The sequence below is a fragment of the Pseudomonas sp. FW305-3-2-15-E-TSA4 genome, from assembly GCF_058787295.1.
Window position 1 is genome coordinate 172,902 of sequence record NZ_JBYSZP010000015.1, and the last position, 40,946, is coordinate 213,847.

Here is a 40,946-nt window from a genome sequence, read left to right on the forward strand (position 1 = left end):
CGCAGCCGCCGTTGCAAGTCGCGGCTGCGGCGCCAGAGCAGCGGCAGCAGCGCGGCGAACAGCGCGAGCAGCAACCACAGCGGGCGTAAAAAGTGGAAGTCGCTGAGATTGATCTCCATCTCAGGCCTCCTGCCGCTGGCGGGCCAGCGCCAGGCGCGGGCGCAGCAGGGCACCGAGGTGATACAGCGCCAACAGCGTCAGCGCCGCGCCCAGCGGCCAATGAAACAACTCGCGTTGCGGCTGATGGCTAAGGGTTTTCACTTGATGCGGCGTGAGGCGATCGAGGGTGCTGTAGACCTGATCCAGTGCCGTACGATCTTCGGCGCGGAAGAACTGCCCGCCAGTGGTTTGGGCGATCTGTTGCAGCCCGCGCAGATTGACCTGCGCCTCGCCGGACGCCGTCGGGTCGCCGATGCCGATGGTGTGAATGACCACGCCTTTGTTGGCGGCCATTTCCGCGGCGTGGTCGGGGGTGATCGCGCTGCTGGTGTCGTTGCCGTCAGTGAGCAGGATCAGCACCTTTTGCTGTTCGTGCGCCTGGTCGAGCAGCTTCAGACTCAAACCGATGGCATCACCGATGGCGGTGTTCGGCCCGGCCATGCCGATGCCGGTATCGGCCAGCAAAAGCGCAAGGCTGGCGTGATCGAGAGTCAGCGGCGCCTGCGGATAGGCACCGCTGCCGAACACGATCAGACCGATGCGGTCATCCTTGCGCTTGGCGATGAAGCCTTGCACCACCTGTTTGACGGCGGCGAGGCGATTGATTTTCTGGCCATCGGCATTGCTGAAATCTTCAGTCTCCATCGATTGCGAGAGGTCGATGGCGAGCATCAGGTCGCGTACCGGTTGCTGGCGTTCGATGGGCTTTTCGACGAACACCGGGCGCGCGGCGGCGAGCAGGATCAACGTCCACACCAGAAGATTGAGCAGCATTTGCCAGGGGTTCTGACGATTGCCGACCCGGCTCGGCGCTTCCCCGACGGCGCGGCTCATGGCGCCGAAAAACGGCACGCGCACGGCGCTGCGCGCCTCCTGATACGCCGGTAGATAACGCAAGGTCAGCCACGGCAATGGCAGCAGGAGCAACAACCACGGGTAATCAAGCTGCCACATGGTGCTGCTCCACCCAATGTTGGCAGGTGTCGAACAGCGCCTGGCGCTGTTCGGCGGGGAGGGCGCGCAAGGTGGCGTCGGGGGCGTAGGCGAGTAGGGCCAGTTGTGCGCTGAAGTCGTCGGGCAGCCTGGTTTTGCAGTGCTGCTGCAGAAAGGCTTGCCACTCATCTTTCCCCAGCGCCGCAGGACTCTGTGGGAGCGGGCTTGCTCGCGAAAGCGCTGTGTCAGGCGCCATCAATGTTGGATGTGCCGACGCCTTCGCGAGCAAGCCCGCTCCCACAGGGGTTGTGTTCCTGTTTCGGGATTGGGTTGGCATCGAAAGGGCCACGCGTTTGAGCAGTTCGGGCAACTCGCGCAGGGCATTGAGATCATCACTGCGCTCACGCAACTGCGCCAGCCGCACCAGCGCTTCGCGCCGATACTGATCCCGTCGCCACTGCACATAACGCCGCACGCCAACCATCAACGCCAGCACAACCAACAACGCCAGCAACAGCCACCAGCCCCAGGTCTGCGGCGCATAACTCACCGGCACCGGCAGGCTCAGCTCCTTGAGCTGGCCGATGTCGGGGATATTCGGGTTCATCGCCGTGGGCCGGCAGACTTGCCAAGCTCGGCGCGCAATTGCGCGTGGGCCTCTTCGGCGGTGCTGAACATCATCAGCGGCACCTGACTGCGGCGCAGCAGGGTGGCGACGTCCTTAAGGCGGCCACCGAGGTAATCGCCCAATGGCTGATGCACGCTGCGTTTCTCGACAGCCAGTTCCACCTGCAATTGGCCTTGGGTGACCAGCAGCCGGCCATCGCTCGGCAGCTTCAAGGCCAGTGGATCGTAGACTTGCAGGGCAATCACGTCGTTGTGCGCGCGCAGTTGCCGCATCAATTGCAAGGTGCGTTCACCCGCCCCGGCGAAGTCGCTGACGATGCAGATCAAATGGTCATGCCCGGCCAGCGCCAGGCACCGCTGCAAAGCCTTGTCCAACTGGTCCTCGTCTTCGGCGTCGGGATTGGCCGCGTTCAGCGCCTGATTCTGTTGCGCCACGCGGCTGAGCAGGGCTTCGACCCGTTTGCGACTGCGCAACGGCGCGATGCAGTCGATGCGCTGATCGTTGAACACCAGACCGCCGACCCGGTCACCGGCGTTGAACACCATCCACGCCGCCAGCGCCGCGAGTTCCGCGGCGAGGGCAGATTTGAAACTGCGTCGCGAGCCGAAGAACATCGACATGCGCTGATCGACCACGATCAATGCCGGGCGGTCGCGCTCTTCAGTAAAAGTGCGAACCACCGGTTTGCCTGTACGCAGGGAAGCGCGCCAGTCGAGGTGGCGCAAATCATCACCAGTCTGATAACGGCGCAGCTCATCGAAGTTCAAACCACGGCCACGCAGGCGCGAGGCATGGTTTCCGGCAAGGATGCTGCCCTGAGGCTGACGCGCCAGAAAACTCAGGTCACGGGCCTTGAATTCCAGCGACATCAATTGCGCCACAGACACGTAGACCAGACCGTCCGTGTTCATGCCGGAATCGCCACTTTATCCAGCAAACGGTCGAGCACCTGATCGGCAGTCACGCCATCCGCGACCGCGTCGTAGCTCAATTGCAGGCGATGACGCAGCACCGGATGCACCACGGCGCGCACGTTATCCGGCGAGACGAAATCCTGGCCCTGCAACCACGCGTCGGCCCGCGCGCAACGATCCAGGCCGATACCGCCCCGGGGACTGGCACCGATGCTGATCCAGCGTCCGAGGTCTTCGTCGTAATCGGCCGGGTGGCGAGTGGCGTTGATCAGGTCGATCAGATAGCGGTCGATGGCCGGTGATACGTGCACCGCGCTGACCTCCTTGCGCGCAGCGAAAATCACTTCCTGTGACAGGCTGAAGCCCTTGCCCGGCGCGGTGTTCGCACCCTGGGCAAACTCTTCGGCGCGCAACAGGCGCAGCACCTGGCTTTCATTGTCGGCGCTGGGGTAATCCAGCAGCACCTTCATCAGGAACCGGTCCATCTGCGCTTCCGGCAATGGATAAGTGCCTTCCTGCTCGATCGGGTTTTGCGTGGCGACCACAATGAACAGCTCCGGCAGCACATGGCTGGTGCCGGCCACGGTAATCTGCCGTTCCTCCATGGCTTCCAGCAGCGCCGCCTGGACCTTGGCCGGGGCGCGATTGATCTCGTCGGCGAGGATCAGATTGCCGAACAGCGGGCCGGGCTGGAAGCGGATCTCGTTTTGCCCGGCGACCTGATGCAGCACTTCGGCGCCGGTGATGTCCGAGGGCAGCAAGTCGGGGGTGAACTGGATGCGGCTCATCTTCGCGTCCAGATGCGTGGCCAGCGCCTTGACCGTGCGCGTCTTGGCCAGCCCCGGCAGGCTTTCCAGCAGCAAGTGCCCGTTGGCCAGCAGGCCGAGGAGGATCTGCCGAATGACCTGATCCTGGCCGAGTACGGCTTCGGCGATGCTCGCTTGCAGGGCATTGAGGTCGGTGAGTGTGGTCATGGGACAGTCCTTTGTGGCCGGTCTAGAAAAACGCCAGGGTCATGTTGACGGCAATTCCGTTGCCTTCAGGGCGGTTCTTGGTGTCGAACTCCGGCACCCAACGCGCACTGATGTTGGCTTGGGCATCGGCGAATTTGCCGCTCCAGGCGACTACCGGCCCGGCGCCGACGGAGCGTCCACGGAAGCCATTCAGGCTGTCGGCGGTCTGCCCTTTGTCGTCGGTGACTTGCTGGATATAACCCGCCGCCAGACCTGCGCTCCAGCCACTGCCGAAGCCGTGAGTCCACAAGGCGTCGAGGGTGAAGATGTTGCCGTTGCGGTAATCGGTGGCGGTGTTTTCGGTGTAGAACTCCAGGCCACTGGACAGGGTGAACTCGCCACCCTTGCCGTCCAGATGGGTGAAGGCCACGGTGGGCATGAACGTGTAATTGTTCTGCCCCGGGTTGGCCAGGCGATTGTCGTTGTAGGCACCGGTCGGCACGTAGATCGGCAGGGACAACGCGATGTGGTTCAATTCGTCGAAGTGGTAGCCGGCGGCAATCGGGGTGACCAGCGCGTCGGCGAACTGAGTCCCGGAATCGCTGGTGCCGAGGGTGCGTCCGCGCGGGCCGGTGATGGCCGCGTCAATGTCGGTGTACTGCACTGGAACGCCGATTGCCGAGGCGAAGTTCCATGGGCCTTTGCCGGTGTCCCAGATGTGCGTCAGGTTGGTCATGGTATAGGAGACTTTCATGTCGATCCCGGCACTGACTTCACCGGAAATCGGCGCGCCACGACTACCCTTGAGCGATCCGTCGTACCAGATGCTGGTCACCGAGACGACCCAGCCCGGTTCGGGCGGGATGATCCCGGCGTTGGAGTACACCTGTTGCCCGGTAATCGGTCGGCCCACGCCGCCCTCGGCTGCATAGAGTTGAGTACTGCCGATCATGCACAGCGCCAGCAGCGGACGCACAACGTAAGGCTTGACCATCACTGGCTCCGTTTATTGTTTTGAGTTGACCGGGTTGAGCAATGGCATCTTCCACTCGCCGCTGGCCACTTCCGGTTTCGGCAGGTACAGGCGCAATACGCCGTAGAACGGCCCGTTCGGTGCCGGCAGCCAGTTGGCCTGCTTGTCCTTGCCGGGATTGTCGTGCTGCACGTAGAGGGTCAGTCCGCCGTCGGCATCGAGCTTCAAGTCGGGCAGCATCCGCGAGTTGATCAGGTAGCGATTGAGCGGATTGGCCACCAGCAATTTGCTCTTGCCGTCATACATGGTCAGCGACCAGAAGGCGTCGGCCGGGGGCAGGGCGCCCTTGTCGAAATGCAGGGTGTAGTCGTGTTTCGCCGCGTCGACCGGTTGGCCGTCCTTGTCAACGAAATAACCGATGTAGTTCGCCTCTTCGGCAGAGTTGCCGAAAATGCCCATGTTGGCGCCGGCGTAGCGATACAGGTAATTGCCCTTGAGGTGATCGCGGGTGCCGAACAGGTCACCGCTGCTGATTTCGTGCGTGTCGACCTTGTCTTTCTTGAACGCGGCGAATTCCGCCTTGGCGTCACTGATGCCGTCTTCAAGAGCCTTGCGTTGCTCGGCGCTGAGCTGTTTCAGATCGAATGGCTGACCGGCACCGATGCCGATTTTGGCGAAGCGTGCGAGCAGGTCTTTTTCGACGTCCTGCGGCGGGGTGAAGGCGAGCATGAAGTTCAGGTAGCGGAACAGCTCCGGGGTTTCACTCATGGTCGGCGTCGGCTTCGGCCAACTGACTTTCGGTGCCGGCGCCGGAGCTTTCTGTTTCACGTATTTGCTCAGCGGCTCGACCTTGTAGCCTTTCTGGATCTGCTTGACCTTGCCCAGATCTTTTTCGTCGAACAGCTGCGTGCGGTACAGCGCGTAGGCGATGTTGCTTTCGCTGCGCACCAGGCGGTCGATGTTGATCGGCTGCTGACCCTGCCAGTCAGGCCCGGCGATCATGAAATGGCCACCGTTATTCCCGGTGCTGCGGGTGCCCAGATAAGCGAAGTTCTGCGTGTAGGCGTCGATCAGTTGTACCGAGTAATAACGGTGCTCTTCGATCGGCGGCAAGGTCAGGATCAGCGGTTCGCTGCGCAAGTCCATCCAGACGAACGAGTAGGGCGTGTCGGCGTTCGGCGTAACGAACGCGGTGTCCTTGGCGGTGAAGGCCTTGGCGGTGTTGCCGATCTGGTTGAACGGTGCCTTGAAGTTCGGGCTCTTGCTGTCCACGGCCTGGGTGTACAGGGTCTTGTACATCTCCACTACCGGGAAGCCATACAGATAAGCGTCCTTGGCGATGCCTCGGGCTTCTTCGGGGCTGGCGCTGAAATCGGCCCAGGCGCTGCTGCTCAAGGCGAGGGTCAGGCCGGTCAGCCATAGATTGCGTGTGTTCATGCGGCGTCTTTATTCATTGCACGACCGTGATGTCGTCGAGTTTCCAGCTCTTGTCGAAATAGGCTTCGGTCGGCGCGTACAGGCGGAAATAGCTGAACCAGTGCTTGCCGGGCACGGTTTGCACCCAGTTGTTTTCGAAGCCTTTGGGCGCGCTTGGGCCGAAGTACAGGTCCACCGAGCCGTCGGCGTTCTTTTTCAAGTCCTGACGCGAAGACAGGTCGGCCTTGCGCTGCGGATTGTCGATCAGGCAACGGCTGTCGATGTCGTACACGGTCATCGACCAGAACTGCTTGGCTGGCGGGTTGGCGCCGACGTGCAGGCGATAGGTCTTGCCGCCGTCGAGCCAGTCACCCTTGGCGTCGGTGTAGGCGCCAAGATAGGTCTGGCCGAGGCCCGGGGTCTTGGAGACCATGCCTTTGGTGTTGGTCACCGCTTCATAAAACCAGGCGCTGCGCTCCCACAACTGGTCGTAATAGGCCACGCGCTGCGACGGTTCGGCGATGTTCAACACCGTGTCCCAATGCCGGTCGGGCCAGTACTGCGCGTCAGGAAAGCGCTTGGCAAAGGTGTTGGCCTTGGCGATCAGTTCACCGACCTGCGCGCCGGACTCCAGGGCCTGACGCTGCCGGGTGTTGGGGTTGAAGGGTTTGTCCTTCTCGATGCCGAGACTGGCGAGCATCGCCATGTAGAAGCGGTCACGTTCATTCACCGGTTCTTTCTGGATGATCTGATGCAGCCGCTGCCAGTAAGCGATGCCGCGCGGCTGGGTGCCCGACCACTTTTTACCGTCAGGCGAAAGCAGGCGGGTCTTGCTCGGCTCGGCGCGTTTGGCGTACGGGTACATCTTGAATTGCTCGACCAGCGCCTTGCCTTTGGCCGGATCCGGATCCAGCACCCGGAAGCCCACCAGCACGTTCATGGTTTCCGATTTGGCCAGGTAATACTTGTCGGCATCGGCCGGTGGCTCCGCGCCCGGCGGCAGCACCAGGTATTTGCCGCCCTGGCCTTTGTCCGGGCCGGTCTGGCCCATGTCGATGATCGCCCGCTGCCAGAAATCGCCGATGCCGCCGGCGGTCGGTCCCGGTGGCAGTTCAATCACCAGCGGCCCGGTTTCGCTGAGGTCGACGAAGCCGAGAATGTACGGCGTGGTGGCATTGGCGGTGATCACGCCGAGCTTGTCTTCGTAGCTGTCGAGCACCAGCAGATCGCCGCTGCGCGCGCCGAGCTTGTCGCGAAATTCTTCCTGCCACTGCGCGTAGGACACCAGCGGCAAGGCCCACAGGTAACTCTGGGTCGCTTGCTGGAAATCCAGCTCGGCGTAGAGTTTGGCGATCGACTCATGGGCCGGCAGTTCGCCCTCCATGGCGATCTTGCCGATACGGGTGTCGAGCTCCTGAGCACCGACGCCGCAGCTGGCGAACAGGGTCATCAGGCTGAAACCGGCGGCGCGTAAAGCGATGTGCATGGCGATGTCCTTATTTTCCGAATGTCACGTTGATCCCGGCGAACAGGGTGAATTGCGGCACGCCATCGCCTTTGCGTTCAACGGTCCACTGCGGTTCGAGAAAGGCGTTGAGAATGTTGCTGCCGGACTTCCAGACCTTGCCCGCACCCAGCCCGATCGGGATGTAGTGAGTGTTGTTCTTCAGGTCGAACGTCCAGGTGCCGGTGGAGCGCAGGTACCAGCCTTTTTCCAGGTTATGAATGATGAACGGCTGCAGGGTTGCGGTTTCGACATGCGCGCGGTCGTGGTCACCGGCGAACGAGCTCTGGTACTGCACCAGCGCACCGAGCAGGCCGCGCGGCGACGAATCGATCGCTACCGCCGCGAGGCCGGCCTGCCACTTGCCGGTGCCCAGTTCGTCCTCGGCAGCGGTCGGCGCGGTGATCTGCGGGCCGATGCCCAACTGCACACCGTCGGTCTTGAGCAGGAAAATGTCGAACAGATTGAGATCGCCGATGCCGGTGCTGTAGCCGCCGTGCGGATCGGGGCGGGTGCTGATCGGCATCGTTGCGCGCAGTAGCTGCGGGACTCCGATGAAATCGTTGGGCGCAATCGGCAACGTGCCGCGCAGCAACGCATCGTTGGTGTGCAGGTTGCTGTCGAACAGCTTTGGCGTGTAGTAATCCTGCAGGTTGGCGCCGGGCGCCAGGTTCAGCGGGTTGTTGCTTTTGTTGGCCTCCTCGGCGTTATTTGCCAGGGCACAAACCACAGGCGCCAGCGAACTCGCCAGCAGCAGGGCGCGAATCCCCAATTTTTTCGACATGATCCCCGTTTCCCTGGTGGCTACTGCATGGACGACCCGGCACTTCTCGGCCGTTGGACGTAATTCCTTTCTTAATCAAGCCTGTAGGACACGTCTGATTCACGCTAGCAGCTAATCGGGAGTTAGCCAGTCGAATGGATTAATTCTTTGGTTTTGTCTACGGCTTCGCAGTCGAGTGGTGAACTGGTCAATCAAATGCGTGTTGTCAGTGCTGACGCTTTCGCGGGCAAGCCACGCTCCCACAGGTATTGAAGCGTTCACAAATCCTGTGACCGACTCGATACCTGTGGGAGCGTGGCTTGCCCGCGATGGCAATTTCAAATTCAACCCGGCATGGGATCAGGCATTTTTCTTCGCTTGCTCGCGAACACGCTCTTCCTGCGCCCGTGCTTCGGGGGTGAATTCGGCGCCGAAATCCTCGGCGGAGAAGATCTGGCGGATTTCGATATCAGAGTCGCCCGGCATCGGGTTCGGGCAGCGCTTGACCCATTCGATGGCTTCTTCTTTCGATTTCACTTCCCAGATCCAGTAGCCGGCTACCAGCTCCTTGGTTTCGATGAACGGGCCGTCGATGACCGTGCGCTTGTCGCCGGAGAAATGCACGCGCGCGCCTTTGCTGCTCGGGTGCAGGCCATCGGCGTCGATGAGGATGCCGGCCTTGACCAGTTCTTCGTTGAAGTTGCCCATGGCGGTGATCAGCTCTTCACTGGGCATGATGCCGGCTTCGGAGTCGGCGCTGGCTTTGACAAGGATCATGAATCGCATGGTGGTTTCTCCAGGGAATGGGGTTGATTCACTGTTTAGTCGAACGGGCAGGGCGTGAATCGACACGTCTCTGAATAAAAGATGCAGTCCGGCGTTTTAACAAGCAGCAAAAGCACTACAGACCACACGGATCCTCTGTAGGAGTGAGCCTGCTCGCGATGGCGTCATTTCAGTTAGCGAATAGCTGCCTGATACACCGCCATCGCGAGCAGGCTCACTCCTACAGAGGATCGTTGCGCGGTTGTATACAATTTTTTGCGCAGGCCCCTGACAATTTTCTGTCAGGGCATAGGTCGTCGGACAATTTCGTGGTTAACTTCGGCCTCTTGCATGCTCAATAACCACGTTAAGAAGGACTAAAGTCATGGCTCAAGTCACCCTCAAAGGCAACCCGGTTCAAGTCAACGGCCAGTTGCCACAAGCCGGTTCCAAGGCGCCAGCCTTTTCCCTGGTTGCCGGCAATCTGTCCGACGTCACCCTGAAAGACTTTGCCGGCAAGCGCAAAGTGCTGAACATCTTCCCAAGCGTTGATACCCCGACCTGCGCCACTTCGGTACGCAAGTTCAACGCTCAGGCCAACGAACTGGCCAACACCGTGGTGCTGTGCATCTCGGCTGACCTGCCATTCGCCCAGGCCCGTTTCTGCGGCGCCGAAGGTCTGGAAAACGTGCAGAACCTGTCGACCCTGCGCGGTGCCGAATTCATCGAAAACTACGGCGTAGCCATCGCTGACGGCCCGCTCAAAGGGCTGACCGCCCGCGCCGTGGTGGTGCTGGACGAGAACGACAACGTGCTGCACAGCGAACTGGTCAAGGAAATCGCTGAAGAGCCGAACTACGACGCAGCACTCGCCGTTCTGAAATAAGCGCTTTTACAATTGTTAACGGCCTGGCCCTGTCCAGGCCGTTTTCATTTGTGTATCAGTGTTTTGCCTCACACCTTGAAACGTAAGTTGAAGGTAAATTGCCGGTAAAGCTGCTTTGCTTAAATCCCATCAGTGCTTATCGTTCAGCCTCCCGTAAAAGAAGCCCACGCGCCCAATGGTTAATCAATCCATGCAATCGTCCCCTCGCAATTCCCGTCGCTGGCTGATCAGCCTGCTCGTCCTGTTGGTCATCGCCGTTCTGTGCTGGAAATTCTGGCCCGCCGGTTCGGCCCACAAGGAGGGCGCCGACAAGGCTGCGAGCGGCCATGCCGGACGTTCGGGAATGATGCGGCCGGGCTTCGGCGGCGCGGCCGGGCCGATTCCGGTGCGGGTGGCGCCGGCGGTCACGGGGGACTTCCCGCTGTATTACAAGGCGCTGGGTACGGTGACCGCGCTCAACACCATCAATGTGCGCAGCCGGGTCGGCGGTGAACTGGTGAAGATCAACTTCGAGGAAGGGCAGATGGTCAAGGCTGGCGACCTGCTGGCAGAGATCGATCCGCGTCCGTACCAGAACGCCTTGCTCCAGGCTGAAGGCACCTTGCTGCAGAATCAGGCGCAGTTGAAAAACGCTCAGGTCGATGTCGAGCGTTATCGCGGTCTGTACAAGGAAGACAGCATCGCCAAGCAGACCCTGGACACCGCCGAAGCGCTGGTCGGCCAGTACCTGGGCACGGTCAAGACCAATCAGGCGGCGGTCAACGACGCCAAGCTCAATCTCGAATTCACCAAGATCCGCGCACCGATTGCCGGTCGCGTCGGTCTGCGTCAGGTCGACGTCGGCAACCTCGTCGCCGCCAACGACACCACGTTCCTTGCGGTGATTACTCAGACCCAACCGATCAGCGTGGTCTTCACCTTGCCGGAAAACAGCCTCGAAACCGTATTGGCTCGCTACCACAGCGGCGCCAAACTGCCGGCCGAGGCATGGGATCGCGGCGATACCAAGATCCAGGCCAGCGGCGTGCTGCAAAGCCTCGACAACCAGATCGACGTCGCCACCGGCACCCTGAAATTCAAGGCCCGTTACGATAACCGCGACCAGTCGCTGTTCCCCAATCAGTTCGTCAACGTCCATCTGCTGGCCGACACCCTCAAAGGCGTGGTACTGGCACCGTCGGCGGCGATTCAGTTCGGCACCAACGGCACTTTCGTTTACGCGTTGGACGGCGACAAGAAAGTCACCATCCGCCAACTGAAGATCGGCGCCAGTGACGGCACCAACACCGTGGTCACCGAAGGCCTCGCCGCGGGCGATCGCGTGGTGCTGGAAGGCACCGACCGCCTGAAGGAAGGCAGCGAAGTGGAAGTGGTCAACGACAGCAATGACGTGCCGACCACCCCGACCGGGCACCTGCAAGGCAAACCCGCCGCCAGTGCGCCGGACGCCGCTGCGGCTGACAAGGCCAAGAAGGGCGCATGAACATTTCGCGGCTGTTCATCCTCCGTCCGGTAGCCACCACCCTGAGCATGCTGGCCATTGTTCTGGCCGGCCTGATTGCTTATCGCCTGCTGCCGGTCTCGGCATTGCCGCAGGTCGATTATCCGACCATTCGCGTCATGACCCTGTACCCCGGCGCCAGTCCGGACGTGATGACCAGTGCCGTCACCGCGCCGCTCGAACGCCAGTTCGGGCAGATGCCGGGCCTGACGCAAATGGCCTCGACCAGTTCCGGCGGCGCTTCGGTGCTGACCCTGCGCTTCAGCCTCGACATCAACATGGACGTCGCCGAACAGCAGGTGCAGGCCGCGATCAACGCCGCGACCAACCTGCTGCCGACCGACTTGCCGGCGCCGCCGGTGTACAACAAGGTCAACCCGGCGGATACCCCGGTGCTGACCCTGGCGATCACCTCGAAAACCATGCTCCTGCCCAAGCTCAATGATCTGGTCGATACGCGCATGGCGCAGAAGATCGCCCAGATCAGCGGCGTCGGCATGGTCAGCATTGCCGGCGGCCAGCGGCAGGCGGTGCGGATCAAGGTCAACCCGGAAGCCCTCGCGGCGAACAGCCTGAACCTGGAAGACGTGCGCACGCTGATTGGCGCGTCCAACGTCAACCAGCCGAAAGGTAACTTCGACGGCCCGACCCGGGTCTCGATGCTCGATGCCAACGACCAGCTGACGTCGCCCAAGGACTACGCCAACCTGATCCTCGCCTACAAGAACGGCGCGCCGTTGCGTCTGAAGGATGTGGCGGAAATCGTCGACGGCGCGGAGAACGAACGTCTCGCCGCGTGGGCCAACCAGAATCAGGCAGTGCTGCTCAATATCCAGCGTCAGCCGGGCGCCAACGTGATCGAGGTGGTCGACCGGATCAAGGCGTTGCTGCCGAGCATCACCGACAACCTGCCGGCCGGGCTCGATGTCACCGTACTCACCGACCGCACCCAGACCATCCGCGCCTCGGTGACTGACGTGCAGCACGAACTGCTGATCGCCATTGCGCTGGTGGTGATGGTGACGTTCCTGTTTTTGCGGCGTGCCAGCGCGACGATCATCCCGTCGGTGGCGGTGCCGCTGTCGCTGATTGGTACGTTTGGTGTGATGTATCTCGCCGGGTTCTCGGTCAACAACCTGACCTTGATGGCCCTGACCATCGCCACCGGTTTTGTGGTCGACGATGCGATCGTGATGCTGGAAAACATCGCGCGCTTCATCGAGGAGGGTGACAGCCCGATGCAGGCGGCGCTCAAAGGCGCGAAGCAGATCGGCTTCACCCTGATCTCCCTGACCCTGTCGCTGATCGCGGTACTGATTCCACTGCTGTTCATGGCTGACGTGGTCGGACGGCTGTTCCGCGAGTTCGCCATCACTCTGGCGGTAGCGATCCTGATTTCCCTGGTGGTCTCGCTAACTCTGACGCCGATGATGTGCGCGCGCTTGCTCAAACGTGAGCCGGAAGCCCACGAGCAGGGCCGCTTCTACCGGGCCAGCGGCGGCTTCATCGACTGGATGATCGCCGCCTACGGGCGCAAGTTGCAGTGGGTGCTCAAACACCAGCCGCTGACCCTGTTGGTGGCTATCGGTACGCTGGCGCTGACCGTGTTCCTTTATATGGTGGTGCCCAAGGGCTTTTTCCCGGTGCAGGACACCGGGGTGATCCAGGGCATTTCCGAGGCGCCGCAGTCGATTTCCTTCGCCGCCATGGGCGAGCGCCAGCAGGCGCTGGCCAAGGTGATTCTCGAAGATCCGGCGGTGGAGAGCCTGTCGTCCTACATCGGTGTCGACGGCGACAACGCCACGCTCAACAGCGGTCGCTTGCTGATCAACCTCAAACCCCACGGCCAGCGTGACCTGAGCGCCACCGAGGTGATCGCGCGCCTGCAACCGCAACTGGACAAACTGGTCGGTATCCGCCTGTTCATGCAGCCGGTGCAGGATCTGACCATCGAGGATCGGGTCAGCCGCACCCAGTACCAGTTCAGCATGTCCTCACCGGATGCCGAGCTGCTCAGCCAGTGGAGCGGGCGTCTGGTCGAGGCTTTGGCCCAGCGTCCGGAGCTGACCGACGTCGCCAGCGACTTGCAGGACAAGGGCTTGCAGGTCTATCTGGTGATCGACCGCGATGCGGCTTCGCGCCTCGGTGTTTCGGTGCAGAACATCACCGATGCGCTGTATGACGCCTTCGGCCAGCGGCAAATCTCGACCATTTATACCCAGGCCAGCCAGTACCGCGTGGTGCTGCAGGCGCAGGCCGGGGAGAAGATCGGCCCGGCGGCGCTGGATCAGATTCACGTCAAGACCACTGACGGTGCGCAGGTGCGTCTGTCGAGCCTGGCCCATGTCGAAGAGCGTCAGGCGCAACTGGCAATCACCCACATCGGTCAGTTCCCGGCGGTGATGATGTCGTTCAACCTCGCACCCGGTGTGGCGCTGGGACATGCGGTGGACATCATCGATCAGGTGCAGAAGGACATCGGCATGCCGATTGGTGTGCAGACCCAGTTCCAGGGCGCGGCCGAAGCGTTCCAGGCGTCGCTGTCGAGCACCTTGCTGCTGATTCTGGCGGCGGTCGTGACCATGTACATCGTGCTCGGCGTGCTTTACGAAAGTTACATCCACCCGATCACCATTCTCTCGACCTTGCCGTCGGCGGCGGTCGGCGCCTTGCTCGCGTTGCTGCTCAGCGGCAATGATCTGGGCATGATCGCGATCATCGGCATCATCCTGTTGATCGGTATCGTCAAGAAAAACGCGATCATGATGATCGACTTCGCCCTCGACGCCGAACGCACCCAGGGCATGGCGCCGGAGCAGGCGATCTATCAGGCGGCGCTGCTGCGCTTCCGGCCGATTCTGATGACCACTCTGGCAGCGTTGTTCGGCGCCGTGCCGTTGATGCTCGCCACCGGTTCCGGGGCTGAGTTGCGTCAACCACTGGGTCTGGTGATGGTCGGCGGCTTGCTGGTGAGCCAGGTGCTGACCCTGTTCACCACGCCGGTGATCTACCTGTATTTCGACCGCCTCGGTCGGCGCTTTGGCAAGACCAATGCCGACCGTGATGAGGTGGTTGTATGAATTTGCAGCACCTCATCCACTGTGGGAGCGAGCCTGCTCGCGAAAGCGCTGGATCAGTCACCATCAACGTTGAATGTCAGACCGTATTCGCGAGCAGGCTCGCTCCCACAGTGGGTAGGTGTGTGGATGGGGATTGCGGTCAATGAACCTCTCCGGTCCTTTCATCAAGCGCCCGGTCGCGACCATGCTCCTGAGTCTGGCGATCATGCTGCTGGGCGGTGTCAGTTTCGGCCTGTTGCCGGTATCGCCGCTGCCGCAAATGGATTTCCCGGTGATCGTGGTCCAGGCCAGTCTGCCCGGCGCCAGTCCCGAGGTGATGGCGTCCACGGTGGCGACGCCGCTGGAGCGTTCGTTCGGGGCGATTGCCGGTGTCAACACCATGAGCAGCCGCTCCAGCCAGGGTTCGACCCGGGTCATTCTGCAATTCGACCTCGACCGTGATATCAACGGCGCGGCGCGGGAAGTGCAGGCGGCGATCAACGCTTCACGCAACCTGTTGCCGAGCGGGATGCGCAGCATGCCGACCTACAAGAAGGTCAACCCGTCGCAGGCACCGATCATGGTGCTGTCGCTGACCTCGGATGTGCTGGAAAAAGGCCAGCTCTACGACCTGGCCTCGACCATCCTCTCGCAGAGCCTGTCCCAGGTGCAGGGCGTAGGTGAAGTGCAGATCGGCGGCAGTTCGCTGCCGGCGGTGCGTATCGAACTTGAACCGCAGGCGCTGAACCAGTACGGCGTGGCGCTCGACGATGTGCGTAAGACCATCGCCGGGGCCAACGTGCGCCGGCCCAAGGGCTCGGTCGAAGACGGCGAGCGCCTGTGGCAGATCCAGGCCAACGACCAGTTGGAGAAAGCCAAGGAATACGAGTCGCTGATCATCCATTACAAGGACGGTGCGGCCCTGCGTCTGAAAGACGTGGCCAAAGTCAGCGACGGCGTCGAAGACCGTTACAACAGCGGTTTCTTCAACGATGACGCGGCGGTGCTGTTGGTGATCAACCGCCAGGCCGGCGCCAACATCATCGAGACGGTCAACGAGATCAAGGCGCAGTTGCCGGCGTTGCAGGCGGTACTGCCGGCCAGCGTCAAGCTGAACCTGGCGATGGATCGCTCGCCGGTGATCAAGGCCACGCTGCACGAAGCGGAAATGACCCTGCTGATCGCCGTGGCGCTGGTGATTCTGGTGGTGTTCCTGTTTCTCGGTAATTTCCGCGCCTCGCTGATTCCGACGTTGGCGGTGCCGGTGTCGCTGGTCGGCACCTTTGCGGTGATGTACCTCTATGGCTTCTCGCTGAACAACTTGTCGCTGATGGCGCTGATTCTGGCTACCGGACTGGTGGTGGACGATGCCATCGTGGTGCTGGAGAACATTTCCCGGCACATCGACGAAGGCGTGAAACCGATGCAGGCCGCCTATCTCGGGGCCAAGGAAGTCGGTTTCACACTGCTGTCGATGAACGTGTCGCTGGTGGCGGTGTTCCTGTCGATCCTGTTCATGGGCGGGATTGTCGAGAGCCTGTTCCGCGAGTTTTCCATCACCCTGGCAGCAGCCATCGTGGTCTCGCTGGTGGTCTCGCTGACCCTGACGCCAATGCTCTGCGCGCGCTGGCTCAAGCCGCACACGCCGGGCCAGGAAAACCGCCTGCAACGCTGGAGCCGTCGCGCCAACGACTGGATGGTCGGCAAATACGCGACCAGCCTCGATTGGGTGCTGCGCCACCGCCGTCTGACTTTGCTCAGCCTGATCATTACGGTCGGGGTCAACGTCGCGCTGTACGTGGTGGTGCCGAAGACCTTCATGCCGCAGCAGGACACCGGCCAGTTGATCGGTTTCGTCCGGGGTGACGACGGTCTGTCGTTCAGCGTGATGCAGCCGAAAATGGAAACCTTCCGCCGTGCCGTGCTCAAGGACGAAGCAGTGGAAAGCGTCGCCGGGTTCATCGGCGGCACCAACGGCACCAATAACGCGTTCATGCTGGTGCGCCTGAAGCCGATCAAGGAGCGCAACCTGTCGGCGCAGAAAGTCATCGAACGCTTGCGTAAGGAAATGCCCAAGGTGCCCGGCGCCCAGTTGATGCTGATGGCGGATCAGGATCTGCAATTCGGCGGTGGTCGCGAGCAGACCACCTCGCAATACAGCTACATCCTGCAAAGCGGCGATCTGGGGGCGTTGCGCGAGTGGTACCCGAAAGTGGTGACCGCGCTGCGCGCACTGCCGGAGCTGACGGCGATCGACGCCCGCGAAGGACGCGGCGCACAGCAGGTGACGTTGATTGTCGACCGTGATCAGGCCAAGCGCCTGGGAGTCGACATGAACATGGTCACGGCGGTGTTGAACAACGCCTACAGCCAGCGGCAGATTTCGACGATCTACGACAGCCTCAACCAGTATCAGGTAGTGATGGAGGTCAATCCGAAATACGCGCAGGATCCGGTGACGCTCAATCAGGTGCAGGTGATTACCGCTGACGGTGCGCGGATTCCGTTGTCGACCATCGCCCATTACGAAAACAGCCTGGAAGACGACCGCGTCAGCCACGAAGGCCAGTTCGCCTCCGAAAGCATCGCGTTCGACATGGCTGAAGGCGTGACCGTGGAGCAGGGCAGTGCTGCGATCGAGCGGGCGATTGCCAAGGTCGGTCTGCCGGAAGACGTGATCGCGAAAATGGCCGGCACCGCCGATGCCTTTGCCGCGACGCAGAAGAGTCAGCCGTTCATGATCCTCGGTGCGCTGCTCGCGGTGTATCTGGTGCTGGGTGTGCTGTATGAAAGCTACATTCACCCGTTGACGATTCTCTCGACCTTGCCGTCGGCCGGGGTCGGTGCGCTGTTGTCGATCTATGCGCTGGGCGGCGAGTTCAGCCTGATCTCCCTGCTCGGCTTGTTCCTGCTGATCGGGGTGGTGAAGAAAAACGCGATCCTGATGATCGACCTGGCGCTGCAACTGGAACGCCATCAGGGCCTGTCGCCGCTGGAGTCGATCCGCAGCGCCTGCCTGCAACGGCTGCGGCCGATTCTGATGACCACCCTGGCGGCGATCCTCGGCGCCTTGCCGTTGCTGCTCGGCCGCGCGGAAGGCGCAGAAATGCGCCAGCCGTTGGGCCTGACCATTATCGGCGGCCTGATCTTCAGCCAGGTATTGACCCTTTACACCACGCCTGTGGTTTACCTCTATCTCGACAAGCTGCGCCACCGCTTCAACAAGTGGCGTGGCGTGCGTACTGACGCCGCTCTGGAAACTCCGCTATGACTGACCGTTCGCTTCTCAATCTGGCCACTGCGCGCGGCTCGCGCCTGTTGAGCCTGTCGCTGTGCGTGGCGATGCTCAGTGCCTGCGCCGTCGGCCCGGACTATCAGCGTCCGCAGACCGCCGAGGTCGCGCAATACAAGGAGGCCAAGGGCTGGCGTCAGGCCAATCCGAGCGATTCGCTGGCGCGCGGCGCCTGGTGGGAGTTGTACGGCGATCAGCAGCTCAATGGCCTGATCGAAAAACTTAACAGTTCCAACCAAACCGTCGCGCAATCCGAAGCCCAGTTCCGTCAGGCCCAGGCTTTGGTGCGCAGTGCCCGTGGGGCGTTTTATCCCAGTGTCGACCTGAGCGTGGGCAAGACCCGGTCGAGCCAAGGCACCGGCAGCAGCTCAAGCCTGAGCAGTTCGGCCAGCGGTATTCGCGATACCTACAACGCGCAGTTGGGCGTGAGTTGGGAAGCGGATATCTGGGGCAAATTGCGCCGAGGCCTGGAAGCCAACGAGGCCAGCGCCCAGGCGAGCTTCGCCGATCTGGCCGCGATGCGCCTGAGCCAGCAGTCGGAGCTGGTGCAGAATTACTTGCAATTACGGGTTATCGATCAGCAGAAGCGTCTGCTCGAAGCCACCGTCGCGGCCTACGAAAAATCCCTGCAAATGACCCAGAACCAGTACCGCGCGGGGATTTCCGGGCGTGATGCGGTGGCGCAGGCGCAGACCCAGTTGAAAACCACTCAGGCCGATCTGGTCGACCTGATCTGGCAGCGGGCGCAGTTTGAAAATGCCATCGCCGTGCTCACCGGGCAGGCGCCGGCCGAGTTCAGCATTGCCGAAACGCAGAACATTCCAAATCTGCCGCAGATTCCCCTCAGCCTGCCGTCGCAGTTGCTGGAGCGACGTCCGGACATTGCCTCGGCGGAACGCTCGGTGATCGCCGCCAACGCCAATATTGGCGTGGCGAAAGCGGCGTACTACCCCGATCTGACCTTGAGCATGAGCGGCGGCTACAGCAGCAGTACCTCGAAAAATCTTTTAACGCTGCCGAACCGTTTCTGGTCGGTCGGGCCGAAACTGGATTTGCCGATATTCGACGGTGGTATTCGTTCGGCCGAGGTTGACCGTACCGAGGCGGTGTATGACCAGACCGTTGCCAAGTATCGCCAGACCGTACTCGATGGCTTCCGTGAAGTGGAAAACTATCTGGTGCAACTGAAGGTGTATGAAGACGAGGCGGCGGTGCGTCAGGAAGCACTGGATGCTGCACGCGACTCGCTGCGCCTGACCCAGAACCAGTACAAGGCCGGGTTGATTGCCTACATCGATGTGGTTGTGGTGCAAGCCACGGCGCTGAGCAACGAGCGAACTGTGCTGAACATTCTGCAGAACCGCTTGATCGCCAGTGTGCAATTGATTGCGGCGCTGGGTGGCGGCTGGGACGGACAACTCGATGTCAGCGACAATCGCTGATCCGTTAGAGCGAGCCTGCTCGCGAAGGCGTCAGTTCGGTCGATATCTGCGATGAACGTGCTGGCTTTTTCGCGAGCAGGCTCGCTCCCACATCAATCGCGCTGATTGCCGGAATCCTGGGAACGAGGCCCGGGCCAGAGCCTCGCAAAACCATCAAACAAGCGTTTCATCGGCTTGATGGCAAAATGATTACTTTGTCAGTGCGTTCTTCTGCGCAATCAGTACAATCGCCGCATTTGCCCGGCCGAGAATGGACGCAGTACGGCGCGGGTGGTCGCGAGAATCTTCATGCTCATCGGTAATTATTCCTTCACCCTGGTTTTCATTTCTTTGTGTGTGGCGATCCTCGCGTCCTACACCGCGCTCGATTTGACCGGGCGCATCGCCAGCGCCCGTGGGCGCGCAGTGCATTTCTGGACGGCCGGCGGTGCACTGGCGATGGGGGTCGGCGTCTGGTCGATGCACTTCATCGGCATGTTGGCCTTCAAGCTGCCGATCGACTTGGGCTACGACATTGCGATTACCGCGCTGTCGCTGCTGATTGCCGTGCTGTCCTGCGGGTTTGCCCTGTGGCTGGTCAGCCAGCCGAAACTGCCGATTTGGCAATTGGCCTTTGGCGCTTTGGTCATGGGCGCCGGCATCAGTGCAATGCATTACACCGGCATGGCCGCGCTGCGCATGACGCCTGGCATCGATTACGACCCGACCCTGTTCGGCGCCTCATTGCTGATCGCGGTCGGGGCCTCGGCGGCGGCGTTATGGATCGCCTTCCGCCTGCGCCAGCACTCGCCTTATGTGCGTCTGATTCGTGGTGGTGCGGCAGTGATCATGGGCATCGCGATTGTCGGCATGCACTACACCGGCATGGCCGCCGCGCAATTTCCTGACGGCAGTTTCTGCGGTGCAACGCTCGACGGCCTCAAGGGCAACGGCCTCGACAATCTGGTGCTGATCACCACGCTGGCGGTGCTGTCGATCGCCTTGCTCACTTCGATTCTCGATGCGCGCCTTGAAGCGCGTACCGCCGATCTGGCGCATTCGCTGACCCTGGCCAACCGTGAACTGACGCAACTGGCATTGCACGACACTCTGACCGGCCTGCCGAACCGCATGCTGCTGGACGACCGGATCAATCAGGCGATGAAGAAGGTCGAGGAGCAGGGCGGTTGTTTTGCGTTGATGTTTATCGATCTGGACGGTTTCAAACCGGTCAACGATGCCTTCGGCCACCACATGGGTGACCAGTTGCTGCGTGAAGTCGGGGTGCGCCTGCGCGAAGATCTGCGCAGTCAGGATACGCTCGCGCGAATTGGCGGCGACGAGTTCGTGCTGCTGGTGCGTCTGAGCGAACCCGACGATGCTCTGGGGCTGGCCGCGCGTCAGGTCGGGTTGCTCGGTCAGGCGTTCCGCGTGGCCGAGCACGACTTGCAGATTTCTGCCAGCGTCGGCATCGCCCTGTACCCGGGTAACGGCCTGAGCGCCCAGGAACTGCTGATGAATGCCGACGCGGCGATGTATCACGCCAAGGGCAGCGGCAAAAACGGTTACAGCTTCTTCGATGCTTCGATGAACAGCAACGCGCGCAAGCAGCTGCAGCTATTGCAAGATCTGCGCGCCGCGCTGGAACACAGTCAGTTCAGCCTGTATTTCCAGCCCAAATTCGACGCCATCAGTGGTCGTCCGGTCGGTGCCGAAGCGCTGCTGCGCTGGCAGCATCCGACCCAGGGCATGTTGCTACCCGACAAATTTATCGATCTGGCAGAGAAGACCGGCCTGATCATCGCCATCGGTGAATGGGTGCTCAACGAAGCTTGCCGGCAGATGCGCGAATGGTACGTGCTCGGTTACACCGACTGGCGCATTGCGGTGAACCTCTCGGCCTTGCAGTTCTGCCACGCGGGGCTGGTGCAGAGCGTGGCCAAGGCGCTGGCGACCCACCACCTGCCGGCCAACAGCCTGACCCTGGAAATCACCGAAACCACGGCCATGAGCGACGCGGATGCGAGCATGAAGGTGTTGCAGGAGTTGTCCGACATGGGCGTCGACCTGTCGATCGACGACTTCGGCACCGGTTATTCGAGCCTGATGTACCTCAAGCGTTTGCCGGCCAACGAGCTGAAGATCGACCGCGGTTTTGTCCGGGATCTGGAGCATGACAGCGATGACGCAGCCATCGTCTCGGCGATTGTGGCGTTGGGCCAGGCACTCGGTTTGCGCATTGTAGCCGAGGGCGTGGAGACCGGCGTGCAGCAGGATTTCCTGACGCAGTTGGGCTGTGATTCGTTGCAGGGCTATCTGTTGGGGCATCCGATGCCGGCGGACGCGTTCATGCAGAACATTGCCCGTGGAGAGGCTTTGGCGGCAGTCTGACTGCATTCTGTGGCGAGGGAGCTTGCTCCCGTTGGGGCGCGAAGCGGCCCCGTTTTTACTCGGTTTCACTGTGTTGCCCGGAGTCACGGCTGCTTCGCAGCCGAGCGGGAGCAAGCTCCCTCGCCACAAAAAAACATCTCAGTCTCATGCAGGGTTTTGTCTTTGACAGAGCCCATGCAAAACCGCCCAATGGCGGTTATTCTTCAACCCGACTGTTACGTGTGCATTGGGGGGAAGGGCCAGCATGGATAAAGTCATGGTAATCACCGGTGGCGGGCGCGGAATTGGCGCCGCTACGGCGTTGTTGGCTGCCGGGCAGGGCTATCGGATCTGCATCAACTATCAGTCGGATGAACAGGCCGCGCAAAGCGTGCTGGAGCAAGTGCGGGCGCTGGGGGCGCAAGCCATTGCGGTACGCGCCGATGTCAGCATCGAAGACGAAGTGATCGCGCTGTTTCAGCGGGTCGACACCGAATTGGGGCGGGTCACCGCGCTGGTGAACAACGCCGGCACTGTCGGGCACAAGTCGCGGGTCGATGAAATGTCCGAATTCCGCATTCTCAAAATCATGAAAACCAACGTCTTGGCGCCGATCCTCTGCGCCAAGCACGCGATCCTGCGCATGTCACCCAAGCACGGCGGGCAGGGCGGCAGCATCGTCAACGTCTCCTCGGTCGCCGCTCGCCTGGGCTCGCCCAACGAGTACGTCGACTACGCCGCGTCCAAAGGCGCACTCGACACCTTCACCATCGGTCTGTCCAAGGAAGTGGCGGGTGAGGGGATTCGGGTCAACGCGGTGCGTCCGGGCTATATCTATACCGATTTCCATGCACTGAGTGGCGATCCGGATCGGGTCAGCAAGCTTGAATCGGCGATCCCGATGGCCCGGGGCGGGCGCCCGGATGAAGTGGCGGAGGCGATTGTCTGGTTGTTGTCGGACAAGGCTTCTTATGCGACCGGGACGTTTGTTGATTTGGGTGGCGGGCGCTGACCGTTGGGATTTGTGTTGCCTGATCTGGCCTTTTCGCGAGCAAGCCCGCTCCCACAGTAGACCGCATTCCATCTGGAGAAACGCGGTCTACTGTGGGAGCGGGCTTGCTCGCGAAGGCGTCATAAGCGGCAACATCTGTCTGTCAGAACGACCGCACAATCCGCCCCAACGTCTCCATCGCCTTCTCCGAATCCTCGGTCCACGGGCTGCCGTAATTCAGGCGAATACAATTCCTGAATCGCTGAGTCGGCGAGAAAATCGGCCCCGGCGCGATGCTGATGCCCTGCGCCAACGCCATCTGAAACAACTTCAACGAATCCATCTGCGGTGGCAGTTCCAGCCACAGGAAATAGCCGCCGGCCGGTTGACTAACGCGGGTCTGCGCCGGGAAATAGCGGGCAATCGCTGCGAGCATCGCGCTTTGCTGTTCTTCCAGGGCGTAGCGCAGTTTGCGCAGATGGCGGTCGTAGCCGCCGTGTTGCAGGTAGTCGGCGATGGCCGCTTGCGCCGGCATTGAGGCACACAGCGAGGTCATCAGTTTCAGCCGTTCGATTTTCTGTGCGTAACGCCCGGCGGCGACCCAGCCGATGCGGTAGCCGGGGGCCAGGCTCTTGGCGAACGAACCGCAGTGCATCACCAGCCCTTCGGTGTCGAACGCCTTGGCCGGTTTCGGCGCTTGCTGACCGTAATAGAGTTCGGCGTAGACATCGTCCTCGATCAGCGGCACCTGATGCCGGCGCAGCAGTTCCACCAGTTCCTGTTTCTTCGCCTCGGGCATGGTCGCGCCCATCGGGTTCTGGAAACTGGTCATGCACCAGCAGGCCTTGATCGGATGGCGCTCCAGGGTCTGGGCGAGCACGCCGAGGTCGATACCGTCGCGCGGGTGCACGGGGATTTCCACGGCTTTGAGTTTCAAGCGCTCCAGCACTTGCAGGCTGGCGTAGAACGCCGGTGCTTCGATGGCTACCAGATCGCCCGGTTCGGTGACCGCTTGCAGGCACAGATTCAGCGCTTCGAGGGCGCCGTTGGTGATCAGCAGTTCTTCCATCGGCAGCATCAGCCCGCCGACCATGTAGCGCAGAGCGATCTGCCGGCGCAGTTGCGGATTGCCCGGCGACATGTCGGTGACCACCATGCGCGGGTCCATCTCCCGCGCCGCACTGGCCAGCGAGCGCGACAGGCGCTGCAACGGAAACAGGGTCGGGCTGGGGAACGCCGAGCCGAAGGGCACGGTGCTCGGATCCTTGATCGATTCCAGCACCGAGAACACCAGTTCGCTGACGTCGACTTCGGTGGAGTCGTTGACGTGGCTGCTGATCACCGGCTCCGAGAACGGACTCGGTGCGTGAGTGTTGACGAAGTAACCGGAGCGCGGCCGCGCGCGGATCAGACCGCGACGTTCCAGCAGGTAATAGGCCTGGAACACCGTGGACGGGCTGACCCCGTAAGTCTGGCTGGCGTAGCGCACCGACGGCACCCGTTGCCCGGGGCCGAGCACGCCGGAGCGGATCAGTTCAGCGATGTCGTCGGCGAATTTTTCGTAGCGTTTCATCTTGGGTCCGGGTTGGGTTCATTCTGGAAGACCGCGGTGCCTTCATTCGCGAGCAGGCTCGCTTCCACACTGGATATCAGTGTCCACAAAACCCTGTGGGAGCGAGCCTGCTCGCGAATGGCCGCGCCGCAGTCTAAGGGATCAGCGATTCATCGGCGCCACAAACCTGCTTTTCGCCACGCTATAAATCTCGGGCTCGTCGCTGTCGGCGATCTTGAAGCTCAAGGTCTGCGAGCTGCTGGCCGGACGTTCGGTAGTCATCGCCACCGACACCGGCACATCGACAATCTCCCCCGGCGCCAGGCTCAGTTCGGTCTTGCCCTGCAACTGGAAGCCGTCGCCCTCCATCAGGCTCAGGGTGTAGTCCTGGCGCTGTTGGGTCTTGTTGATGACCTTGAGGGTGTAGATGTTTTCGATCTGGCCCTGACCGTTCTCGCGGAACAGCCCGCGATCCTTGGTTACATCCAGCGAGACCATGGGCCGTTCGACCAAGGCCAGCGCCAGGGCGCCGATCATCACCAGCAGCACCGCGACATAACCGATCAGCCGTGGTCGCAGCAGATGGGTCTTGCCACCCTGCAATTCGCGTTCAGAACTGTAGCGGATCAGGCCGCGCGGGTAATTCATCTTGTCCATGATCGAATCACAGGCGTCGATGCACGCTGCGCAGCCGATGCATTCCATCTGCAGGCCATCGCGGATATCAATGCCGGTCGGGCAGACCTGCACGCACAACTGGCAATCGATGCAATCACCGAGGCCGGCTTCGGCGGGTTTCACGTCGCGTTTGCGCGGGCCGCGGTTTTCGCCACGGGCGACGTCGTAGGAAATCGCCAGGGTGTCCTTGTCGAACATCACGCTCTGGAACCGCGCATACGGGCACATGTGCATGCACACCGCTTCGCGCAGCCAACCGGCGTTGATGTAAGTGGCGGCGGTGAAGAACAGAACCCAGAACAGACTGACCCCGCCGATCTGCAGGGTGAACAGCTCTTCGGCCAGCGGCCGGATCGGCGTGAAGTAGCCGACAAACGTCAGCCCGGTCATCACGCTGATCGCCAGCCACAGAGTGTGCTTGGCCGCGCGCCGCGCCAGTTTGTTCAGGCCCCAGGGCGCCGCTTGCAGTTTGATCCGCTGGTTGCGTTCGCCTTCGGTGACTTTTTCGCACCACATGAAGATCCACGTCCACGAACTCTGCGGGCAGGTATAGCCACACCAGACCCGGCCAGCGAACACGGTGATGGCGAACAGGCCGAACGCGGCAATGATCAGCAGTGCCGAGAGCAGGATGAAATCCTGTGGCCAGAAGGTCGCGCCGAAGATATGGAATTTGCTTTCGGCCAAGTCCCACAGCACGGCCTGACGACCGCCCCAGTTCAGCCACACGGTGCCGAAGAACAGCAAAAAGAGAAAGCCCGCGCCGCTGATGCGCAAGGTACGGAACAGGCCGGTGAAACTGCGGGTGTGGATGTGATTGTCGGTGGAGCCGGCCTTCGCCTTCATCGGGCGACCGGGCACATTTTTTATGGTGGGGCTTGCTTCTACGGTTCGGACGGGGATTTGTTCGCTCATGGTCATTCGCTCATCAGCCTCCATCAGGCGGACGAACTATGAGCGCCGATCTGTTTGCATAACAGACTCAGCTATTTGAATAAAAAGCGTATCAGATGGCGTTTGGTACACATCCTGCGACAACTTGAAGCAGCCCGCAGACGCAGGCGCAAACGCCTATCGCAGACGTCTGCGCCGGATGTTGATCCGGGTCAGTCAAATCACCGAATCACTCTCGTCAGCCTTCAGGTGCTTGCGGCCATCCTTCGCACCGGCGACGGTCAGTGCATCGGCTTCTGCTTCGGTGATGTAAACGCGCCGGCCTTCAATCTCTACGAACGACATGGCTTTTTCGCTATCGGTTTTGACTTCCAGCGTGTCGCAGATACGAATTTCTTCACCATTTTCGACGGTGAAAAAACACACTTTTGCTTCGGGATTGGATTCATCGATTCGAACGGGCATGAGGCTGTCCTTTTTTCATGAGTACCTGAAAGGTTAGGGCGCGTGCTTTGCCGATCGTTCTGCGCAACTGATTAATGGTCGCCGCTGTCCATCCACTAACGACCAATAAGAAAGGAGGGAGCGATGAACGCCTGGTGGCATGAAGTGTGGGTGACGCTGCAAGCGGAGTTCGCCGATGTCGGCGATGCCTCGCAACTGACGCGCATCACCGTGCGCCTGTTGATGGCGGCGGTGCTGGGCGGAATTCTCGGTTTCGAACGTGAGCACAAGGGCAAGGCTGCCGGGGTGCGTACGCACATGCTGGTGGCGTTGGGGGCGGCGCTGTTTGTGCTGGTGCCGCAAACCTCAGGGGCTGAATCCGATGCGATGAGCCGGGTGTTGCAGGGAGTGATCGCCGGGATCGGCTTTTTGGGCGCCGGGACGATTCTGAAGAATCAGGAAGGTGACGAAGGGCACGTGAAAGGACTGACCACGGCAGCCGGGTTGTGGATGACGGCGGCGATCGGCGTGGCGGCCGGGTTGGGCAGGGAAGCGACGGCGCTGCTCAGCACTTTGCTGGCGTTGGGGATTTTCAGCGTGATGCCACGGGTGGTCAGGATGTTTGAGAAGGATGGGGAGAAAAACCAGCACCTGTAACCGATCGTTCCCATGATGGTGGGAACGATCGGCTGGGTGCTTAGACGATCACCGGTGGCATCGTCGTCGGCGGCTCTTCCTTCGGCGGTGGCGTGGTGCCTGGGGGTTCCTGCTCGGGGATCGGCTGTGGCTCGGTCTCGGGCAGGGTGGGTTTGTCGATGTTCGGATCAGGCGTTTCGGCCGGGATCGGGATGTTCATCTGTAGACCTCCGTGTGGCACATGGCGTGAGAAGTGCTTAAGTGGATTGACCACCTGTTGGCGATTTCGATCCGCTTATTTGTTCAGGCAAATCCCTGTGAACTTTTCCCCGCGCCGGTCGCTCGGAACCTAAGTCAGTTCAAGTCGTGGCCGGTGCCTCATTGTGAACACTGTTCCGGCACAAGAGCGTCCTTGGGGCGTTAAGGAGAGATGCTCGATGTCTGCTGAAAAACCTTCAGAGCAGAGCTACAACCCGCACATGCCGCTGTCGCAGGCGTTGCTGCTGCCGCGCATCGTGATCGAAAACACCATGCCGACCCTCGATGGCGGGCAGTTTGCCGTGAAGTCGATCGTCGAGCGTGACGTGATCGTCACCAGCAAGGTCTTTGCCGACGGTCACGACAAGCTGGCGGTGCGCATCCGCTGGCGCGCGGAGGGCGAAGAGAGCTGGCACAGCGAGGTCATGAACGAGCTGGGCAATAACAGTTGGCAGGGGCAGTTTCGTCCCGAGCGCCAGGGCCGCTATTTGTACTGCATCGAAGCGTGGATCGACCATTTCGCCAGTTTCCAGTACGAACTGGAGAAGAAGCACAACGCCGCCGTCCCGGTGTCGCTCGAACTGCAGGAAGGGCGCAGCATGGTGTTGCAGGGCGCCGAGCGCAGCGACGGTCAGCTCAGCGAGCAACTCGCCGCCTTGCATCATGAATTGTCCGGCTTGCTCGAAACCGAGCAGGTGGCGCTGTTTCTGCACTCGCGCAGTGCGCAATTGATGGCGCAGGCCGATCACCGTGCCTATCTGAGCCTGAGCGCCGAATTCCCGGTGGATGTCGAACGGGAACTGGCCGAGTTTGCCAGTTGGTACGAGCTGTTTCCGCGCTCGATTACTGACGATCCCAAGCGTCACGGTACATTCAACGATGTGCACTCGCGCCTGCCGATGATTCAGGACATGGGTTTTGACGTGCTGTACTTCACGCCGATCCACCCGATCGGCCGCGCCCACCGCAAGGGCCGCAACAATTCCCTGACCGCAGGTCCCGATGATCCGGGCAGTCCGTACGCGATCGGCAGCGAGGAGGGTGGCCATGAGGCGATTCACTCGCAGCTCGGCACCCGCGAAGACTTCCGCCGGTTGGTGGCCGCCGCCGCTGAGCATGGCCTGGAAATCGCCCTCGATTTCGCCATTCAGTGTTCGCAGGATCACCCGTGGCTCAAGCAGCATCCGGGCTGGTTCAACTGGCGCCCGGACGGCACGATCAAATACGCGGAAAACCCGCCGAAGAAATATCAGGACATCGTCAACGTCGACTTCTATGCGCCGGACGCGATCCCCAGTCTGTGGGTCGAGCTGCGCGATATTGTGGTCGGCTGGGTCAACGAAGGCGTGAAGATCTTTCGCGTCGACAATCCGCACACCAAGCCGCTGCCGTTCTGGCAATGGCTGATCGCCGATGTACGGGCGCTGCACCCGGAAGTGATTTTCCTCGCCGAAGCGTTCACCACACCGGCGATGATGGCGCGTCTGGGCAAGGTCGGTTATTCCCAGAGCTACACCTATTTCACTTGGCGCAACACTAAGTCGGAGCTGGCGACCTACTTCAGTGAACTCAACGAGTCGCCGTGGCGTGAATGCTACCGGCCGAACTTCTTCGTCAACACGCCGGACATCAACCCGGCGTTCCTGCATGAATCAGGGCGGCCGGGGTTTCTGATCCGCGCGGCGCTGGCGACCATGGGCTCGGGCCTGTGGGGCATGTATTCCGGTTATGAGTTGTGCGAAGCGGCGCCGGTGCCGGGCAAGGAGGAATACCTTGATTCGGAGAAGTACGAGATCCGCGTCCGCGACTTCAATGCGCCGGGCAACATCATCGCCGAAATCGCCCAGCTCAATCGCATCCGCCGGCAGAACCCGGCGCTGCACACGCATCTGGGGTTGAAAATCTACAACGCCTGGAACGACAACATTCTGTACTTCGGCAAGCGCAGCTTCGACGGCAGCAATTTCATTCTGGTGGCGGTGAGCCTCGATCCGCACAACGTGCAGGAAGCCAATTTCGAGTTGCCGCTGTGGGAGATGGGCCTGCCCGACGACGCGACCACCCACGGTGAGGACTTGATGAACGGGCATCGCTGGGACTGGCATGGCAAGTATCAGTTCATGCGCATTGACCCGGCGTACCAGCCGTTCGGGATTTGGCGGATTACTGCCGCGTAAGACCTTGCTCAAAAACTTGTGGTGAGGGGATTTATCCCCGACTGGCTGCGCAGCAGCCACAAAGAACAACTGGGTAAAAACTGAATAAAAGCAGGGCCGCTTCGCAGCCCGTCGGGGATGAATCCCCTCACCACAGAGCCCCTCATCACAGGGCATCCGTGTGGTCTGACAGAATTGAACAGGAGTTTCACATGGCGAAGAAACCCAAGGCAGCCACCTTTATCAAAGACCCGCTCTGGTACAAGGATGCGGTGATCTATCAAGTACACGTCAAATCGTTTTTCGACTCCAACAATGACGGGATCGGCGACTTTCCCGGCCTGATCGCCAAACTCGATTACATCGCCGAACTCGGCGTCAACACCATCTGGCTACTGCCGTTTTATCCGTCACCACGTCGCGATGACGGCTATGACATCGCCGAATACCGCGGCGTACACAGCGACTACGGGACCATGGCCGATGCCAAGCGCTTTATCGCCGAGGCGCACAAGCGTGGTTTGCGGGTGATCACCGAGCTGGTCATCAACCACACCTCGGATCAGCACCCGTGGTTCCAGCGGGCGCGCAAGGCCAAGCCCGGTTCGGCGGCGCGGGACTTCTATGTGTGGTCGGATGACGATCAGAAGTACGACGGCACGCGGATCATCTTCCTCGACACCGAAAAGTCCAACTGGACCTGGGACCCGGTCGCCGGCCAGTACTTCTGGCACCGTTTCTATTCGCACCAGCCCGACCTCAACTTCGACAACCCGCAAGTGATGAAAGCCGTGCTGTCGGTGATGCGCTACTGGTTGGACATGGGCATCGATGGCCTGCGCCTCGACGCCATTCCGTACCTGATCGAACGCGACGGCACCAACAACGAGAACCTTCCGGAGACCCACGACGTCCTCAAGCAGATCCGTGCCGAGATCGACGCGAATTACCCGGACCGCATGCTGTTGGCCGAAGCCAACCAATGGCCGGAAGACACCCAGCTGTACTTCGGCGACACCGATGCCGAGGGCGTCAACGGTGACGAATGCCACATGGCGTTTCACTTCCCGCTGATGCCGCGCATGTACATGGCGCTGGCCCAGGAAGATCGCTTCCCGATCACCGACATTCTGCGTCAGACCCCCGAGATTCCGGCCAACTGCCAGTGGGCAATTTTCCTGCGTAACCACGATGAGTTGACGCTGGAGATGGTCACCGACAAGGAGCGCGACTACCTGTGGAACTACTACGCCGCTGACCGTCGCGCGCGGATCAACCTTGGCATTCGTCGGCGTTTGGCGCCGTTGATGGAGCGTGACCGCCGCCGCGTCGAGCTGCTCAACAGCCTGCTGCTGTCGATGCCCGGCACGCCGACTTTGTATTACGGCGACGAAATCGGCATGGGCGACAACATCTACCTCGGCGACCGCGACGGTGTGCGTACGCCGATGCAATGGTCGATTGACCGTAACGGCGGCTTTTCCCGCGCCGATCCAGCCAGTCTGGTGCTGCCGCCGATCATGGACCCGCAATACGGTTATCTCTCCGTCAACGTCGAGACTCAGGCCGGCGATCCGCATTCGCTGCTCAACTGGACGCGACGCATGCTTGCTGTGCGCAAGCAGTCCAAGGCGTTCGGCCGTGGCACGTTGAAGATGCTCTCGCCGAGCAACCGACGGATTCTGGCCTACACCCGCGAGTTCACCGACGCCGATGGCAAGCACGAAATCATTCTTTGCGTGGCCAACGTCTCGCGCAGCGCGCAGGCGGCGGAACTCGATCTGTCGGCCTACGTCGGCATGGTCCCGGTGGAGATGCTCGGCGGTAACGCGTTTCCGCCGATCGGCCAGTTGAATTTCCTCCTGACCCTGGCGCCGTACGGTTTCTACTGGTTCGCCCTGGCTGCGGAAAACCAGATGCCGAGCTGGCACGTGGAACCGGCGCAGAGCCTGCCGGACTTCACCACGCTGGTGCTGAAAAAACGCATGGAAGAACTGCTCGAAACGCCGACCCGCAACACCCTGGAGCAGAGCATCCTGCCGAGCTGGCTGCAGAACCGCCGCTGGTTCGCCGGCAAGGACGCGGCCATCGAGCAGGTCAATCTGGCCTATGGCGTGCGCTTCGGCGATGCGCAGCATCCGGTGCTGCTCAGCGAAATAGAAGTCACCAGCGCCGGGCAGACCAGCCGCTATCAACTGCCGTTCGGCTTCATCGCCGAAGATCAGGTCGGGCCGGCGTTGCCGCAGCAACTGGCATTGTCGCGTGTTCGTCGCGGGCGTCAGGTCGGTCTGATCACTGACGCGTTCAGCCTCGAAACGTTTGTCCACGCGGTGCTGCAAGGCATGCAGAGCAACACCGTGCTCAACTCCGAACAGGGCGAGATTCGTTTCGCGCCGACCGCGCAGCTGGAAAAACTCGGCCTCGGTGCCGAATCCGAGGTGCGTTATCTGTCGGCCGAGCAATCGAACAGTTCGGTGGTAATCGGCAACAGTCTGGTGCTGAAGCTGATCCGCAAGGTCGCTTCGGGTGTACACCCGGAACTGGAAATGAGCGCGTACCTGACCGAGGCCGGTTTCGCCAACATCTCGCCCCTGCTCGGCTCGGTGATTCGCCGCGATGGCGCGGGCGAAGACAACCTGCTGATGATCGCGCAAGGCTATCTGAGCAATCAGGGCGATGCCTGGGAATGGACGCAGAACAACCTCGAACGGGCGTTGCGTGATGAGCTGGCGGACGCGATGTCCGAGCAGGAACAGCATTACAACGCCCTCGGCGAACTGAAGGACTTTGCCGGCATGCTCGGCCAGCGTCTGGGCGAAATGCACCAGGTGCTGGCGGCGCCGAGCGACAATCCCGACTTCGCTCCGAAAACCACTAGCGCCAAGGACGCCCAAGCCACCGGCAAGGACGTCGCGGCGCAGGTCGAGCATGCCTTGAAGCTGCTCAAGCAACATCAGAGTCACTTGAGCGCGGCGGATCAGAAAATGGTCGCGCGGCTGCTCGACAACAAAAAAGTCATCCTCGGCCATGTGCAGGAACTCGCGCAGAAAGCCGTTGGCGGCTTGCGGATTCGCGTCCACGGTGACCTGCACCTGGGTCAGGTGCTGGTGATCAAGGGCGATGCCTATCTGATCGATTTCGAGGGTGAACCGGCGCGGCCGCTGCACGAACGGCGCGGCAAACACAGTCCGTACAAGGACGTCAGCGGCGTGCTGCGTTCCTTCGATTACGCGGCGGCGATGACCATCAACGTGCACAACGTCGATCACAGTCCAGAGTCGGAAGCGGCCCGCCATCGCGTTGCCGAGCGCTACCTGCGTGAGGCGCGCGAGGCATTTGTTCAGGCATATCGCCAAGCGGCGGCTAGTCTTGATCATGCCTGGCAGGATCCTGCGGGTGCCGACGCTGCGCTTGCGCTGTTCGGCCTGGAGAAGGCGGCCTATGAAGTGGCCTATGAAGCCGAAAATCGCCCCACGTGGCTGCCCGTGCCGTTGCACGGTTTGTATGGGTTATTGACGGGGCTTAAACCCTTTTCCGATCTTGGTGGAGAGTAGTCATGAGTTTCTCGAACAAGGAACAGGGTCACGCTAAAGAAGCGTTATTGCCGGCGGCGCGGGACATCGACGCCCTGGTGCGCGCTGAACACCACGACCCGTTTTCCATTCTCGGCCCGCACGGTGATGGTGCCGGTGGGCAGTTCATCCGCGCTTATCTGCCGGGTGCGTTGAAAGTCGAAGTGCTGGACAAGGACAGCGGTGAAGAACGCGGCGAACTGCAAGACACCGAAACACCGGGATTGTTTGTCGGTCACTTCGATCAGGCGCGGCCGTACCTACTGCGCACGCGCTGGGCCGGTGGTGAACAGGTCGCGGAAGATCCCTACAGCTTTGGCCAGTTGCTCGGCGAAATGGATTTGTATCTGTTCGCTGAAGGCAATCACCGCGACCTCAGCAGTTGCCTCGGCGCGCAACTGACCACCGTCGATGGCGTCGACGGTGTGCGTTTTGCCGTGTGGGCGCCGAATGCCCGGCGGGTGTCGGTGGTCGGTGATTTCAACGTGTGGGATGGTCGCCGCCATCCGATGCGCCTGCGGCATCCATCCGGGGTCTGGGAGTTGTTCATTCCGCGCCTGCAAGCAGGGGAGTTGTACAAGTACGAAATCCTCGGCGCTCACGGCATCTTGCCGTTGAAGGCCGACCCGATGGCCTTGGCCACCAGCCTGCCGCCGGACACCGCTTCGAAAGTCGCCGCGCCGCTGCAGATCAACTGGCAGGATCAGGACTGGATGAGCGGCCGCCGCGAGCGGCAGAAGCATTCAGCGCCGCTGTCGATCTACGAATTGCATGCCGGCTCGTGGCAGTGCGAACTGGACGATCTGGGCGAAGTCGCTCGCCAGTACACTTGGCCGGAACTGGCCGAACGACTGATTCCTTACGTCAAGGAACTGGGTTTCACCCACATCGAACTGATGCCGATCATGGAGCACCCGTTTGGCGGCTCATGGGGTTATCAGTTGCTCTCGCAATTCGCCCCGAGCGCCCGTTACGGCACGCCGGAGCAGTTCGGCGAGTTCGTCGACGCCTGTCACCGCGCCGATATCGGCGTGATCCTCGATTGGGTGCCGGCGCATTTCCCCACAGATACTCACGGTCTGGCGCAGTTCGACGGCACGGCGTTGTATGAATATGGCAACCCGCTGGAAGGCTTTCACCAAGATTGGGACACGCTGATCTACAACCTCGGGCGTACCGAAGTTCACGGCTACATGCTGGCGTCGGCGTTGCACTGGTTGAAGCATTTCCACATCGACGGTCTGCGCGTTGATGCGGTGGCCTCGATGCTTTATCGCGACTATTCGCGCAAGGCCGGCGAATGGGTGCCGAACCGCCACGGCGGGCGTGAGAATCTGGAGGCAATCGATTTCCTCCGCCACTTGAATGACGTGGTCGAGCTGGAGGCCACGGGGGCGCTGGTGATCGCCGAGGAATCCACCGCTTGGCCGGGCGTCAGTCAGAGCACCCAGCAGAGTGGTCTTGGTTTCGCCTACAAATGGAACATGGGCTGGATGCACGACTCGCTGCACTACATCCAGCAGGATCCGGTGTACCGCGCGCACCATCACAACGAATTGAGTTTCGGTCTGGTCTACGCCTGGTCCGAGCGCTTCATCCTGCCGATCTCCCACGATGAAGTGGTGCACGGCAAGCACTCGCTGATCGACAAGATGCCCGGCGACCGCTGGCAGAAATTCGCCAACCTGCGCGCCTATCTGAGCTTCATGTGGACCCATCCGGGCAAGAAGCTGTTGTTCATGGGCTGCGAATTCGGCCAGTGGCGCGAGTGGAATCACGATCAGCAACTGGACTGGTACCTGCTGCAATACTCGGAACACAAAGGCGTGCAGAAACTGGTCGGCGACCTCAATCGCTTGTACCGCGAAGAACCGGCGCTGCACGACCAGGACGATGCGCCGCAGGGTTTCCAGTGGCTGATTGGCGATGACGCGATTAATAGCGTGTACGCGTGGCTGCGCTGGAGCAAGGACGGAAAACCGGTGCTGGTGGTGGCCAACTTTACTCCGGTGCCGCGTCAGTCGTACCGGGTCGGCGTGCCGTTTGCCGGGCGCTGGAAAGAACTGCTCAACAGCGATGCCGACACCTACGCCGGGTCCAATTATGGCAATGGCGGCGGGGCGTTTACCGAAGAGGTGCCGAGCCATGGCCAGTCGCTGTCGCTGGAGCTGAATCTGCCGCCGCTGGCGGTGTTGATTCTCAAGCCGGAGGGTTGATCCGCGACCGCGTCGCTGCCATCGCGAGCAGGCTCACTCCTACATTTGGAATGCGTCTCCCTGTAGGAGTGAGCCTGCTCGCGATGGCGTCAGCTCAGAGGCCATCGCCCCTCAAGCCGAAATCACCAACGCATCCGCACCCCCAGACTGCCAATCAACCCGTTCAGATCGTTGTCATCCACGTCACTGCTGTAATCGGCGCTGACATACAGGCTGACCGCCGGCGTCACCCGCGCAACCAATCCCAGTCCTAATTCGACCGTCGATGACTTGCGACTGCTGCTGATCTTGTCGACCTGATCGAGAGTCACCGTGTTGCCGGTATACACCGTATGCCAGAGGTTGGTACGCACGTAGGGTTCCACCGGCAGACCGTTCACATCGTAACTGCCTTTGAGGCGGGCGCCGACGCGGCCGCTCCACGCCGACAGATCCGTTGACGAAGCATTGCCGGAACCCGCGTATGGGGTGTCGAGGGTGATGCGCTGGTTGATCAGTTGCGCCTGGGGTTCAACCACCCAGTTGCCGCCCAGGCCGATCGGATATCCACCTTCGACCGAGAAGGTCATTGCACTGCCTTCGGTGGCCTGGCGCGCGCCTTGTTCGTTACGACTGAAACCGCTGACCCGGCCACCGCTGGCCGACAGGTCGACATGCCAGCCCTGCGCGCCAGTCAGACGGTAATAAGCACCGAGGCTCTGGCCTTGCAGATTCAGGGTGTCGGTGGTCGGATCGGCGAGGGCGCGGCTGCTGATCAGGCCGGCGCTGTTGGCCTGGATCTGGTTGTATCCGCCAATCAGGCCGAGCGTCTGGGTGTGACCGCCGGCGCTTTGCACGGTGAGCACGGGCGGGCCTTTGAAGTCGCCGTTGCCGGGGGTGGCAAAACCTGGCGAAAGTACGTCGGTTTGCGCTTGCCGGGCGCTTTGTCCGTACAACCGGTCCCAGGCTGCTGGCGCCAGATCTTCGGTGATCAGGTCGGTGCCGCGCAAATCGGGACGTGGACTCAGGCGTTGTGGCTCGGGGGTGACAACGGTCGCCGGCAGGGTCAGAACGGGCATGTCCTGGCGACACCAGGGAGTGGTTTCATCCGCCGCAGGTCCGGCCTGCGCCTCCATGGATGAGCACAGCAGAATCGAACTCGACACTGTGCAAAACGTCACTTTGATCTCTTGTGGGGTGAATGAGCTTTTCATGGAGGTCTACCTTGCAAGCGCATGCGGGATCTCTTTTCTGGCGTCTCTCCTACCCCGAACGAGGGGCGACCGAATGGAGCGGGGCGAACCGCGGCGCTCGATTTCGCGAGTGCCGGAAGGGTCGCCCCGGTTAGTGATTCCGGGGGTAGTAAGGTAGAGATAAGAAGAGTGATGCCCATGCGTCAAGAAACTGCACGATGAGCGGTACAGCTAAATCAGGCGCTGCAAGCGTTTGTTTTTCTGCACATATCCAAGTCATTGTCTGTGCTTACAAATGCACTTCCACCGCCAGCGGCAAATGATCCGACAAGTGCGTCCACGGCTTGTTGCCGAGGATCTGCGGGTCGTGGCTGCTGGCATTGCGCAGGTAGATGCGGTCCAGGCGCAGCAGTGGAAAACGCGCAGGGTAGGTCTTGGCCGGGCGGCCGTGGTGGCGTTCGAAGGCTTCGTGCAGGTAATCGCGGCGGGCGAGGGCGGCATTGCCCTGCAGCTGCCAGTCATTGAAGTCGCCGGCAATGATGACCGGCGCATCGTCGGGCAATGATTCGAGCAACTGGCAAAGCAGCTGCAACTGCAGTTGGCGGTGGCTTTCCAGCAGACTCAGGTGCACGCAGATCGCGTGGACTTCGGCGTGGCCCGGTACGTCCAGCACGCAGTGCAGCAGGCCGCGACGCTCGGGGCCGGTGATCGACACGTCGAGGTTGCGGTATTCGCGGATCGGGTATTTCGACAGCAGCGCATTGCCATGATGACCATCGGGGTACACCGCGTTGCGCCCGTAGGCGAAATCGCTCCACATGCTGTCGGCAAGAAATTCGTATTGCGAGGTTTGCGGCCATTCCTGGTAGCGATTGGAATGGCGCTCGTGTTCGCCCACCACCTCCTGCAGAAACACCAGATCAGCCGAGGTGCTGCGCACTGCTTCGCGCAGTTCCGGCAGGATGAAGCGCCGGTTGAGGGCGGTAAAACCCTTGTGAGTGTTGACCGTCAACACGCGCAGGCGATGGATGACGGGTGCGTCTACGGCGTGACGCTTGGGATCGCTGGACACGTTCACTCCTCTGAAAAAACGGCTTCCTGTTCATGCGACTGGTCTGTGAGCGGGCAGTTCCTTCTAGATGCCTCAGGCCGTAATACAAATCACCAGAGCCGCCAGGAAACCTGTGGGAGCGAGCCTGCTCGCGAAAGCGCCTCCCGATCGACCAATCTCCGACTGAATGCACTCGGTCAAATGGTGGGAGCTAGCTTGCCAGCGATGACGGCTCACAAGCCGACCAACCTCCCAACTGAATGCACTCGTTCCAACTGTGGGAGCGAGCCTGCTCGCGAAAGCGGCCTGCCAGGCACCATCAAAACTACAGGAGCAATCCCGGTTCTCCACACACACAATAAACGCACCCCTGCAATCACGTTTAAAGTACACGAACCGTTACGCCATAACGGCTACAACGCCTTGCGCCGTTACCTACGCGTACGCCAGAATCCGCCGGCTTACACGACCATACCCTGCGCTATATCGTTTCCCTGCCACTGCCCATCGGTGGTTGGGTTTAGTAGCCCGTATGGTTTTAGTAAGTGCATGAGTCCCATTGAGCCAGGCGTATCTATGCCTGCACTTCGATGGTGGTTGTGCGCAGGGCGCTCTTGAGCGCGCCGGTCTTGCTAATTCCTCCGGTCTACTAACCTGTGCACAGCCGCCACCCTTCTTTTAGTAGAGAACGGTCGCGGCCCTCAATCAGGAATTAGATATTTATGTTCAAAGCCACACCCAACCCCCCAGACGTCGACCGGATCCCATACGACCCGGCCCTCGACCCGCAGAAGATAAAAGCGGCAACCGACCGCGCCATCAACTTCTACCTCAACCCCGGCGCATTGAAGATCTCGATCCCTTCAACCTCGTCATGCAAGGCGAACAGAATCTTCCTTATCGACCCCACCGTGGACGAAGAAACCTTGCTCGTCGAAGCCTGCGAATCCTTGGCCGCCGCCAGCGACATGGCCCGCGATATCGGCGACACCGTCGAAAACCCACAGCGCCGGGCCATGCTGATGCTGCATCAGGTGATCATGCTCAGTGAACTGATGGTCAACCGGGTACTCGACGGCCGCGGCGTGCCGAACTAACTGCCCGATCCCCTGTAGGAGCTGCCGAAGGCTGCGATCTTTTGATTTTGCTTTTAAAAAACAAGATCAAAAGATCGCAGCCTTCGGCAGCTCCTACAGGGAGTCATTCTTCCAAAGTACCTTGATCGGAGCTCCAGCTGATGTCCGAAACCCAAGCCAATCCGCCAATCACAGACCCGCTATCACCCTACGAATCCCTCAACTCCAGAAAACTCCATGAAGCCGCCGAACGCGCCCTCGACCACTACCTCGCGCCCGCGCAAATCATGGCAACGCCATACACCCCTAGCAGCATGTTCCTCGTCAATCCACAAACCGACACCGAATCCCTGCTGGCCAACGCCTGCGAATCCCTGGCCTCGGCCACGGTGATGCTCGGTGATTTCGCCGGGACGCTGGAGGGACCGAGTCGTAATACAGCGTTGGGCATTGCGCAGGTGGTGATGCTGGGGGAGTTGGCGGTGAATCAGGTGCTGGATAATGTTGTGCCAAAGGAATAGCCGACAGCAGTAATGGCCTCATCGCGAGCAGGCTCACTCCTACAGTGGATCTGCGTTGGTCACTGGTTAAGTGCCCGGCAAAGATCCCTTGTAGGCGTGAGTCTATTAAATAAATTCGTCCCCTTATCACGCCTTATTCCAGATTGTTTTTCGCAGCCCAAGAATTGGCCTGCATATGTTTTGAGTAATGGAGGTGAGTATTCGGATACAGCTGTGCTCGGGTTAATTGCTCGGGGTAACACTTTCGTGGGAAAGCATTACCCCGGCCAACAACCTCCTGTGTTCACTTCAGTTCATCGAAAACACACCAGCTTTAGGAGCAACTGCTAAGCACCTCCCCATCAAGGAGAGGCGCTTAGCGTGGATTACCGTTTTTTGAATCAACGATGCTCTTGGAAAAGTGATCTCCTCTGAACTTATGTTCCGGGGGAGCACCTTTTGCTCATCTGCGCCCCTTCCACCGGTGTATTCCAAGCAACAGAAACTTTTTAGTTTTTGAAGGCGATCGTGTTTAACCTGAAATAATTAAGTTGATTAAGTTCACCCGTCGCCGTGAGTACGAATTGGATAGTATCGAACGCCTGACCGTTGTCCGGGGCGACGGTTCTTTCAAAAATTTGATGGTCGTGGTTGGTGCTGCCCTCGTAGAACGTCATTGAGGACACCACACTATTTTTTTGTATGAACTCTAGCTTGATTTTTAATTGCCGCGCAGCCAAGTGGCAATTGATTGTCATACTCTTGGCATCATTTTGATGCAGTGCTATTGAGTACGCAAATGTGTCGAAAACACTTATGCGCCTTAGATAGCTCCACAGACCCGTGGAATAGTCAAACACCGAGCTGCGACAGCTACCATACCCCTCAGTGTTTACAATAACCGTCGTTTTGGTTTTCGTCCCCTGCATGAAGCTCCCTGGAGCTATGATCGTGTTCTCGGCATTCGGTCGTGGATATGTCTGAAAGTCTTCGACGAGGAAAACAGGAGCGACCACGTTCACTATCCACTCTCCCGACTCCGTCCCGCTGCCATACAACGCCTTGGCTTTGAACACATGCTTCGTACGTGTCAGCCCGGTCAGTTCAACCGTCCATATGCCATTTCCATTGGCCTCGACCCTTTTGCCAGTGGAGCTGTTACCGTCGAAAATTTCCACCTCAAGATACTTGGTCGCCGTCCCCCTCAGACGAATAGTGGTGTCAACAGTGCTTCCATCATTGCTGATTGGCTGCCCTTTGGAATCCTCCGCACCGGTGATGGCCGGCCGGACCCCATTCAATACGGTCAGGCGCCAGGTATTCGACGGCGGGTTATTTGCGTATTGACCAATGGCCTTGAAGGTATGCAACACGTCCAGTGATAACCCGCTCACGGTACGGGTCCAGATGGAGTTACTGTTTGCCTTGGCCTTGCCTTTGGAGACCGCACCGAGGAAAACTTCCACCTCCTGGCCGTCCGGCGCGGAGCCAGTGAGCGTGACGCTGGTGTGCACGGTGTAACCGTTTTCGCGGATGTTCCAGTTGCTCTCGTCTTTTACTGATGTGATGGCCGGTGTGTCGGCAGCCACCACGACCACGATCCGCGGAAGCGATACCTCCTCATTACCATACCGCGCAGTAGCGGTGAAGCTATGGGTGTCGGCGCTCAGCCCCGTCACAGGGAACTCCCAGTCACCACTCAGTGGATCGACGTCGGCTGTCCCTTTGATGGTATTGCCGTCCTTGATCTGGACTTTCTGACCTTTAGCGCCTTTCCCTTTAAGCTTGATCGAAGTGTCAACGGTCGTGGCGCCCGGGAGAATCTCATTCCCTTTGGAGTCTTCTGCACGGCTGATGGTCGGCGCGGTCGGAGCGGTTACGACCACGATCCGCGGATCCGATACCACTCCACTGCCATACTGCGCGGTGGCGGTGAAGCTATGGGAGGCGACGGTCAGGCCCGTTACGGAGAACTCCCAGTCACCACTCAGTGGATCGACGTCGGCTGTCCCTTTGACGGTATTGCCGTCCTTGATCTGGACTTTCTGACCTTTAGCGCCTTTCCCTTTAAGCTTGATTGAGGTGTCAGTGGTCGTGGCACCCGGGAGAATTTCTTCCCCTTTGGAATTTTCCGCTCGGGTAATTTCTGGCCGCACATCCTCAATCGCTTTGATCGTGTAAGTGCGCACAGGGAAAACCACTGCCTCGCTCTC

General features: G+C 60.7%; 29 protein-coding genes and 1 pseudogene (1 of these 30 only partly in view). 13 read left to right on the forward strand and 17 right to left on the reverse strand.

Annotated features, from left to right (window positions below; genetic code table 11):
* From AC3WMV_RS21180 to AC3WMV_RS21225, 10 genes are all read right to left on the reverse strand, one after another.
* A protein-coding gene (locus tag AC3WMV_RS21180) for a VWA domain-containing protein (RefSeq protein ID WP_103367469.1) crosses the window boundary here: on the reverse strand, positions 1-119 show its 5' end (the start). It extends 1,462 nt beyond the left edge of the window; the window shows 119 of its 1,581 coding nt (coding positions 1-119); the start codon lies at positions 117-119; the stop codon falls past the left edge of the window.
* 1 nt (position 120) lies between these two features.
* Positions 121-1,113, reverse strand: a complete 993-nt coding sequence (locus AC3WMV_RS21185; RefSeq protein ID WP_103367468.1) for a vWA domain-containing protein — start codon at positions 1,111-1,113, stop codon at positions 121-123.
* Positions 1,100-1,699 (reverse strand): DUF4381 domain-containing protein, encoded by a 600-nt coding sequence (locus AC3WMV_RS21190; RefSeq protein ID WP_492561399.1) that lies wholly within the window; start codon positions 1,697-1,699, stop codon positions 1,100-1,102. Before AC3WMV_RS21190 ends, AC3WMV_RS21185 begins: the two co-directional genes overlap by 14 nt.
* Positions 1,696-2,631 carry a DUF58 domain-containing protein gene (locus AC3WMV_RS21195; protein WP_103367466.1) on the reverse strand — a complete coding sequence of 312 codons (936 nt, stop codon included), beginning with the start codon at positions 2,629-2,631 and terminating at the stop codon, positions 1,696-1,698. The genes AC3WMV_RS21190 and AC3WMV_RS21195 overlap by 4 nt, the downstream gene beginning before the upstream one ends.
* A complete protein-coding gene (locus tag AC3WMV_RS21200) occupies positions 2,628-3,608 on the reverse strand; it encodes an AAA family ATPase (RefSeq protein WP_027613737.1) in 981 nt (326 codons plus the stop codon). Before AC3WMV_RS21200 ends, AC3WMV_RS21195 begins: the two co-directional genes overlap by 4 nt.
* Positions 3,609-3,630: 22 nt before the next feature.
* On the reverse strand, positions 3,631-4,581 hold the full coding sequence (locus tag AC3WMV_RS21205; RefSeq protein WP_096797335.1) for a SphA family protein: 951 nt from the start codon (positions 4,579-4,581) through the stop codon (positions 3,631-3,633).
* A 12-nt stretch (positions 4,582-4,593) separates the two neighbouring features.
* Complete coding sequence (locus AC3WMV_RS21210; RefSeq protein WP_103367465.1) at positions 4,594-5,997, reverse strand: DUF1254 domain-containing protein; 1,404 nt, start codon at positions 5,995-5,997, stop codon at positions 4,594-4,596.
* 13 nt (positions 5,998-6,010) lie between these two features.
* Positions 6,011-7,462 carry a DUF1254 domain-containing protein gene (locus AC3WMV_RS21215; protein ID WP_103367464.1) on the reverse strand — a complete coding sequence of 484 codons (1,452 nt, stop codon included), beginning with the start codon at positions 7,460-7,462 and terminating at the stop codon, positions 6,011-6,013.
* Between the two features lie 10 nt (positions 7,463-7,472).
* Complete coding sequence (locus AC3WMV_RS21220; RefSeq protein WP_103367463.1) at positions 7,473-8,264, reverse strand: hypothetical protein; 792 nt, start codon at positions 8,262-8,264, stop codon at positions 7,473-7,475.
* Positions 8,265-8,603: 339 nt separating this feature from the next.
* Positions 8,604-9,029, reverse strand: a complete 426-nt coding sequence (locus AC3WMV_RS21225) for a YciI family protein (protein WP_096797339.1) — start codon at positions 9,027-9,029, stop codon at positions 8,604-8,606.
* A gap of 364 nt (positions 9,030-9,393) precedes the next feature.
* Here AC3WMV_RS21225 and tpx point away from each other — a divergent pair, with 364 nt between their 5' ends.
* The 7 genes from tpx (at position 9,394) to AC3WMV_RS21260 (ending at position 22,549) form a co-directional block, all read left to right on the forward strand.
* Positions 9,394-9,894, forward strand: a complete 501-nt coding sequence (tpx, locus tag AC3WMV_RS21230; RefSeq protein ID WP_007968505.1) for a thiol peroxidase — start codon at positions 9,394-9,396, stop codon at positions 9,892-9,894.
* Positions 9,895-10,069: 175 nt separating this feature from the next.
* Positions 10,070-11,377, forward strand: coding sequence for an MdtA/MuxA family multidrug efflux RND transporter periplasmic adaptor subunit (locus AC3WMV_RS21235; RefSeq protein WP_027613731.1), 1,308 nt, complete (start codon positions 10,070-10,072; stop codon positions 11,375-11,377).
* Positions 11,374-14,475: an MdtB/MuxB family multidrug efflux RND transporter permease subunit gene (locus AC3WMV_RS21240; protein ID WP_103367462.1), complete on the forward strand. Its 3,102-nt coding sequence runs from the start codon at positions 11,374-11,376 to the stop codon at positions 14,473-14,475. The genes AC3WMV_RS21235 and AC3WMV_RS21240 overlap by 4 nt, the downstream gene beginning before the upstream one ends.
* A 142-nt stretch (positions 14,476-14,617) precedes the next feature.
* The gene (locus AC3WMV_RS21245) at positions 14,618-17,725 is read left to right on the forward strand and encodes an efflux RND transporter permease subunit (RefSeq protein WP_103367461.1); all 3,108 of its coding nucleotides are present in this window, start codon (positions 14,618-14,620) and stop codon (positions 17,723-17,725) included.
* Positions 17,722-19,188, forward strand: coding sequence for an efflux transporter outer membrane subunit (locus AC3WMV_RS21250; RefSeq protein ID WP_103367460.1), 1,467 nt, complete (start codon positions 17,722-17,724; stop codon positions 19,186-19,188). Before AC3WMV_RS21245 ends, AC3WMV_RS21250 begins: the two co-directional genes overlap by 4 nt.
* Positions 19,189-19,476: 288 nt before the next feature.
* Positions 19,477-21,558: a putative bifunctional diguanylate cyclase/phosphodiesterase gene (locus AC3WMV_RS21255; protein WP_027613727.1), complete on the forward strand. Its 2,082-nt coding sequence runs from the start codon at positions 19,477-19,479 to the stop codon at positions 21,556-21,558.
* A 244-nt stretch (positions 21,559-21,802) separates the two neighbouring features.
* The gene (locus AC3WMV_RS21260) at positions 21,803-22,549 is read left to right on the forward strand and encodes an SDR family oxidoreductase (RefSeq protein ID WP_007968514.1); all 747 of its coding nucleotides are present in this window, start codon (positions 21,803-21,805) and stop codon (positions 22,547-22,549) included.
* A 142-nt stretch (positions 22,550-22,691) separates the two neighbouring features.
* Here AC3WMV_RS21260 and mapR read toward each other — a convergent pair whose 3' ends face one another.
* The 3 genes from mapR to AC3WMV_RS21275 all read right to left on the reverse strand — a co-directional run bounded on the left by mapR (position 22,692) and on the right by AC3WMV_RS21275 (position 26,117).
* Positions 22,692-24,101: a GntR family transcriptional regulator MpaR gene (gene mapR, locus AC3WMV_RS21265; RefSeq protein WP_008087199.1), complete on the reverse strand. Its 1,410-nt coding sequence runs from the start codon at positions 24,099-24,101 to the stop codon at positions 22,692-22,694.
* Between the two features lie 141 nt (positions 24,102-24,242).
* A complete protein-coding gene (ccoG, locus tag AC3WMV_RS21270) occupies positions 24,243-25,673 on the reverse strand; it encodes a cytochrome c oxidase accessory protein CcoG (protein ID WP_103367609.1) in 1,431 nt (476 codons plus the stop codon).
* Between the two features lie 195 nt (positions 25,674-25,868).
* Positions 25,869-26,117, reverse strand: a complete 249-nt coding sequence (locus AC3WMV_RS21275) for a DUF3203 family protein (RefSeq protein ID WP_027613724.1) — start codon at positions 26,115-26,117, stop codon at positions 25,869-25,871.
* 123 nt (positions 26,118-26,240) lie between these two features.
* Between AC3WMV_RS21275 and AC3WMV_RS21280 the strand changes: the two genes are divergently transcribed.
* Positions 26,241-26,753: an MgtC/SapB family protein gene (locus AC3WMV_RS21280; protein ID WP_027613723.1), complete on the forward strand. Its 513-nt coding sequence runs from the start codon at positions 26,241-26,243 to the stop codon at positions 26,751-26,753.
* A 40-nt stretch (positions 26,754-26,793) separates the two neighbouring features.
* Here the strand turns inward: AC3WMV_RS21280 and AC3WMV_RS21285 are convergent, their stop codons facing one another.
* The gene (locus tag AC3WMV_RS21285; RefSeq protein ID WP_003224520.1) at positions 26,794-26,952 is read right to left on the reverse strand and encodes a hypothetical protein; all 159 of its coding nucleotides are present in this window, start codon (positions 26,950-26,952) and stop codon (positions 26,794-26,796) included.
* A 217-nt stretch (positions 26,953-27,169) separates the two neighbouring features.
* On the opposite strand from AC3WMV_RS21285, the gene AC3WMV_RS21290 reads away from it, so the two are divergent.
* The 3 genes from AC3WMV_RS21290 (at position 27,170) to glgB (ending at position 34,934) form a co-directional block, all read left to right on the forward strand.
* Positions 27,170-29,167 (forward strand): alpha-1,4-glucan--maltose-1-phosphate maltosyltransferase, encoded by a 1,998-nt coding sequence (locus tag AC3WMV_RS21290; protein ID WP_103367459.1) that lies wholly within the window; start codon positions 27,170-27,172, stop codon positions 29,165-29,167.
* A 191-nt stretch (positions 29,168-29,358) separates the two neighbouring features.
* Positions 29,359-32,700 (forward strand): maltose alpha-D-glucosyltransferase, encoded by a 3,342-nt coding sequence (gene treS, locus AC3WMV_RS21295; RefSeq protein WP_027613721.1) that lies wholly within the window; start codon positions 29,359-29,361, stop codon positions 32,698-32,700.
* A 2-nt stretch (positions 32,701-32,702) separates the two neighbouring features.
* The gene (gene glgB / locus AC3WMV_RS21300; RefSeq protein ID WP_103367458.1) at positions 32,703-34,934 is read left to right on the forward strand and encodes a 1,4-alpha-glucan branching protein GlgB; all 2,232 of its coding nucleotides are present in this window, start codon (positions 32,703-32,705) and stop codon (positions 34,932-34,934) included.
* Between the two features lie 122 nt (positions 34,935-35,056).
* On the opposite strand, the gene AC3WMV_RS21305 is transcribed toward glgB, so the two are convergent.
* Entirely contained in the window at positions 35,057-36,127 is a 1,071-nt protein-coding gene (locus tag AC3WMV_RS21305; protein ID WP_103367457.1) for an autotransporter domain-containing protein, read from the reverse strand.
* Positions 36,128-36,395: 268 nt separating this feature from the next.
* Positions 36,396-37,178, reverse strand: coding sequence for an endonuclease/exonuclease/phosphatase family protein (locus tag AC3WMV_RS21310; protein ID WP_027613718.1), 783 nt, complete (start codon positions 37,176-37,178; stop codon positions 36,396-36,398).
* 701 nt (positions 37,179-37,879) lie between these two features.
* On the opposite strand from AC3WMV_RS21310, the gene AC3WMV_RS21315 reads away from it, so the two are divergent.
* Together AC3WMV_RS21315 and AC3WMV_RS21320 are read left to right on the forward strand one after the other, a co-directional pair.
* Positions 37,880-38,254 (forward strand): DUF6124 family protein, encoded by a 375-nt coding sequence (locus AC3WMV_RS21315; protein WP_103367456.1) that lies wholly within the window; start codon positions 37,880-37,882, stop codon positions 38,252-38,254.
* Positions 38,255-38,394: 140 nt separating this feature from the next.
* Complete coding sequence (locus AC3WMV_RS21320; protein WP_492561400.1) at positions 38,395-38,754, forward strand: DUF6124 family protein; 360 nt, start codon at positions 38,395-38,397, stop codon at positions 38,752-38,754.
* Positions 38,755-39,242: 488 nt separating this feature from the next.
* Here AC3WMV_RS21320 and AC3WMV_RS21325 read toward each other — a convergent pair.
* Positions 39,243-40,946, reverse strand: a pseudogene (locus tag AC3WMV_RS21325) (hypothetical protein); the annotation flags it as partial.

Coding starts and splice junctions, on each gene's coding strand:
- AC3WMV_RS21185 (WP_103367468.1), bottom strand. CDS start 1,113: ATGTGGCAGCTTGATTACCCGTGGTTGTTGCTCCTGCTGCCATTGCCG.
- AC3WMV_RS21190 (WP_492561399.1), bottom strand. CDS start 1,699: ATGAACCCGAATATCCCCGACATCGGCCAGCTCAAGGAGCTGAGCCTG.
- AC3WMV_RS21195 (WP_103367466.1), bottom strand. CDS start 2,631: ATGAACACGGACGGTCTGGTCTACGTGTCTGTGGCGCAATTGATGTCG.
- AC3WMV_RS21200 (WP_027613737.1), bottom strand. CDS start 3,608: ATGACCACACTCACCGACCTCAATGCCCTGCAAGCGAGCATCGCCGAA.
- AC3WMV_RS21205 (WP_096797335.1), bottom strand. CDS start 4,581: ATGGTCAAGCCTTACGTTGTGCGTCCGCTGCTGGCGCTGTGCATGATC.
- AC3WMV_RS21210 (WP_103367465.1), bottom strand. CDS start 5,997: ATGAACACACGCAATCTATGGCTGACCGGCCTGACCCTCGCCTTGAGC.
- AC3WMV_RS21215 (WP_103367464.1), bottom strand. CDS start 7,462: ATGCACATCGCTTTACGCGCCGCCGGTTTCAGCCTGATGACCCTGTTC.
- AC3WMV_RS21220 (WP_103367463.1), bottom strand. CDS start 8,264: ATGTCGAAAAAATTGGGGATTCGCGCCCTGCTGCTGGCGAGTTCGCTG.
- AC3WMV_RS21225 (WP_096797339.1), bottom strand. CDS start 9,029: ATGCGATTCATGATCCTTGTCAAAGCCAGCGCCGACTCCGAAGCCGGC.
- tpx (WP_007968505.1), top strand. CDS start 9,394: ATGGCTCAAGTCACCCTCAAAGGCAACCCGGTTCAAGTCAACGGCCAG.
- AC3WMV_RS21235 (WP_027613731.1), top strand. CDS start 10,070: ATGGTTAATCAATCCATGCAATCGTCCCCTCGCAATTCCCGTCGCTGG.
- AC3WMV_RS21240 (WP_103367462.1), top strand. CDS start 11,374: ATGAACATTTCGCGGCTGTTCATCCTCCGTCCGGTAGCCACCACCCTG.
- AC3WMV_RS21245 (WP_103367461.1), top strand. CDS start 14,618: ATGAACCTCTCCGGTCCTTTCATCAAGCGCCCGGTCGCGACCATGCTC.
- AC3WMV_RS21250 (WP_103367460.1), top strand. CDS start 17,722: ATGACTGACCGTTCGCTTCTCAATCTGGCCACTGCGCGCGGCTCGCGC.
- AC3WMV_RS21255 (WP_027613727.1), top strand. CDS start 19,477: ATGCTCATCGGTAATTATTCCTTCACCCTGGTTTTCATTTCTTTGTGT.
- AC3WMV_RS21260 (WP_007968514.1), top strand. CDS start 21,803: ATGGATAAAGTCATGGTAATCACCGGTGGCGGGCGCGGAATTGGCGCC.
- mapR (WP_008087199.1), bottom strand. CDS start 24,101: ATGAAACGCTACGAAAAATTCGCCGACGACATCGCTGAACTGATCCGC.
- ccoG (WP_103367609.1), bottom strand. CDS start 25,673: ATGAGCGAACAAATCCCCGTCCGAACCGTAGAAGCAAGCCCCACCATA.
- AC3WMV_RS21275 (WP_027613724.1), bottom strand. CDS start 26,117: ATGCCCGTTCGAATCGATGAATCCAATCCCGAAGCAAAAGTGTGTTTT.
- AC3WMV_RS21280 (WP_027613723.1), top strand. CDS start 26,241: ATGAACGCCTGGTGGCATGAAGTGTGGGTGACGCTGCAAGCGGAGTTC.
- AC3WMV_RS21285 (WP_003224520.1), bottom strand. CDS start 26,952: ATGAACATCCCGATCCCGGCCGAAACGCCTGATCCGAACATCGACAAA.
- AC3WMV_RS21290 (WP_103367459.1), top strand. CDS start 27,170: ATGTCTGCTGAAAAACCTTCAGAGCAGAGCTACAACCCGCACATGCCG.
- treS (WP_027613721.1), top strand. CDS start 29,359: ATGGCGAAGAAACCCAAGGCAGCCACCTTTATCAAAGACCCGCTCTGG.
- glgB (WP_103367458.1), top strand. CDS start 32,703: ATGAGTTTCTCGAACAAGGAACAGGGTCACGCTAAAGAAGCGTTATTG.
- AC3WMV_RS21305 (WP_103367457.1), bottom strand. CDS start 36,127: ATGAAAAGCTCATTCACCCCACAAGAGATCAAAGTGACGTTTTGCACA.
- AC3WMV_RS21315 (WP_103367456.1), top strand. CDS start 37,880: ATGTTCAAAGCCACACCCAACCCCCCAGACGTCGACCGGATCCCATAC.
- AC3WMV_RS21320 (WP_492561400.1), top strand. CDS start 38,395: ATGTCCGAAACCCAAGCCAATCCGCCAATCACAGACCCGCTATCACCC.